This is a genomic window from Janthinobacterium sp. NKUCC06_STL (assembly GCF_019345455.1).
Classification (GTDB): Bacteria; Pseudomonadota; Gammaproteobacteria; order Burkholderiales; family Burkholderiaceae_D; genus Janthinobacterium; species Janthinobacterium rivuli.
This window is the reverse complement of the sequence record NZ_JAHKQY010000003.1, coordinates 511935-567807: the sequence shown is the minus strand read 5'-3', so window position 1 is coordinate 567807 and position 55873 is coordinate 511935. Positions and strand designations below refer to the sequence as shown.

At 60.8% G+C, this 55873-nt stretch carries 58 protein-coding genes and 1 pseudogene (2 of these 59 only partly in view); 9 read left to right on the top strand and 50 right to left on the bottom strand.

What is annotated here, in order from left to right; all coding sequences use genetic code 11:
• Positions 1-1687 carry the 5' portion of a tetratricopeptide repeat protein gene (locus KO539_RS15130; RefSeq protein ID WP_219310397.1) on the bottom strand. Its footprint begins 101 nt before the window's first position, so only the first 1687 of its 1788 coding nucleotides appear in the window; the start codon lies at positions 1685-1687; its stop codon lies off the left edge, out of view.
• Between the two features lie 167 nt (positions 1688-1854).
• On the opposite strand from KO539_RS15130, the gene mutM reads away from it, so the two are divergent.
• The 5 genes from mutM to KO539_RS15105 are packed head-to-tail and all read left to right on the top strand — an operon-like array spanning position 1855 to position 8214.
• Positions 1855-2691: a bifunctional DNA-formamidopyrimidine glycosylase/DNA-(apurinic or apyrimidinic site) lyase gene (gene mutM / locus KO539_RS15125; protein ID WP_046681687.1), complete on the top strand. Its 837-nt coding sequence runs from the start codon at positions 1855-1857 to the stop codon at positions 2689-2691.
• A gap of 21 nt (positions 2692-2712) precedes the next feature.
• Positions 2713-4614, top strand: coding sequence for a dynamin family protein (locus KO539_RS15120; RefSeq protein ID WP_219310396.1), 1902 nt, complete (start codon positions 2713-2715; stop codon positions 4612-4614).
• Positions 4615-4637: 23 nt separating this feature from the next.
• Positions 4638-5801: an A/G-specific adenine glycosylase gene (gene mutY, locus KO539_RS15115; protein ID WP_219310395.1), complete on the top strand. Its 1164-nt coding sequence runs from the start codon at positions 4638-4640 to the stop codon at positions 5799-5801.
• Complete coding sequence (locus KO539_RS15110) at positions 5801-7603, top strand: sensor histidine kinase (RefSeq protein ID WP_219310394.1); 1803 nt, start codon at positions 5801-5803, stop codon at positions 7601-7603. The genes mutY and KO539_RS15110 overlap by 1 nt, the downstream gene beginning before the upstream one ends.
• A complete protein-coding gene (locus KO539_RS15105) occupies positions 7600-8214 on the top strand; it encodes a response regulator transcription factor (protein ID WP_219310393.1) in 615 nt (204 codons plus the stop codon). The genes KO539_RS15110 and KO539_RS15105 overlap by 4 nt, the downstream gene beginning before the upstream one ends.
• Before the next feature lie 34 nt (positions 8215-8248).
• On the opposite strand, the gene KO539_RS15100 is transcribed toward KO539_RS15105, so the two are convergent.
• From KO539_RS15100 to pilM, 10 genes and pseudogenes are all read right to left on the bottom strand, one after another.
• A complete protein-coding gene (locus tag KO539_RS15100; RefSeq protein ID WP_219310392.1) occupies positions 8249-11473 on the bottom strand; it encodes a molybdopterin dinucleotide binding domain-containing protein in 3225 nt (1074 codons plus the stop codon).
• 9 nt (positions 11474-11482) lie between these two features.
• Positions 11483-12589: an NrfD/PsrC family molybdoenzyme membrane anchor subunit gene (gene nrfD / locus KO539_RS15095; protein WP_219310391.1), complete on the bottom strand. Its 1107-nt coding sequence runs from the start codon at positions 12587-12589 to the stop codon at positions 11483-11485.
• A gap of 3 nt (positions 12590-12592) precedes the next feature.
• On the bottom strand, positions 12593-13303 hold the full coding sequence (gene dsrO, locus KO539_RS15090; RefSeq protein WP_219310390.1) for a sulfate reduction electron transfer complex DsrMKJOP subunit DsrO: 711 nt from the start codon (positions 13301-13303) through the stop codon (positions 12593-12595).
• 297 nt (positions 13304-13600) lie between these two features.
• Positions 13601-14737, bottom strand: coding sequence for a deoxyguanosinetriphosphate triphosphohydrolase (locus KO539_RS15085; RefSeq protein WP_219310389.1), 1137 nt, complete (start codon positions 14735-14737; stop codon positions 13601-13603).
• A 2-nt stretch (positions 14738-14739) separates the two neighbouring features.
• A complete protein-coding gene (gene aroKB / locus KO539_RS15080; protein WP_374106419.1) occupies positions 14740-16359 on the bottom strand; it encodes a bifunctional shikimate kinase/3-dehydroquinate synthase AroKB in 1620 nt (539 codons plus the stop codon).
• A gap of 99 nt (positions 16360-16458) precedes the next feature.
• Positions 16459-18321 carry an Ig-like domain-containing protein gene (locus tag KO539_RS15075; protein WP_374106418.1) on the bottom strand — a complete coding sequence of 621 codons (1863 nt, stop codon included), beginning with the start codon at positions 18319-18321 and terminating at the stop codon, positions 16459-16461.
• A 118-nt stretch (positions 18322-18439) separates the two neighbouring features.
• Positions 18440-19765 (bottom strand): annotated as a pseudogene (locus KO539_RS15070) (type IV pilus secretin PilQ); the annotation flags it as partial.
• A gap of 92 nt (positions 19766-19857) precedes the next feature.
• Positions 19858-20895, bottom strand: coding sequence for a pilus assembly protein PilP (locus KO539_RS15065; RefSeq protein ID WP_219310386.1), 1038 nt, complete (start codon positions 20893-20895; stop codon positions 19858-19860).
• Positions 20896-20910: 15 nt separating this feature from the next.
• A complete protein-coding gene (locus KO539_RS15060) occupies positions 20911-21471 on the bottom strand; it encodes a PilN domain-containing protein (RefSeq protein ID WP_219310385.1) in 561 nt (186 codons plus the stop codon).
• A complete protein-coding gene (pilM, locus tag KO539_RS15055; protein WP_219310384.1) occupies positions 21468-22109 on the bottom strand; it encodes a pilus assembly protein PilM in 642 nt (213 codons plus the stop codon). The genes KO539_RS15060 and pilM overlap by 4 nt, the downstream gene beginning before the upstream one ends.
• A 292-nt stretch (positions 22110-22401) precedes the next feature.
• Between pilM and KO539_RS15050 the strand changes: the two genes are divergently transcribed.
• Positions 22402-24747, top strand: coding sequence for a penicillin-binding protein 1A (locus KO539_RS15050; protein ID WP_035824043.1), 2346 nt, complete (start codon positions 22402-22404; stop codon positions 24745-24747).
• A 66-nt stretch (positions 24748-24813) separates the two neighbouring features.
• Here KO539_RS15050 and cyaY read toward each other — a convergent pair whose 3' ends face one another.
• Complete coding sequence (gene cyaY / locus KO539_RS15045; protein ID WP_099401300.1) at positions 24814-25143, bottom strand: iron donor protein CyaY; 330 nt, start codon at positions 25141-25143, stop codon at positions 24814-24816.
• Between cyaY and KO539_RS30220 the strand changes: the two genes are divergently transcribed.
• The gene (locus tag KO539_RS30220; protein WP_225242993.1) at positions 25142-25366 is read left to right on the top strand and encodes a lipoprotein; all 225 of its coding nucleotides are present in this window, start codon (positions 25142-25144) and stop codon (positions 25364-25366) included. The two genes, cyaY and KO539_RS30220, sit on opposite strands and share 2 nt — an antisense overlap.
• On the opposite strand, the gene KO539_RS15035 is transcribed toward KO539_RS30220, so the two are convergent.
• The 5 genes from KO539_RS15035 to KO539_RS15015 all read right to left on the bottom strand — a co-directional run bounded on the left by KO539_RS15035 (position 25363) and on the right by KO539_RS15015 (position 31257).
• On the bottom strand, positions 25363-26016 hold the full coding sequence (locus KO539_RS15035; protein ID WP_219310382.1) for a sulfite oxidase heme-binding subunit YedZ: 654 nt from the start codon (positions 26014-26016) through the stop codon (positions 25363-25365). The two genes, KO539_RS30220 and KO539_RS15035, sit on opposite strands and share 4 nt — an antisense overlap.
• A gap of 9 nt (positions 26017-26025) precedes the next feature.
• Complete coding sequence (gene msrP / locus KO539_RS15030) at positions 26026-27003, bottom strand: protein-methionine-sulfoxide reductase catalytic subunit MsrP (protein ID WP_219310381.1); 978 nt, start codon at positions 27001-27003, stop codon at positions 26026-26028.
• A gap of 84 nt (positions 27004-27087) precedes the next feature.
• Positions 27088-28239 (bottom strand): c-type cytochrome biogenesis protein CcsB, encoded by a 1152-nt coding sequence (gene ccsB / locus KO539_RS15025; protein WP_034753239.1) that lies wholly within the window; start codon positions 28237-28239, stop codon positions 27088-27090.
• Positions 28240-28303: 64 nt separating this feature from the next.
• A complete protein-coding gene (locus tag KO539_RS15020) occupies positions 28304-30400 on the bottom strand; it encodes a cytochrome c biogenesis protein ResB (protein ID WP_219310380.1) in 2097 nt (698 codons plus the stop codon).
• Between the two features lie 185 nt (positions 30401-30585).
• Positions 30586-31257, bottom strand: coding sequence for a cytochrome c (locus tag KO539_RS15015; protein ID WP_176387688.1), 672 nt, complete (start codon positions 31255-31257; stop codon positions 30586-30588).
• Between the two features lie 186 nt (positions 31258-31443).
• Here KO539_RS15015 and yihA point away from each other — a divergent pair, with 186 nt between their 5' ends.
• Positions 31444-32187, top strand: a complete 744-nt coding sequence (gene yihA, locus KO539_RS15010) for a ribosome biogenesis GTP-binding protein YihA/YsxC (RefSeq protein ID WP_166445914.1) — start codon at positions 31444-31446, stop codon at positions 32185-32187.
• A 76-nt stretch (positions 32188-32263) separates the two neighbouring features.
• On the opposite strand, the gene KO539_RS15005 is transcribed toward yihA, so the two are convergent.
• The 5 genes from KO539_RS15005 to KO539_RS14985 all read right to left on the bottom strand — a co-directional run bounded on the left by KO539_RS15005 (position 32264) and on the right by KO539_RS14985 (position 39873).
• The gene (locus KO539_RS15005) at positions 32264-33151 is read right to left on the bottom strand and encodes a hypothetical protein (protein WP_225242996.1); all 888 of its coding nucleotides are present in this window, start codon (positions 33149-33151) and stop codon (positions 32264-32266) included.
• Between the two features lie 270 nt (positions 33152-33421).
• Positions 33422-36532 carry an efflux RND transporter permease subunit gene (locus KO539_RS15000; protein ID WP_219310379.1) on the bottom strand — a complete coding sequence of 1037 codons (3111 nt, stop codon included), beginning with the start codon at positions 36530-36532 and terminating at the stop codon, positions 33422-33424.
• The gene (locus KO539_RS14995) at positions 36529-37701 is read right to left on the bottom strand and encodes an efflux RND transporter periplasmic adaptor subunit (RefSeq protein WP_219310378.1); all 1173 of its coding nucleotides are present in this window, start codon (positions 37699-37701) and stop codon (positions 36529-36531) included. The genes KO539_RS15000 and KO539_RS14995 overlap by 4 nt, the downstream gene beginning before the upstream one ends.
• An 88-nt stretch (positions 37702-37789) precedes the next feature.
• Complete coding sequence (locus KO539_RS14990; RefSeq protein ID WP_219310377.1) at positions 37790-39148, bottom strand: ATP-binding protein; 1359 nt, start codon at positions 39146-39148, stop codon at positions 37790-37792.
• On the bottom strand, positions 39145-39873 hold the full coding sequence (locus KO539_RS14985) for a response regulator (protein WP_035824023.1): 729 nt from the start codon (positions 39871-39873) through the stop codon (positions 39145-39147). The genes KO539_RS14990 and KO539_RS14985 overlap by 4 nt, the downstream gene beginning before the upstream one ends.
• 186 nt (positions 39874-40059) lie before the next feature.
• Between KO539_RS14985 and KO539_RS14980 the strand changes: the two genes are divergently transcribed.
• Positions 40060-40599 (top strand): Spy/CpxP family protein refolding chaperone, encoded by a 540-nt coding sequence (locus KO539_RS14980; RefSeq protein WP_219310376.1) that lies wholly within the window; start codon positions 40060-40062, stop codon positions 40597-40599.
• Positions 40600-40670: 71 nt separating this feature from the next.
• Here KO539_RS14980 and dsbD read toward each other — a convergent pair whose 3' ends face one another.
• The 28 genes from dsbD to rplD form a co-directional block, all read right to left on the bottom strand.
• Positions 40671-42620 (bottom strand): protein-disulfide reductase DsbD, encoded by a 1950-nt coding sequence (gene dsbD, locus KO539_RS14975; protein ID WP_225242999.1) that lies wholly within the window; start codon positions 42618-42620, stop codon positions 40671-40673.
• Positions 42621-42778: 158 nt separating this feature from the next.
• Positions 42779-43171 (bottom strand): 50S ribosomal protein L17, encoded by a 393-nt coding sequence (gene rplQ, locus KO539_RS14970; protein ID WP_034753219.1) that lies wholly within the window; start codon positions 43169-43171, stop codon positions 42779-42781.
• Positions 43172-43304: 133 nt separating this feature from the next.
• Positions 43305-44282, bottom strand: coding sequence for a DNA-directed RNA polymerase subunit alpha (locus KO539_RS14965; RefSeq protein ID WP_008444343.1), 978 nt, complete (start codon positions 44280-44282; stop codon positions 43305-43307).
• A gap of 106 nt (positions 44283-44388) precedes the next feature.
• Positions 44389-45012, bottom strand: a complete 624-nt coding sequence (gene rpsD / locus KO539_RS14960) for a 30S ribosomal protein S4 (protein ID WP_010394478.1) — start codon at positions 45010-45012, stop codon at positions 44389-44391.
• Between the two features lie 258 nt (positions 45013-45270).
• Positions 45271-45675, bottom strand: coding sequence for a 30S ribosomal protein S11 (rpsK, locus tag KO539_RS14955; RefSeq protein WP_010394475.1), 405 nt, complete (start codon positions 45673-45675; stop codon positions 45271-45273).
• A gap of 17 nt (positions 45676-45692) precedes the next feature.
• Positions 45693-46058, bottom strand: coding sequence for a 30S ribosomal protein S13 (gene rpsM / locus KO539_RS14950; RefSeq protein WP_046681666.1), 366 nt, complete (start codon positions 46056-46058; stop codon positions 45693-45695).
• A gap of 14 nt (positions 46059-46072) precedes the next feature.
• Entirely contained in the window at positions 46073-46186 is a 114-nt protein-coding gene (gene rpmJ, locus KO539_RS14945; RefSeq protein ID WP_010394471.1) for a 50S ribosomal protein L36, read from the bottom strand.
• A 42-nt stretch (positions 46187-46228) separates the two neighbouring features.
• On the bottom strand, positions 46229-46447 hold the full coding sequence (gene infA, locus KO539_RS14940; RefSeq protein ID WP_005663428.1) for a translation initiation factor IF-1: 219 nt from the start codon (positions 46445-46447) through the stop codon (positions 46229-46231).
• An 18-nt stretch (positions 46448-46465) separates the two neighbouring features.
• Positions 46466-47800 carry a preprotein translocase subunit SecY gene (secY, locus tag KO539_RS14935; RefSeq protein ID WP_010394438.1) on the bottom strand — a complete coding sequence of 445 codons (1335 nt, stop codon included), beginning with the start codon at positions 47798-47800 and terminating at the stop codon, positions 46466-46468.
• 32 nt (positions 47801-47832) lie between these two features.
• On the bottom strand, positions 47833-48264 hold the full coding sequence (gene rplO, locus KO539_RS14930; RefSeq protein WP_034753211.1) for a 50S ribosomal protein L15: 432 nt from the start codon (positions 48262-48264) through the stop codon (positions 47833-47835).
• 30 nt (positions 48265-48294) lie between these two features.
• Positions 48295-48474, bottom strand: a complete 180-nt coding sequence (rpmD, locus tag KO539_RS14925; RefSeq protein ID WP_010394435.1) for a 50S ribosomal protein L30 — start codon at positions 48472-48474, stop codon at positions 48295-48297.
• A gap of 10 nt (positions 48475-48484) precedes the next feature.
• Positions 48485-49003 (bottom strand): 30S ribosomal protein S5, encoded by a 519-nt coding sequence (rpsE, locus tag KO539_RS14920; RefSeq protein WP_010394433.1) that lies wholly within the window; start codon positions 49001-49003, stop codon positions 48485-48487.
• Positions 49004-49012: 9 nt separating this feature from the next.
• On the bottom strand, positions 49013-49375 hold the full coding sequence (gene rplR, locus KO539_RS14915; protein WP_071079767.1) for a 50S ribosomal protein L18: 363 nt from the start codon (positions 49373-49375) through the stop codon (positions 49013-49015).
• 13 nt (positions 49376-49388) lie between these two features.
• Positions 49389-49922: a 50S ribosomal protein L6 gene (rplF, locus tag KO539_RS14910; protein WP_034778281.1), complete on the bottom strand. Its 534-nt coding sequence runs from the start codon at positions 49920-49922 to the stop codon at positions 49389-49391.
• 10 nt (positions 49923-49932) lie between these two features.
• Entirely contained in the window at positions 49933-50328 is a 396-nt protein-coding gene (gene rpsH / locus KO539_RS14905; protein WP_034753208.1) for a 30S ribosomal protein S8, read from the bottom strand.
• A 14-nt stretch (positions 50329-50342) separates the two neighbouring features.
• Positions 50343-50648 carry a 30S ribosomal protein S14 gene (rpsN, locus tag KO539_RS14900; protein WP_010394423.1) on the bottom strand — a complete coding sequence of 102 codons (306 nt, stop codon included), beginning with the start codon at positions 50646-50648 and terminating at the stop codon, positions 50343-50345.
• Between the two features lie 2 nt (positions 50649-50650).
• Complete coding sequence (gene rplE, locus KO539_RS14895; protein ID WP_010394421.1) at positions 50651-51190, bottom strand: 50S ribosomal protein L5; 540 nt, start codon at positions 51188-51190, stop codon at positions 50651-50653.
• A 6-nt stretch (positions 51191-51196) separates the two neighbouring features.
• The gene (gene rplX / locus KO539_RS14890; protein ID WP_034753204.1) at positions 51197-51511 is read right to left on the bottom strand and encodes a 50S ribosomal protein L24; all 315 of its coding nucleotides are present in this window, start codon (positions 51509-51511) and stop codon (positions 51197-51199) included.
• A gap of 9 nt (positions 51512-51520) precedes the next feature.
• Positions 51521-51889 (bottom strand): 50S ribosomal protein L14, encoded by a 369-nt coding sequence (gene rplN, locus KO539_RS14885; protein WP_008444317.1) that lies wholly within the window; start codon positions 51887-51889, stop codon positions 51521-51523.
• Positions 51890-52142: 253 nt separating this feature from the next.
• The gene (gene rpsQ, locus KO539_RS14880) at positions 52143-52415 is read right to left on the bottom strand and encodes a 30S ribosomal protein S17 (RefSeq protein ID WP_010394415.1); all 273 of its coding nucleotides are present in this window, start codon (positions 52413-52415) and stop codon (positions 52143-52145) included.
• Positions 52412-52603, bottom strand: coding sequence for a 50S ribosomal protein L29 (gene rpmC / locus KO539_RS14875; RefSeq protein ID WP_010394412.1), 192 nt, complete (start codon positions 52601-52603; stop codon positions 52412-52414). The genes rpsQ and rpmC overlap by 4 nt, the downstream gene beginning before the upstream one ends.
• A gap of 12 nt (positions 52604-52615) precedes the next feature.
• A complete protein-coding gene (gene rplP, locus KO539_RS14870; RefSeq protein WP_034753201.1) occupies positions 52616-53035 on the bottom strand; it encodes a 50S ribosomal protein L16 in 420 nt (139 codons plus the stop codon).
• Between the two features lie 2 nt (positions 53036-53037).
• On the bottom strand, positions 53038-53862 hold the full coding sequence (gene rpsC, locus KO539_RS14865; protein ID WP_034753199.1) for a 30S ribosomal protein S3: 825 nt from the start codon (positions 53860-53862) through the stop codon (positions 53038-53040).
• A 9-nt stretch (positions 53863-53871) separates the two neighbouring features.
• Positions 53872-54204 (bottom strand): 50S ribosomal protein L22, encoded by a 333-nt coding sequence (gene rplV / locus KO539_RS14860; protein ID WP_170840583.1) that lies wholly within the window; start codon positions 54202-54204, stop codon positions 53872-53874.
• On the bottom strand, positions 54201-54476 hold the full coding sequence (rpsS, locus tag KO539_RS14855; protein WP_008444295.1) for a 30S ribosomal protein S19: 276 nt from the start codon (positions 54474-54476) through the stop codon (positions 54201-54203). The genes rplV and rpsS overlap by 4 nt, the downstream gene beginning before the upstream one ends.
• Positions 54477-54486: 10 nt before the next feature.
• A complete protein-coding gene (gene rplB, locus KO539_RS14850; protein WP_034753198.1) occupies positions 54487-55314 on the bottom strand; it encodes a 50S ribosomal protein L2 in 828 nt (275 codons plus the stop codon).
• Entirely contained in the window at positions 55314-55631 is a 318-nt protein-coding gene (rplW, locus tag KO539_RS14845) for a 50S ribosomal protein L23 (RefSeq protein ID WP_010394398.1), read from the bottom strand. Before rplW ends, rplB begins: the two co-directional genes overlap by 1 nt.
• On the bottom strand, positions 55628-55873 hold the end of the coding sequence (gene rplD, locus KO539_RS14840; RefSeq protein WP_034753197.1) for a 50S ribosomal protein L4. The gene runs 375 nt beyond the window's last position; the window shows 246 of its 621 coding nt (coding positions 376-621); its start codon lies beyond the right edge, outside the window; the stop codon is at positions 55628-55630. Before rplD ends, rplW begins: the two co-directional genes overlap by 4 nt.

Sequence of the window (55873 nt, the reverse complement as noted above, 5' to 3'; positions counted from 1 at the left end):
CGCCCTTCTGCCATAGCACTTCGCCCAGATGGACGGCGATTTCCGGATCGCTGCGCACGGCATACGCGCGGCGCAAGGCATTTTCCGCTGCAGCCAGGTTACCCATGCGGAACTGCACCCAACCCATGCTGTCCATGATGAACGGGTCGCCCGGCGCCATCTGCAAGGCTTTTTCGATCAGCGCATGGGCTTCGGGCAGACGGATGCCCCGTTCCGCCAGCGAGTAGCCGAGGGCGTTGTAGGCATGCTGGTTGTCGGGCGCCAGCGCCATCACGCGGCGCAGGCTCGCTTCCATCAGCTCGAGTTTATCCAGGCGCTCGGCCAGCAAGGCGTAGTCGTACAGCAGTTCCGGATTGTCGGGGAAGCGCAGCAAGGCGTTTTCCAGCACCGTGTACGCGCTTTGCACGTAACCGGCGTCGCGCAGGAATTGCGCGTCGACCAGCAGCACCTGCGCCTGGCTTGCCGGATCGTCCGTTTCGATTTCCGTCAGCGCCTTGCGCGCCGCATCGAGATTGCCGCCACGGGCGATCAGCTGGGCGCGGCGCAAGCGCGCCTCGACATAGCCGCTTGATGCGCTGTTGTCGACCTTGTCCAGCCAGGCGATGGCACCGGCCGTGTCGCCGCGCGTCTCGGCGATCTGCGACAGTATCATCAGGGCCTTGAACGGATCGCGCGCATCGCCAGGAGATTTGTCGAGCACGGCGAGGAAGCGCTTGAAGTACTGCTCCGCGCCCTTGGTGTCTTCCAGCTGCAGCGCCACGATGCCGAGCGCATACAGGCCGCCCAGGTTATCGGGCTGGCTTTTCAGCAGCAGCAGGAACTGGTCGCGCGCCGGCTCCAGCTGTTTTTGTTCGACCAGCAGGCGCGCGTACGCGCCGCGCACTTCGACGGCGTCCGGATTCTTTTGCAGGAAAGCGGCCAGCACCTTGTTTGCCGCCTCCGGTTCGCCCGTCACCTGCGCCAGGGTCAGCACGGCCAGCTCGGAGTTCGGTTTGATCGCCAGCGCCTTGTTCGCTTCACGGATGGCGCGTTCACGCTCGCCGAGCGACAAGGCGCCCTGCGCCAGCACCAGATGCGCTTCGAACATGTCCAGGTAAGGCTGCACCAGGCGCGTGAGCATGGCATACGCAAACAGCTTGTCATTCGAGCGCGACAGGATCTGCTGCATCTGGAACAGGGCCACGCCGCGCGCGCCCCCTGGCGCATTGGCCAGGCGCTCGGCGAAAATCGGCTCCGCCTCTTCGATCTTGTCCGTCAACACGACGAAGCCGAGGAAGAACTGGGTTGCCTCATCCGATTCGGGCGCCAGCTCGCGCCACAGGCGGATGGCCGCCAGCGCTTCGCTGCCCTGCTTGGCGGCCAGCGCCATTTCGGAAGCGCGGCGCGCCAGGCGCGGATCGCGCGTCTGCTGCGCCGCCACCATCATCGTCACGTACGGCCCTTGCCACTGGCCGCTCTTGAATTCCATCTCAGCCTTGGTCAGCTTGTACAGCAAGTCGCTGCTCAATTCGACCTTCGGCAGCCCGTCGCCGCCGGCCCCCTCCTTGGAGGTGTCCGGCTCCTGCGGCGCGGTGGGCGCAGCCGCAGTGGGGCCGGCCGCAGCATCGGCAGGGGCGACAGGCGTCTGTGCCATGGCATGCGTGGCCATCAGGGCGGACAAGGTTACAATGGCGAAAGCGTTTTTCAAAGGCGGATCCTGGCTAAACGGCAAAGTTTGATTCTACGCCCAACGCGGCTATCGCGTACTTCACGTATGTAACGAAATATATATGTCGTGGCGGCGCAGCGTGTCCGGGCCAGCCATCGGCCGGTAACCCGCCTGTTTTTTACCCGGTTTTCAACCATTCGAGCCCTATGCCAGAATTGCCAGAAGTCGAAGTCACACGGCGCGGTGTCGCGCCCCACCTTGAAGGGCGCGCCGTGCGCTCCGTCGTGCTGCGCCGCGACGGCCTGCGCTGGCCCTTCCCCCCTGCCCTGGGCGAACAATTGTCCGGGCAAACCATCGGCCTGACGGGGCGGCGCGGCAAATACCTGCTGATCCACTTCCGCCACGGCACCCTGATCATCCACCTGGGCATGTCCGGTCATTTGCGCGTGCTGCCCACGGGGACGGAAGCGCAAAAACACGACCATTTCGACCTTGTCGTGGAAGATGCGGACGGCGGCAGCCAGGTGCTGCGCATGACGGACCCGCGCCGCTTCGGCGCCGTGCTGTGGCACGACGAGGCCGATGGCCCGCTGGACGGCCACGCGCTGCTGCGGGGACTCGGCACGGAACCGCTGGAAGGTGGCTTCACGGGCCAGCTGCTGTTCGAAAAAACGCGCAACAAGGGCACCAACATCAAGCAGGTGCTGATGGCGGGCGACATCGTCGTCGGCGTGGGCAATATCTATTGTTCCGAAAGCCTGTTCCGCGCGGGGATCAACCCGAAGACGCCGGCCCGGCGCATCGGCCTGGCCCGCTACGAGAAACTGGCGCAGGCGATCCGCGACGTGCTGGCCGAAGCCATCGTGCAAGGCGGCAGCACCCTGCGCGACTTCATCGGCGTGAACGGCCAGTCCGGCTATTTCCAGCAAACGTATTTCACGTACAACCGCGCGGGCAAGCCCTGCCGCGTCTGCGGCGCGCCTATCCGCCAGATCGTGCAGGGACAGCGTTCCACGTTTTACTGCGTGAATTGTCAAAAGTAAGTCATGGGTAAAGGGGAGCAGATGGTCAGAGACCTGGAACAATACAGCGCATGGCGGCAGGATGTGCAGGCCGCCTTGCAGGCATACCGGCAAGCCGCCAGCGCGGCGGGCCTGGTCGACGGCGCCTCCGCGCTGCGCCTGGCGCGCTGTGGTTCCCGTCTGCTCGACGACCGTTTATCCGTCGCCTTCGTGGCGGAATTCTCGCGCGGCAAATCCGAGCTGATCAACGCCATCTTCTTTGCCGGCTACGGCCAGCGCATCCTGCCCTCGGGCGCGGGCCGCACCACCATGTGCCCCACCGAGCTGCTGTACGACGCGGCCTGGCCGCCATCGATCCGGCTGCTGCCCATCGAGACGCGCGCGCAAAACCTGTCGACCAGCGACTACCGCGACCTGCCCGCCGCCTGGACCGTCCTGCCCCTGAACATCGAGGCGGGCGACGACATGCAGGACGCCATCCGCCAGGTCAGCCTGACGAAAAAAGTCAGCGTCGAAGAAGCGGCGCGCTACGGCCTGTACGACGCCGACGATGCGGACGCCCCCGCCATGCTCGACGAGGACGGCCAGGTGGAAATCTCCATGTGGCGCCACGCCATCATCAACTTCCCTCATCCGCTGCTGAAACAGGGCCTGGTCATCCTCGACACCCCGGGCCTGAACGCCATCGGCACGGAACCGGAACTGACACTAAACCTGATTCCGAATGCGCACGCGGTGCTGTTCATCCTGGCGGCCGACACGGGCGTCACGCGCAGCGACATCGAGGTGTGGCGCAACCATATCGGCGCCGGCGCGGGGCGCCTGGTGGTGCTCAACAAGATCGACAGCATGTGGGACGAATTGCGCGGCGATGCCGAGGTGGCGCAGGCGATCGAACGCCAGCAAGCCAGCGTGGCGCATCTGTTGACACTGGACCCTGGCCAGGTGTTTCCCGTCTCGGCGCAAAAGGCCCTGGTGGGCAAGATCAACCACGATGCGGCGCTGCTGGAAAAGAGCCGCCTGCAGGCGCTGGAGACGGCCCTGTTCGAGGAGCTGATCCCCGCGCGCAAGGACATCATCCGGCGCCAGCTGGCGTTCGACCTGGACGCCATCGAAGCGGCGCAGCAGGTGCAGGCGGCGGCCCGCGCACGCGGCATTGCCGAGCAGCTGCACGAGCTGCACAGCCTGCGTGGCAAGAACCAGAGCGTGATCGCGCACATGATGCGGCGCATCGATATCGAGAAAAAGGAATTCGACAGCAGCCTGTTCAAGCTGCAGGCCACGCGCGCCGTGTTTACCCGCCTGTCGACGGAGCTGTACACAAGCCTGGGCATGGACATCGTGCGCGACGATATCGACGGCGTGCGCGCCGCCATGCAGCGCAGCCGCTTCTTCACGGGGCTGCGCGAAGCCGTGCGCCAGTATTTCGAGCGCATCGCCAGCAACCTGGACCGCTCGGAGGGCAAGACGGCCGAGATCACGGAAATGATGAACGTGATGTACCGCAAATTCGCTTCCGAACATGGCCTGGCGCTGGCCTTGCCGATGCCGTTTTCGCTGGCCCGCTACCGCCAGGAGATCGCCGATATCGAAGCCGTCTACCATAAGCAGTTCGGCACGGCGACCCTGCTCACCACCAGCCGCGTCGTGCTGATGGAAAAATTCTTCGATACCATCGCCTCGCGCGTGCGACGCAGCTTCACCAACGCCAACGACGACGCCAGCGCCTGGCTGAAAGTCATCATGGCGCCCCTGGAAGCGCAGATCGTCGAATACAAGGAACAGCTGAAACTGCGCTTTGCCTCGATCCAGCGCATCCATGACGCCACGGGCAGCCTGGAACAGAAAATCGCCGGCTTCGAGGCGAGCCTGGCGGCGCTCGAACGCGACAAGGCGCAACTGGCGCAATTGCTGGCCACCTTGCGCGCGGCCAGCGCGACCTAACAAAAAAACACTGGAAACTCTGCATGAAACGTTTGCTGCATCCGCTCTCGCCCGCCACAGGCGCGGCGTCTTTTGAAGACTATATCGATCCGACTTTTTCCGCCACCGTCATCGCCTGGCAAAAGCAGCATGGCCGCCACGCGCTGCCCTGGCAAAACACGCGCGATGCCTACCTGATCTGGCTGTCCGAAATCATGTTGCAGCAAACGCAGGTCACCGCCGTGCTCGGCTACTACGCACGCTTCCTCGAACGCTTCCCCACCTTGCGCGACCTCGCTAGCGCGCCCGTCGAAGACGTGATGGCGCAGTGGAGCGGCCTTGGTTACTACACGCGGGCGCGCAATCTGCACAAGTGCGCGCAGCGCGTGGTGGCCGAATACGACGGCGTGTTTCCCAGCGACCCGGTCCTGCTGGCCGACCTGCCCGGCATCGGCCGCTCGACGGCCGCCGCCATCTCCGCGTTTTCCAGCGGCACGCGCGCGGCCATCATGGACGGCAACGTCAAGCGCGTCTTCGCGCGCACGTTTGGCATCGACGCCTATCCGGGCGAAAAACGGGTCGAGGAAGCCATGTGGCGCCGCGCCGAAGCGCTGCTGCCTGAAACCGGTATCGAAGCCTACACGCAGGGCTTGATGGACTTCGGCGCCACCCTGTGCACGCGCAGCAGCCCCGATTGCGGCCGCTGCCCCTTGCAGCCGCGCTGCGTGGCCTACGCCACCGGCCGCACCAAGGATCTGCCTGTGCGCAAACCGAAGAAAACCAGCCCGGAAAAACACGCTGTCATGCTCGTCGTCATCGACGATGGCCAGGTGCTGCTGGAACAGCGTCCCGGTTCAGGCATCTGGGGCGGCTTGCTGTCCTTGCCCGAACTCGATGGCCACATGCTGGCCGATGCAGACTCTCCACGCGACATCGACCAGGATGCGCTGGCGCGCGCCGTGGCGCCGTTCGGCGAGATTGAATCGCAGGAGCGATTGCTGCCCATCGTGCACGTCTTCACGCACTACAAGCTGCACATCGTCCCCTGCCGCATCACCCTGGCGCGGCGCCTGGCGCTGGCAGGGGAAGCGACGCACGTCTGGTACGACGGCGCGAAAATCGCGGACGCGCCGCTGCCCGCCCCCATCAAAAAACTGCTGCTGGAGCTGTTCGGCGATGCGCGTTCGGCGCAGCGCAGCATGTTTTAGTGCGCAGGCTTGTCCTACTGGCGCTGGCCCTCCTGCTCGCGCCAGTGCATGCCGACACGGCGCTACCAGAGGTCCGCATCGGCGTGCTGGCCTACAAGGGCGGCGACGCCGTGCAGCAGGACTGGTCGTACGTGACGCGCCACCTGCAGGCCAGCATTCCCGGCATCCGTTTCATCCTGGCCGACTACGACCAGGCCGGCCTGACGCGCGCCGTGCAGTCGCAAGCGATCGCCTTTGCCATCACCAGCAGCGGCCATTACGTGACGCTGGAACACAGCGACGGCGCCAGCCGCATCGCCACCCTGGAATCGCCGTGGACGGACTCGCCGCGCCAGGCCATCGGTTCGGCCATCGTCGTGCGCAGCGCGTCGCCCTTGCATGACCTGGCCGACCTGGCGGGCAAGAATGTGATGGCCGTGGCGCCCGACGCCTTTGGCGGCTACCAGATCGCCGCGCGCGAACTGCGCGAAGCGGGCATCGATCCCGCGCACGATTTTGCCAGCCTGCGCTACAGCGGTTTTCCCTCGCAGCAGATCATCGACGCCGTGCGTGCGGGGCGCATGGATGCGGGCATCGTGCGCACCTGTTTGCTGGAACAGATGGTGACGCGCGGTGAAGTGCGCGCCGAGGAACTGCGCGTGATCACCACGCGCCCGATACCCGGCTTTCGCTGCGCCAGCTCGTCGCGGCTGTATCCGGACTGGCCCTTCGTCGCCCTGCGCCAGACGCCGCCCGCGCTGGCAAAAAAAGTGGCGCAGGCCCTGCTGGCCATGCCGCGCACCGAAGAAGGCTATAGCTGGACGGTGCCCAGCGATTACCAGATCGTCGATGAACTGTTCCGCGACTTGCGCATCGGCCCCTACGCCTATCTGGACAAGCTGACGTTCGAGACGGCGCTGCGCCGCTACTGGGGCTGGATGCTGCTGGTGCTGGCCCTGCTCGTGGCCTGGGCCGTGCACACGGTGCGCGTGGAATACCTGGTCAGCCGGCGCACGGAGCAATTGCGCGCGGCCCAGCACCAGCAGCGCGCGCTGGAAGAGCAGGCGCGCCAGCGCCAGGCCACGCTCGACCACACGGCGCGCCTGGCGATCTTGGGGGAGATGGCCAGCGCCATCGCGCACGAATTGAATCAGCCGCTGGCGGCCATCGGCAATTTCGCACGCGGCATGGCGCGCCGCATCACGGCGGGCCGGCTCGACGCGGCGCCCCTGCTCGACGGCGCGCAGGAAATCGCCACGCAAAGCGAGCGCGCGGGCGCCATCATCCGCCACATCCGCGCGATGGCGCAAAAGCGTCCCGCGCACAGCACCGCCTTCGCCCTGGCCGACGCCGTGGAGCAAGCCGTATCGCTGTTCCGCGCGGCCCATCCACAGGCAAGGATAGACTGGCGCCACGACAGCGCCAGGCTTGCGCCGCGCGTGCTGGCCGACCCGCAGCAAGTGCAGCAGGTGCTGCTCAATTTATTGAAAAATGCGCTCGACGCGCAGGTGGAAAGCGACAATCCCGCACACTCCATCGGCGTGCTGCTGCACCGTGAAAACGGCGCCTGCACGGTGGCCGTGCGCGACGCCGGCTGCGGCCTCGATGCGGCGCAGATGGCGCGATTGTTCGAACCATTTTTCACCACCAAGGCCGAAGGCCTGGGCCTGGGCATGTCCCTCAGCAAAAGCATCATCGAATCGTTCGGCGGCAGCCTGTCGGCACACGCCAACGCCGATGCGCCGGGCTTGACGGTCTGGTTCCGCCTGCCCGAAGATAGCCATATGGAAGCGCACAAGGAAATACAAAAGGAAACACCATGAGTGAAAGCGATGCGATCATCTTTGTCGTCGACGACGACGCCGCCATGCGCCGCTCGCTGGCCTATCTGTTCGATTCGGCCGGCTGGCAAGTCGAGACGTTCGAATCGGCGCGCGATTTCCTGCAGCGCTACGAGGGTCAGGCGCCTGGCTGCTTGCTGCTCGACGTGCGCATGCCTTTGATGAGCGGGCTGGAGCTGCAACAGGAATTGTCGCGCCATGCGATCGCGCTGCCTGTGATTTTCCTCAGTGGCCACGGCGACTTGGCCATGGCCGTGCAAACGATGAAGGCCGGTGCCTGCGATTTTCTGGAAAAACCGTGCAAGGACCAGGTATTGCTGGACGCCGTCTCGCGCGCCGTGGCCCGCAGCGTGGCAGAAAGCCGCAGCGCCGCCAGCGCGAATACGGCGCAAACGGCACTGGCCAGGCTCACTGCGCGCGAGCGCGAAGTGGCGCTGCTGATGGCCGAAGGCAAAGCCTCGAAAGTCATCGCCCGCGAACTGGGCATCAGCGACAAGACGGTGCAGGTGCACCGCCATAACACGATGGAAAAACTGGGCTTGCACTCAGCGGCCGAGGTGGCCCGGCTGCTGATGGCCAGTGGGGAGATTTAACCGGGGTCAGACCCGCCGGGTCTGACCCCAGCCGTTACGACCTTGGGATAATCCGCGCCGGCAGTCCCTGCCGCACCGACGTGCCCGAGACGGGATCGACAAACACGTTCTTGTCGCCGCGGCTCGGGTCCGTCAGCCCCAGGTCATTCAGGTTGATGCCGGCGCCGATTGCTGGCTCGTCGGGCTGGCGCGATTTGCCGATGCGGTGGGCGCGCGCGCCGTGCTCCTTGTGGCCGAAACCGTGTTCCACGGCGATCACGCCGCGCTGCACGCCGTGTCGCAGCATCACCGTGGCCCTGGCCTTGCCGCCCGGCGTCTCCAGGTAAATTTCATCGCCATTTTGCAGCTTCAAGCGCGCCGCATCGTCAGGATGCACGGCGACCGGGTTGTCGGGATGGATGCCGCGCAAGCGCCGCGCGCCGATGCTGTACGAGTTTTGCAGCGCGGATTTAAAACTGATCAACTCGAACGGCCATTCGCTGGCCGGATAGGTTTTACGTACGGGCGTGCCGTCGGCAAACGCCGCCACTCTCCACGCGGGCGTACCGGGAAAACGCTTGCCGCTCAAACTGTTCTTGCTCACGCCCAGGCCTTCGTTGTACAGCATCATCGGCTTCAGATAGCGGTGCGTGGACCAGTCCTGCGGATACGGCGTCTCGTCGATCACCGGCACGGGAGCAGCCGGCGCCTTGGGGTTCGCGGGCGGCGGCAGGCGCAGGCCGAACATCTCGCCATAGCTCTGGTAGCGCCCTCCCCGCGCCAGCATGAAGGCCACCTTGCGCCACTCTTCCGGCTTCAGGGTGCGTTCCAGTTCGGGGCGGATGCGCGCAACGCCGGACAGCTCGATGTCGTCGTCGCTGGCGTCAGGCACGGACGTTTTCCCTTGCCAGGCGATGTTGGCGCCGCCGCGCAGATACCAGTCTTCCGCGCGCTGCAGGGGGAAGCGCTGGCCATCCGTGTCTTGCAAGGCGTCCGGACCGAAGCCGGGCAAGGCCATCGTTTTTGCCAGCGCGATGAAGAACGATTCCATGCAGATGGTCTGGCCGTCCGGCGTTTTTTGCACGCGCGGTTCGACCACGGGCCAGCGCGCCGTGCTCATTTTGACGGGCATGCCGCCCCAGGCGCCGGCCCAGCCCCAGCTTTCATACAGCAAGGTATCGGGCAGCAGGTAGTCGGCAAACGCCGAGCTTTCATTGATGAAAGGGTCGATGGCGACGATCAGGGGAATCTTTTTCGGATCGGCCAGCTCCTTGCCAATCTGCGCGCGCAAGCCCGTGATGCCGTAGACGGGATTGCAGCTCCACAGGATCAGCGCCTTCAAGGTGTAGGGGTAGCCATTCATGGCGCTGGTCAGCCACTCGGTCGCCAGCGCGGGCGCGTTCGGATACCACGGCGCCCTGGCTGGATACGCCTTGCCCGCTTCCTTCTTCAGCTTGAATTCCGAGGTTTTTTCATATGGCACATTGCGCCCGATCGGCATGCCGGCCGCCTTGATTTCGCCGTCGAAACTCTCGAGGTTGTAACGGGGACCGGGTCCCGCATCCTTGAAGCTGCCGCCATTGACCAGGGTGCCGCCCTTGCGGTTCAAATTGCCGATCAGGGTATTGAGCATGACCAGCGCGTACGCGTTGTAAAAGCCCGCGCCCGACATCATGCCGCCGTGCGCATTGACGGCCGCGCGCTTGCCATGGCTGGTGAGTTCCTGCGCCAGGCCTTCGATGATGTCGCGCCCGATGCCGCAGGCGCTTGAGTATTCATCCATGCTGTGGCGCTGCGCTTCTTCGTTGAGCATCGTCATGGCCGTCTTCAGGTGCAGCGGCGCGCCAGCCACGTCCAGCGGGCCGTCGAAGAACAGGCGTGCCTCGCCCTTGGCCGCATTGTGCGTCACGATGGCTTGCGTGGCGGCGTCGATCACGCAGTAGGCGTCGCCATCCTTGTAGCGCTCTTCTTCCGTCAATTCCACGGCGCCGATGTCCGACGCGCGCAGATAGCGGCCGTCGCGTGGATGGCCCTTCTCGTTGATGATCAGGTGCGTGGCGTTGCACCAGGCGGCTTCGCCCGCCGCTTCCGCCACCTTCAGGTTCGGCTGCACGAGGAAGTTGCGGTCATAGCGTTCGTGCTCGATGATCCAGCGGATCATGGCCATGGCCAGCGCGCCGTCCGTGCCCGGCTTGATCGGTACCCAGCGGCTGCGGTCGCCCGCGGCCAGGCTGTCCGCGTTCGTCAGCACGGGGTCGACGACGACGTAGCTGAATTCGCGCTTGCCGGAACGGGCCTTGGCGATCAGGGTGCCCTGGCGCTTGAACGGGTTGCCCGCATTGCCCGGCGCCGTGCCGACGAAAATGCAGAATTCCGTGTTTTCGAGGTCCACTTTCGCATGCGGCATTTTCTTCATGTCGCCGAACATGGCGCCCGAGCCGCTGCGGTAGGCGCCACCGCAATACGAGCCGTGGTTGACCAGGTTCAGACTGCCGTACGACTGCTTGAAAAAGCGCGTGCCGAACGCCAGGCGGCCATCGTCGGTGCTGCACATCAAGCCCACCTGATTGACTTGCGGGCCCAGTTCCGGCTGCGCCGGATCGATCGGTTTTTCCAGCTCGCGCAAGGCGCGCAAGCCCTGCACATGGCCTTCGCCAAACAGGTCGCCGCCTTCCGTCACTTCCTTGACCAGTTGATCGAAAGCGATCGGCTCCCACTGGCCGCCGCCACGCGGTCCCACACGCTTCATGGGCGCCAGCACGCGGAATGGCGACTCCATCTGTTCCAGCACGCCGTTGCCGCGGCCGCAAGCCGTCGAACGGCCTTTCAAGCCCTTTTCCTGGAAGCGCGACAGCGAGACAAAGCTGTCGCGGATCGAGGTTTGATATGGCAGCGCCGGATCGGCCGAGAGGGGGCTGTACGGGTTGCCCGCCACGCGCAGCACCTTGCCGCTTTTTTTATCCAGGCGCACGCGCACGCCGCAAAACGTGGTGCAGCCCATGCACATGGTGTAGCTGACCTGCTGGTCCGGATTGACGGTCAGCTTGCCCGTGGCCGTGTCGACGGAAAACTCGGGCGGCAGGGAATTGCCATGCAGTTTCTGCACGGGTTTATCTTTACCCAGCGCGTGGTCGACCATGCGGCCGGCCGTGGTGGAAAAGCTGGCGGCAAAGGCGGCCAGGCCCCCGCCAATGGCACCGTAGCGTAGCAGCTTGCGGCGTTTTTCGTTTTCGTCTTCAGGGACGTCGTTGCGGTCGTCGTTGTTTGTGCGCTCGTTCATTTTGACTCCTCAGTGCGTGGCCATGGCGGGACGGTTGCGCAGCATGCGTCCGGCCCATGGCAAAAATTCCAGCATCAGCAACAGCAGCGCGATCCACAGGCCGGCCGTGCCGATAATCCCCATCAAGCCATCGTTCCCCATCGGCAGGTGGTAGTCATACAGGCCGGCGCCCGTTTTCGGGATCGTCTGGCCGCCGATGAAAATCGTCCAGCGCATCATCCAGGCGCTATGCAGCGCGATCAGGCCGTTGACCAGGCCACTCGTGGCCGGGCGCCAGATGGCCAGGGCCATCGGTACGATGGCCGACAGCACGGCCCAGACGGCCGTGAACTGCCATTGCGGCATGCCGGCCACCTGGGTAAACGCCATGCTGTGGCTGGCGCTCACGCCAGAGAGACTCACGAACAGCCAGCCGCCACCCAGCGCCAGCACCAGCGCCAGCGACAGGGCCAGCGCGCGGTTCAGCGATACTTCCAGGGCCTGGTCGCGGCCCGGCAGGAAACGGTTGAACAGCAGCGCCAGGCCCACCGCTCCCACGAATGCCGTGGCGGCAAATTGCGCCGGCAGGAAAGGCGTGAACCACAGGGGGCGGGCACGTACCACCATTACTTCCATGCCCGTGTACAGGCCCACGACAAAGGCGGCCAGCAAGGTGAAGGCGGCGGCGGTGACGATGGCCTTGCGCGATGCGGCGCCACCGCGCCCCAGCAGGCGGTAGGCCCAGGCCAGGCGATCCTGCCCCTGCCCCCGTGTGGAAAAGTCCACGCGCAGCGCCAGCCACGCGTACAGCATCAGACAGCCCAGATACAGGGGAATGAAGAACGAACCCCACGACATCCACGATTGCGGCTGGAAGTAAATATAGAAGTGGTAGAAGCGGCCCGGCCCGTGCAAGTCGGCCAGCAGCGCCACGGGCGCCGTCATGCCGCAGACGAGGGACGCCAGCAGCGCGATGCGCCCCAGGCGTTCATACGCCTTGCGGCCGAAAACGAAGTACGGCAGGGTCAGCATGAAGCTGCCGTAACTGAGGCCGATGAGGAAAAAATACTGCACCGCCCACGGCAACCATGCCGCTTCGCGCGTGACGTTGACAATTTCGGTGATGTGGCTGTCCATGGTTTATTTCCCGTGTTTGCTCGGTTGCCAAAGAGTCGCTTCGCCTTCGACGTGGCCGGCGAAGCGTGTGTCCAGTCCCAGGTAAAACACGTGGGGCTGGGTGCCCTGCTCGGGCTTGAGCACCTTCACCTTGTTCTCGGTCAGAAGCTGATGCACCATGCTTTCCGGGTCATTGAGGTCGCCGAAGATGCGCGCGCCGCCCACGCAGGTTTCCACGCAAGCCGGCAGCAAGCCTTCATCGACCCTGTGCGCGCAGAACGTGCATTTGTCGGCCTTGCCCGTTTCGTGGTTGATGAAGCGCGCGTCGTACGGGCACGCCTGCACGCAGTAGGCGCAGCCCACGCAGCGGTCGCCGTCGACGACGACGACGCCATCCTTGCGCTGGAAGGTGGCGCCCACAGGACAGACGGGAATGCAGGGGGGATTGGCGCAGTGGTTGCACAGGCGCGGCAGCATGTAAGTGCCGCAGCGGTTCTCTTCCTTGACTTCATAGGTCGAGACGACGGTGCGGAAGCTGTTTTCCGGCACGGCGTTTTCCATGATGCAGGAGACCGTGCAAGCCTGGCAGCCGATGCACTTCTGCACGTCGACCACCATCGCCCAGCGCTGGCCGCCTTCGCCCTTGGTGTCCGCCTTGCCGGGCAGCGGCGCGATGGCCGCCCCGATGGTTACGGCTGGCAAGGCGCGCAAGAAACTGCGGCGCGATTCAATCATGACACTCTCCTTGACTATGGGCGGCAAGCCCTTGTTGACTTGCTGCCATGATAGAAAAGAAGGCGCTGCGGGGGTATTGGGGTGATAGTGCGGGGACCTAGATGATCATGCCAATTGACAGGATCGACAATGCGGAGTAACGGCGCCGCGCCAGCAATGTTGTCGGATTACGGCCTGCGGCCTAATCCGACCTACGTCCGATTCCCCATGACCGCCTGTATTGGTAGGTCGGGTTAGCCGGCACGGCGTAACCCGACACGCAGCGTCACGCGAGCATGTCAGTGCCCGCAGTGACCGTTACAGCTCGTCGAGCGAATACAACCGGCGATGCTCGCGGATCGCGTAGCGGTCCGTCATGCCGGCGATGTAGTCGGCGATCTTGCGCGCCTGGTGCGTGACGTCGCCATCCTTGAGTTGATAGTCGGGCGGCAGCAGGGCAGGTTCGGCCATGAAGCTGTCGTACAGTTCGCGCACGATGCGGCTCGCTTTGACGCGCATGCGGTTGACCTGGTAATGGCGGTACAGGTTCGCCCTTAAAAAGCGTTTCAGTTCCGTCGCATCCTTGCGCATGGCATCCGAAAAACGGATCAGCGGGGCACTGGCGCGCACTTCGTTCACATCGCGCGGGGCGGCATCGGCAATGAGCTGCGTCGAGGTGACGATCAGATCGTCGGCCAGGGCCGTGATCAGGCGGCGCAGGGTCTCGTAGATGGCGCGCCGGCCCGACAGGCCGGGAAACGCCTGCTGCACCTCACGCCACAGACGGCCGAAGAATTCCACCTCTTCCAGCTGGGCGATGGTGATCAGGCCGGAACGCAAGCCATCATCGATATCGTGGCTGTTGTAGGCGATTTCGTCGGCCAGGTTGGTCAGCTGCGCTTCCAGGGTCGGTTGCGTGCGGTCGATGAAGCGCTGTGCCACCGGGCCCAGTTCGCGCGCATGCGCCAGCGAGCAGTGTTTTAATATGCCTTCGCGCGTCTCGAACATCAGGTTCAAGCCATCGAAGGCGCCGTAGTGCTCTTCCAGCGTGTCGACCACGCGCAGGCTTTGCAGGTTGTGCTCGAAGCCGCCGTGCGCCTGCATGCATTCATTGAGCACGTCCTGGCCCACGTGGCCGAACGGCGTGTGGCCCAGGTCATGCGCCAGCGCGATGGCTTCCACCAGGTCTTCGTTCAGGCGCAGGTTGCGCGCAATCGAACGCCCCACTTGCGCCACTTCCAGGCTGTGCGTCAGGCGCGTGCGAAACAGGTCTCCCTCGTGGTTGAGGAATACCTGGGTCTTGTATTCGAGACGGCGGAAGGCCGAGGAATGGATGATGCGGTCGCGGTCACGCTGGAACTGGCTGCGCGAGGCGTGCGGCGCCTCGGCAAAGCGACGTCCCTGCCCCTGTGCCGAGTGGGCCGCATACGGAGCCAGGAAGTCTTCGGGCATCATGATCAAGCCACTCCGGCGGCCAGGGTGGCCAGCACCAGTTCGTGCGGCGCGGACGTGATGCTCGGGCTGCCCAGGGGTTTCAACAGGATGAACTTGATGGCGCCGCCCTCGTTCTTCTTGTCGACCTCCATCAATTCCAGCCAGCGCGCGACACCGAGGTCCGGCGCCTTGACGGGCAGGCCGGCGGCGGCGACGAGCTTGCGCACGCGTTCGACGGCCGCCTGGTCGATATAGCCCATGCGGCAGGACAGGTCAGCCGCCATCACCATGCCGCAGCCGACGGCTTCGCCATGCAGCCAGTGGCCGTAGCCCAGGCCCGCTTCGATGGCGTGGCCGAAGGTGTGGCCGAAATTCAGGATGGCGCGCAAGCCGCCTTCGCGTTCGTCCTGGCGTACCACGTCGGCCTTGATTTCGCACGAGCGGGCGATCGCGTAGGCCAAGGCGCCCTTGTCGCGCGCCATCAGCTTGCCCATGTTCGCTTCGATCCAGTCGAAAAACGCGGCATCGATGATGGCGCCATGCTTGATCACTTCAGCCAGACCGGCCGACAGCTCGCGCGCCGGCAGGGTTTCCAGGGTCGAGGTGTCGGCAATCACGGCGCGCGGCTGGTAGAAGGCGCCGATCATGTTCTTGCCCAGCGGGTGGTTGATGCCCGTCTTGCCGCCGACGGAGGAATCGACCTGCGCCAGCAGGGTGGTCGGCACCTGCACGAAGCCGATGCCGCGCATGTAGCTGGCGGCCGCATAGCCGGTCAGGTCGCCGATCACGCCGCCGCCCAGCGCCACCAGGGTAGTCTTGCGGTCGCATTTATTGGCCAGCAGCGCGTCGAAGATCTGCATCAGGCTGGCCCAGTTTTTATATTCTTCGCCGTCCGGCAGGACGATGCAGATCACTTCGCGGCCATCGCTGGCCAGCGCCGCCTGCAGGCGGCCCAGATACAGGGGCGCGACGGTGGTATTGGTGACGATGGCCACCTTGTGGCCGCTGATATGGCGCAGCAGCGCATCGGCGTCGGCCAAAAGGCCGGGACCGATAGCGATCGGATAACTGCGCTCGTCGAGGTCTACGCTCAACAACATTTTGGATTGCTCGTTCATCGAAGGCTCTGCATGAATGACGCAGTTGGGCGAAGCTTCGCATTCGAGGCTGGCCAGCTGCATCAGGATGGTCTGGACCATCGATTGTACGTTAGGACGGCCCGTGTCGATGACAATGTCGGCCACTTCCATGTAATGGGGCTCGCGCTGCGCCGTCAGCTCTTCGAGCTTCCTGCGCGGGTCGGCCGTCTGCAGCAGGGGGCGGTTCTTGTCATGGCTGGTGCGCGCGAGGATGTTGCTGACGCTGGCGCGCAGGTAGACGACCGTGCCCCGTTCCTTCAGGTAGGCGCGGCTGTCGGCATTGAGGATGGCCCCGCCGCCCGTGGCCATGACGATGCCTTGCTGGGCGCTCAGGTCGCGGATAACCTCGGCCTCGCGCCGGCGAAAGCTGGCTTCGCCCTCGATTTCAAAGATCCACGGGATGGTCGCTCCCGTGCGTGCCTCGATTTCGTGGTCGGAATCGACAAAGCGCAAGCCCAGCTTGCGGGCCAGGATGCGCCCGATCGTGGTTTTGCCTGCGCCCATGAGGCCGACAAGAAAAATATTACTGTTGGAAATTTCGGACACTTTTTGCATTTCACTCAGGCGACAACCCTGTCTTGCCACTGTCGCCCTGTGACTCCATTATTGGCATGTGAACGTCAGTTTAAACGGATAGCTGGTCATTCGTAAATGTGGAGTTGCTACATTAATATTGAAAGTGGCGAAATTGGGTGCCGTGCACGTCGGCGCCACAGTACTGCCGATGGTAACGATATGGCTGGTTCCTTGGTAGGGCACGGTCTGAGTGGCAACATTGGGGAAGATTTTCTGTACACTGGAAGGCGATACCCCACCAGCGGACGCACCTACAATGTTGCTAATTTCGATAGTCGTACCGCTAGGCATCGGATTACCATTGATATCGTTAATCTGCAGGGTAAAGACTTTCGACGCGGTCCTGCCCACCGAACCCAGGTCATTCACATTCATTCCCTGGGTCAGCTCCGTGCCGCCATTCAGGAAAACTTTGCCTGGCACGCTACCGCTCATGTAGAAACCGATGCGGTCAAAGATGGGCGTGGCGCTGCCATCGCTGGTGCTGGCGCAAATCGTTCCCACGCCGGCACGCGTAAAGTCGCTGCTGCCCAGGGGGCCGTTGCACACGGTGGCCGGCAGATTCGGTATCGGCGTGCGCGGATCCTGCGCGCGGAAATCGACGGAGCACGCGCCATTCAGGGTGTTGCAGCCGCCCTTGCTGGAACTGCCCACGACACCCACATTGCTCTGGAAGACCACCGGCGTGCCATCGGCAACCGGGTTGCCAAACTTGTCCCCGATCGCCACCATGACCGATGCCGATGGCACGTTGCCGTTGGTATCGAGCGTCAAGCCTTCCAGATTGCTATCGCTCATCGACAGTGAAAAGGCCCGCTGGACAGGCACGCCCGTGGTGACGACGATGGAATCGGACAAGGTCGAAATATCCTGTCCTTTCAGCGTCGCCTTGATACGGAAGGACAACGGCGTGTTGCGGGAATTAACAGTGGTGGTCACTTCACCATTGACATCGGTGATCCCTGTGGCCAGATTCAATGTTACGTTGGCGGCCGTATCCGCTTTCTCGAAGACCACCTCGCGTCCCGCCAGCGGATTGCCCGAAATATCGAAGACGCGGAATTTCAAGGTGGCGGTTTCCTTGCGCAACAAGCCTCCTTCGCCCTGGATGACGATGGATTTATCGACAGGATCGGCGGCATAGAACTGGATCGACGCGGCCTTGGGCGCTTCAACCGTCAAGGCGGCGCTGCGGCTGCCGGCAATGCCGCTGGCCGATGCCGTAATCGTATCTTTCATGCCGCAGCCCTGATCGCGGTATCCGACACTGGCATTGCCGTTGACTGTCTGCACGACGCTGGCAAGCGTCGCCTTGCCTGCGGTCACGCAAGTCGAACTGAAATTGACCGCGATGCTCTGGTTCGTGTATTTCACGCCACCGGACAGGACATCTATCGAGACTTGTGAGGTGCCATAAGCACTGATCGATGCCGGCGACAACGTCAATTCGCCGAACACGACGCTGGTAGCACCAACAACAAAGTTCGTGCTGCCGCTGACCGTCACGCCATCTTTGACGGCAGCGACCGTCAGCGTGCCAGCGCCGCTCGCGGCAATGCCAGTCGGACGCATAGTGACACTGGCCACACCCTTGCCATCCGTCAGTGCAGTACCGATATCTGGCGTAAACAGGACCAGTGCATTGTCTGCCGCAAAGGTGACCAATGCATTTGAGACTCCGGCACCATTCTTGTCGAGCACCACCGCACTGGCCGTCAGCGGCACACTGCTGCTGATGGTATTGCTGGCCTGTCCATTCGCATTAAGCAAGCTGACGCTGACCGTCGCTGGAACGCCTGCCGACGTGCCACCATTGCCACCACTGCTGCCGCCATCGATGGTCGGATCGCCGCCACCGCCGCCGCACGCGGCCAGCAAGGCGCCCAGCACCAGCAAGACCAGCCAATTCGCTACCCGACTCCAATAAGTGTTGCTCAAAGATACATTCCGCATAGTCGCCATCAGTCCGCTTTCGTTTGCATTGTTACTTAAACGTAAAGATGTGACATTAACGTGTTGCTGGCCGATCTGCCACTATTTTCGGCGTAATAAACACCATCAGTTCCGTTTTTTCTTGACTGCGGCCCGTGCTGCGGAAAAAAACACCGAGCACGGGGATGTCGCCCAGCAGCGGCACCTTGCTGTCCGTGCCCCGCTCGGATTGCTGATAAATACCGCCCAGCACCACCGTGCCGCCGTCTTCCACCATCACTTGCGTGCGCACGTGCTTGGTGTCGATGGCAAAGCCGGAACGCGTTTCCTGGCCCACGCTATCCTTGTTGACGTCCACTTCCAGCACCACGTTGCCGTCCGGCGTGATCTGCGGCGTCACTTCCAGGCGCAGGTTCGCCTTGCGAAAGGTGATCGACGTGGCGCCGCTGCTGGTGGCCACCTGGTAGGGCAACTCGATGCCCTGCTCGATCAGCGCCAGCACCTTGTCGGCCGTCACCACGCGGGGACTGGAAATGATCTTGCCCCGGCCGTCCGCTTCCAGCGCGGACAGTTCCAGGTTCAGAAAACGGTTGGCGGCCGCCGAAAACAGGCTCAGGGCAAAACTGGCCGGCTGCAAGCCATTGATGCTGGCGGCCGGCAAGTTGACGAATTGCGTGTTCGGCACGAAGGCGCCGCTGCCTGCCACCGTTTGCCCCGTCGCCTCGCCCACGCCCTGGTAGCTGCCGCCGATGGCCGCGCGGCGTCCGCTACCGCCCAGGGAAAAACCGGGCAGCTGGCCCGCCGCCAGGCGCTGGTCCGTAAAACCCAGGCGCGCGCCCAGGTTGCGGCTGAAACTGTCGTTTGCCTCGACGATGCGCGCCTCGATCATCACTTGTCGTGTGGCAATATCCGTCTTCGCGATCAATTGACGGATCTGCTCCAGGCGCACCGGTACGTCGGTGACGAACAGCTGGTTCGTGCGTGGCTCGATCAGCACGCTGCCACGGCGCGACAGCAGCCGGCTGCGCCCTTCCCCCGCATCCAGGCCGAATACGCTGCGAAACGCTTCGGCCTTCTGGTAATTGAGCTGGAAGATGGCCGACTGCAAGGGTTCCAGTTCCGCGATCTGGGCGCGCGTTTCGAGCTCCAGTTTTTCGCGCGCCAGCATTTCCTCGCGCGGCGCGATCCACAGCACGTTGCCATTGCGCCGCATCTCCAGGCCCTTGGCCAGCAACAGCACGTCGAGCGCCTGGTCCCACGGCAAGTCGCGCAGGCGCAGGGTCACGTTGCCCGCCACGCTGTCGCTGGCGACGATGTTTTGCCCGGACGCATCGGCCAGGATGTGCAGGGCCGCGCGCACGCCCACGTTCTGGAAATCAACGGAGATTTTGTCGCCCGCATACAGACGCGGCGCCGTCACGTTCACGACGGCATCCTGGGCCAGGCTGCTGGCATGCAGACACAGCACGGCGGCCCAGAACATGCGGCGCGGCCTCACGGCGCCGCCTCGGGCAAGCTGGCCTTCGGCCCCGCCCCCGCCACCTGCAAGGCCAGGCTGCCGCGCCGCTCGCGCCAGGGGCCATCCGCCTCGCGCAGCAATTCACGGTACTGCAGCGCCCGTTCACTGATGTCCGTCACCACGCCGTGGTCTTGCCCCAGGTACTGGCCCACTGCCACCCGGTACACGCGCTGGCCCGCCAGCAGCAGTGCGCTCAGGCGGCCGTCCTGCTGCACGCTGCCGACCATGCTGATGGCCGGCAAGGCCACGCTTTCCAGCGCTTCGCGCATGCGCCGCGGATCAGGCCCCGCCACGCCGCCACGCTGACCGGACTCGGGCGCTGGCGGCAATGCATTGAACGGATCGGCCAGGGCGGCCGCCGCATAGGGATACGGCGCGACAGCGGCAAGCGGGCGCCAAGTTGGTGTCACTGCGGGCGCGCTGGTCTTTGGAGGCAATGCCGCTTGCGCCGCCCGCTCCCCCGCTTCAGGCAAGCGATACGCGTGCAGCACGGCATCGAGGGTCAGCATGCGATCCTTGCCGAGGTTCAAGGCCAGTTCATGCACCGTGACGATGCGCGGCAGGCCCGCCAAATCCGCCAGCAGCGCGCCCATGGCGTGGTAGCCGCCACGCAACTGTATGGCGATCGGCAAGGCGACGTACGGCGCTTGCGGCTGGGCCGCACCGGGCTTGAACAGCGAAAAATGCAGGCCGCGCGACTGGCCTGCGGCGTTAATCTGCGTCAACAGCTGCGCCATCGCCTGCTGGTCAGGCAATTGCTGCTCCAGCAGGGCCAGCTCGGCGCCGGCCTGGCGCTGCTGTGCGCGCCATTGCGGCAACTGCTGCGCCCTGGCCTGCGCCGACAGATAAGTGGCGCGCAAGCGGGCCTCCTCGCCTCGCGCCGTCTGCACGGCAGTCATCAGCCCAGCCAGCCACACGGCGTGCAGCAGCGCGGCCACCAGCGTAGCGGCCAGGGCGGCGCAAGCGAGGCGCGCGGGTAGCGGCCACAGCGACGCGGTTTTCAAGCTCAGCATGATCGACCTCCACCACTAAGATTGCCCATCGGGTGCCAAAGCCAGCCGTATCGTCCATTCCACGGCGCCATCGGCCACGCCGCGCACTTCCAACACTTCCGGGCGGGACCAGGGCGCCGCCTGCTCCAGCGCCAGCAGCAATGCCGCGACCTTGTCCTGCGACGCAGCCTGCCCCTGCAAGCGCACCATCGCCATTTCCTGGCGCACACTGTGCAAGGCCACGCCGGCCGGCATCGCCCGCGCCAGCGCGTCCAGCATGCGCACCCAGGCATTACGTTGCTCTTGCAAACTGGCAATGGCTTGCTGGCGCAGCAGCAGCGCCGCCGTCTCTCCCTGCACCCGCCGGCCAGCGACAAGCACGGCATCGACTTGTTGCATGGCACTGCGCCAGCTCTCCTGGCGGCCCAGTTGCGCGTCGAGCTGCTGGCGCAGCCAGGCGCCTGCCGCCAGGGCCAGCAGCAAGCCGAGCAGCGCCCCGCCCGCCAGTTGCCACAGCAGCAGCTGAATACGTCTGCGCCGTGCCGCGGGGCGATGCGGCAACAGGTTGATGCGCTGCACTGGCGCCCGGCCCGTCATCGGGCGTACCGGTGCATGGCCAGCCCCCAGGCCAGCTGGTAGGCCTCGCCACCGTCGGGCAAGGCTTGCCAGCCACCTTGGGCGAGCGCCGCCTGCAAGGCCAGCGCCTCGCTATCCATGACGACGGCAAGCAAACCCGCCGCCGTGGCCGCATCGAGACGGCGCTGCACGCTGGCGCGCCGCGCCGCCACCAGCAGCACGTCGACTTCCTTGCCTGTTGTGCCGGGCAGCGGCGGCGCGGGGCCGAGAATGCAAAAATCCAGGCTGGCGTCTTCCAGCGCGAACGGCATGTATTGCGCCGCTTCCAGTTCCACGAGGATTTCCAGCTGTTCTTCCGGCAATCCGGCGGGCAAGCGGATCGCATGCGTGATCAGGGCCGTGGCCGGCATGGCCAGCGCCACCCGCGTGCAGGCGCTGCCACTATCGCGCTGAGCCTGGCGCAAGGCGTCGGCCAGGCCCTGCATGTCTTCGACATTGCCCTCCAGTAGCACGCCGGGCGCCAGCGCGGCGGCGCCGCAATGCCGGCACGACAGTTTTCCACGCCGGCGCCGCAACTCGACCACGCGCACGGCATCGTCCGCGATGTCGACGCCCAGCAAGCCGATGCCAAGAAAATTGCTGATGGATATGTTTTTCATGGAGAAACGTCAGCGTGGGAGGGATTCCTGCCATCCGAAAGCCTAGTCCCGGCAGCGCTGGCTTGTAAATGGATTTCACGCCGGCGTCTGCTGCGCGCGGCGCCTATCTGGCCGGGCCGTGATCTGGCGCAGAATAATTGTTACCAAATCCTGGTTGCCAGCGAGCCAATACACGCTTATATAGAGTATCGGCAAGTTTCGACTGTCCCCCAGGCAAGCGCCACGGCGCGCTGCCACCCCGGCAAGCTCGCTTATAATTGGCCGGCATAATTAACCGAAAGACATACGACGCATGACATCTTCAAAATCCGCTGGCCCCGCTGGCTCGAAGCCGCCCACCAAGGGCAGCAAACCCAAACGTTTCCTGCTGATGGCCCTGGCATCGCTGCTGGGCCTGGGCATCGTCGGCGTCTTGCTGGTGGTCTTTGGCCTGGCCATGGCCTATCCGAACCTGCCGGCGCTCGATACCTTGACCGATTACAAGCCCAAGATGCCGCTGCGCGTGTTCACGTCCGACAGCGTGCTGATCGGCGAATTCGGCGAAGAGCGCCGCAACATGGTGCACATCAAGGATATTCCCGATGTCATGAAGAAAGCCGTGCTGGCCATCGAAGATGACCGCTTCTATGAACATGGCGGCGTCGATTACCTGGGCATCACGCGCGCGGCCCTGCACAACCTGACGGGCGGCGCCAAGCAAGGCGCGTCGACCATCACGCAGCAGGTGGCGCGCAATTTCTTCCTGTCCAGCGAACAGACCCTGAAACGCAAGGCGTATGAAGTCTTGCTGGCCTGGAAGATCGAGAAAAACCTCAGCAAGGACCAGATCCTCGAAGTGTATATGAACCAGATTTATCTGGGACAGCGCGCCTACGGCTTCGCCTCGGCCGCGCAAATCTATTTCGGCAAGAACATCCAGGACCTGACCGTGGCCGAAGCGGCCATGCTGGCCGGTTTGCCAAAAGCGCCATCGGCCTACAACCCCGTCGTCAATCCGAAACGCGCGCGCATGCGCCAGCAATACATCCTGCAGCGCATGGCGCAGCTGGGCTACATCACGCCGGAGCAATACACGGAAGCCAAGAATGAAGAGCTGAAAGTGAAAACCGACAGCAGCGCCTTCGGCGTGCACGCGGAATACGTATCGGAAATGGCGCGCCAGCTGGTCTACGAGCAATTCAAGGAAGACACCTATACGCGCGGCCTAAACGTCTACACCACCATCACCAAGGCCGACCAGGACGCCGCCTACATCGCCTTGCGCAAGGGTGTGATGGATTACGAGAAACGCCACGGCTACCGCGGCCCGGAAGCGTATATCGAGATTCCGAAAACCAAGGCCGAAGCGGATGACGCGATCGAGACGGAACTGGCCGACCACCCGGACAGCGACGACATCATCGCCGCCATGGTGCTGCAGGCGTCGCCCAAGTCCCTCCAGGCAGTCACCTCGGCTGGCGAGGAAATCACCATTACCGGCCCCGGCCTGACCTTCGGCGCGGCCTGGCTGTCGGACAAAGCGGCGCCGAACCGCCGCATCAAGCGCGGCGCCGTGATCCGCGTCATGCAGGAAGGCAACGCCTGGGTCTTGACGCAAATGCCGGAAGTACAATCGGCGTTCGTCTCGGCCAGCACGACCGACGGCGCCATCCGCGCCATGGTGGGCGGCTTCGATTACAACCGCAACAAGTTCAACCACGTCACGCAGGCGTGGCGCCAGCCAGGTTCGGCCTTCAAGCCCTTCATCTATTCCGCTTCGCTGGAACGGGGCCTGTCGCCGGCCACCATCATCAATGATGCGCCGATCTCGTTCGACGCGGGCCAGACGGGCGGCCAGGCGTGGGAACCGAAGAACTACGACAGCAAATACGATGGCCCGATGACCATGCGCAAGGGCTTGATGAAATCGAAAAACATGATTTCCATCCGCATCCTGCACAAGATCGGCGCCAAATATGGCCAGGAATACGCGACGCGCTTCGGCTTTGACGCGGACAAGAACCCGCCCTACCTGACCCTGGCGCTGGGCGCCGGCAACGTGACGCCGCTGCAGATGGCGGGTGCGTATGCCGTGTTCGCCAATGGCGGCTACAAGATCAACCCGTATCTGATCGCCAAGGTGACCGATAGCGATGGCAATGTCTTGTCGCAAGCCAAGCCGGACCTGGCGGGCGAGGAAGCCAACCGGGTCATCGACGAGCGCAACGCCTTCATGATGAACAGCATGCTCAACGACGTCGTGCGCTTCGGTACAGCCAATAAAGCCATGGCCTTGAAGCGCCCTGACCTGGCCGGCAAGACGGGTACCACCAACGATTCCATCGATGCGTGGTTCGCCGGCTACCAGGCCAAGCTGGTCGGTATCGCCTGGATCGGCTACGACCAGCCGCGCAACTTGGGCAACCGGGAAACGGGCGGCGGCCTGGCCTTGCCGATCTGGATCAGCTACATGGCGAAAGCCCTGAAAAGCATTCCCGTCGAGGAGCGCGCCGTGCCGGAAGGCCTGATCCACGTGGGCGACGAGTATTACTATGCGGAAAATCCACCGGGCACGGGCGTCGGTAGCCTGGAAGGCGCGGCGCGCGGCACGCCGGAGGAAGAGAAAGCGAAAGAAGCCGTGAAGAACGAGTTGTTTTAAGATCGTTTGATGCAAAAAGGGCAGCCTGAAGAGGCTGCCCTTTTTTATTGCGCGCGGCTAAAACAATTACTTCAGGACCACCGCCGCGCCCGCCTGCTCGCTGGCCATGGCCGACAGGGCCGCAAACAGTTCCGAGCCGTCGCGCGTGTTGATCCACTCGTCGCCCACGCGCTTGTAGTGGAAACCGCCGGAACGGGCGGCCACCCACATCTCGCGCATGGGGGCCTGGCTGTTGACGATGATTTTCGTGCCGTTGTCGATGAACTCGATTTCCAGCACATTGCCGCTGCGGCTGCATTCGACGTCGAGCACGTCTTCATCGTTCAGCCGGTCCAGCGCCGCCTCGATCTGGGTCAGGGTGGCTTCGGCCAGGGCCAGGAATTCCGATTCGCTCATGCTACACTCCAAAGATCTTAATCAAACCGTGATTCTAATCGTGAAGTCATCCTCAGCGTTTTATATCGGCACCGCCATTGTGGTTTCTAGCATCCTGGCCGGCTGCGGCCAGCCCGGTCCTTTGTACCTGCCCAAGCCGCCAGCGGCCAAGGGTGCGCCAGCCAAAGGCCCGGTCGAACCGGCGCCCGTGCCGCCGCCACCGGTGATCGTGCCGGCAACCTAAGTCGAGCGTACCGGGGTGGCAGCCTTGGCCGCCCTGGCGCTTTTCTCGCGCTTGCTCCAGGCGAAATAAACGCGCATTAACAGCAGTAGCGCGACGATACTGCCGAACAGGATCGGTTGCGCGAAATTATGCTTGCCCGCCTTCATCCACCAGAAGTGCAAGATGCCCAGCGGCGCGATGATGTAGATCAGCCGGTGCAGCCACTGCCAGCGCTTGCCCCCCAGGCGTTTCACCATGCCGTTCGTGCTCGTCACGGCCAGCGGAATGAGCAAGACGAAGGCAATAAACCCCACCGTGATGAATGGCCGCTTGAGCACATCCTTCCACATTTCCTGCACATCGAAAAAGTGATCGAACCATAAAAACGTGGTGAAGTGCAACGCCGCGTAGAAAAAGGCGAACAGGCCCAGCATGCGCCGCAGCTTGATCAGCCAATTCCACTGCGTAAAGCGCCGCAAGGGCGTGACCGCCAGGCTGATGCACAGGAAATACAGGGTCCAGTCACCCGTGCCGCGCGTGATGAATTCCAGCGGCTCCACCAGTTGCCCCGTGTACGTGAGCCAGACCATGCGGGCAAACGGCAGCAGCGCCAGCAAAAAGATCAGGCTTTTCAGCAGCGACAACTGCCTAGCTGTGGGGTTGAGGGCCATGGTCTTTCCTTAAAAGAACTTCTTCAGATCCATGCCCGCGTACAAGGAAGCGACATCGTTGTAGCCGTTGTACATCAGGGTCTTGCGCTTGCGCGTGAGAAAACCGTCTTCGCCGATGCGCCGCTCGGAAGCTTGCGACCAGCGCGGATGATCGACGTTGGGGTTCACATTCGAGTAAAAACCGTATTCGGACGGCGCCGACAGGTTCCAGGACGTGCGCGGCTGTTCCTTGACGAAACGGATCTTGACGATGGATTTGGCTGACTTGAAACCATATTTCCACGGCAAGACCATGCGCACGGGTGCGCCATTCTGGTTCGGCAAGGTTTCGCCATACATACCCAAAGTCAGCAACGCCAGCGGATGGTTCGCCTCATCGATGCGCAAGCCTTCCGTATACGGCCACTGCAACACGCGGCTGCCCACGCCCGGCATTTGCTTCTTGTCAGCCAGGGTGATGAATTCCACATACTTGGCATTGCCCGTCGGCTCGACCTTCTTGATGATTTCCGAGAAGGAATAACCGACCCACGGGATCACCATCGACCAGCCCTCCACGCAGCGCAGGCGGTAGACGCGCTCTTCCAGCGGCGCCAGCTTCAGCAGCGCGTCGAGGTCCAGGGTCATCGGTTTCTTGACTTCGCCTTCGATGCTGACGGTCCATGGCCGCGTGCGCAAGGTACCCGCGTTTTGCGCCGGGTCGCTCTTGTCCGTGCCGAACTCGTAGAAATTGTTGTAGGTGGTGGCGTCTTTATAGGCCGTCTGCTTTTCCAGCGCCGAATAGGCGGAATTGAGCTTGGCTGCCAGCTTGGGATTGATGCCTTGCGCGAACGCTTCGCGGCTGGCCATTTCCAGCAAGGCCGCACTGGACACGGAGCCCAGCGCCACTTGCTTGATGAAGCTGCGGCGCGATTCAAACACGGCGCGCGGCGTGATTTCGGAAGAATACGGCAACTCAATGCCGTTGGGACTGCGCTTGATCAACATGGCGGCTCCGGAAAAAGGTGATTGGATATACCTTACACCAGTTTTTCCGGGCCGTTCATGACGCTTCTGTCATGCAAAAATGAATTACAGTTTGCCGTAAGAATGTAATCCCGAAAGGAACATGTTCACGCCTAAGAAAGCGAAGGTCGTCACCAGCAAGCCCACCAGGGCCCACCACGAGGCGACGCGGCCGCGCAAGCCCGTCATCAGGCGCATGTGCAGCCAGGCTGCATAGTTGAGCCAGACGATCAGCGCCCACGTTTCTTTCGGGTCCCACGACCAGTAGCCGCCCCATGCTTCGGCCGCCCACAGGGCGCCCAGGATGGTCGCTACCGTGAAGAAAGCGAAGCCGACGGAAATGGCCTTGTACATGACGTCGTCGAGCACTTCCAGCGACGGCAGGCGGTCAACCAGATAGCCGCTCGACTTGAGCAGGTAGGCCGCGGCCACCATGGCCGACAGGGCAAACGTGCCGTAGCCGATGAAGTTGGCCGGCACGTGGATTTTCATCCACCAGCTTTGCAGGGCCGGCACCAGCGGCTGGATTTCGGCCGCGTCACGCGTGACCGTGTACCACATCAGGAACACGACGGCCGCCGATATGACCAGCATGACGAAGGCGCCCAGCTGGCGCGTCGCGTAGTGCTGCTCGTAATACAGGTAGAACATGGCCGTGATCAGGGAAAACAGAATGAACACTTCATACAGGTTCGACACGGGGATATGTCCCACGTCGGCGCCGATCAGGTAAGACTCGTACCAGCGCACCAGCATGCCCGTCAGGCCCAGCACGACGCCGGCCCAGCACAGCAGGGAGCCGACGGACGAGCCGAATTCCGAGCGCGCCACCAGGCCGATCCAGTAGAACAGGGTCGACAGCACGAAAAGTGTGCCCATCCACAGGATGGCGGACTGGCTCGACAAGATGTATTTCAGGAAGAATTTCTGGTTCGCCATTTCCAGATGGCCCGCGTACAGCTCGATGGCGAACAGCGACAGCACGGCCGCCACAGGGATCAGCCAGCGCACGGGTTTCCAGTACCAGCCCAGCCACGCGAACGTGGGCGCGGCGGCCAGCAAGATGGCTTTTTCATAGATATCCATGAAGGCGCCAAAGCGCATCAGGCCGAACAGGGAGGCCGCCAGCAAGCCGGCGCCATACAGCCAATCGATCAGGCTCAGGCGCTTGAAAAATCCTGGTTCCTGCGTATATATTTGCTTGTTTGCCAATTCCATCATTTTCTCCATTCCCGGCGACGCGCAAGCGTCCCGAAACTCAGCCAATCCAACTCAGCGCAGCTTACGCCGATTGCGGCAGCTTTGCCTTCAAAGTCTCAAATTCTTTTTCGAAATCCAGCGTCTTGCGTTGCGTGCTCATGGCCATCAAGGCTTCGCTGCCGCCCTCGCCATCCTTGATCCACACCCACAGGCGGCGTTCGCGGATATAAAACATGGAAAACACGCCGATCACAAGGAACAAACAACCGAGGTAGACGACGCTCTTGCCCGGCGAACGCGTCACCTGCAGCACGGACGCCTTGATTTCCGTAAAGTCATCGAGTTGCAGATACACGGGCGCGCCATAGAAGAAGCTGTCGGACAGCGCATTCGTCGCCAGTTGCAGGAAGCGGCCATGCTTGTCATCGGCCTCGATGGCCTTCAAGCCATCCTGGGCACGCGCCGCCTGCCACAAGTCCCACAGGCTGCCATTCAATATCTTCATGAAGATATCGGCCGCTTTTTCTTGCTCGGCGGCAGGAATTTTCTCCAGGAAGCGCGAAATGGCGAGGAAACCGCCTTCTTGTCCATTGCCGGCAAAAATACCCAGGCTTTTCGCCGCCGATTCCTGCAACTGGCCGCGCAAGGCTTCCGCACCCGGTTGCGGCATGGCGCGCGCCGCATAGCGCGTGGCCGCCTGCTGGCGCAACGCCGGATCTTGCAGCGCGGCACGCAAGCGCATCCATTCGTTCACGCTGTAATTGTCATCGGCGGGAATGCGCAGATAGCTGAACGGGTCGCTGGGGTTGACGCGCATGCCAGCCAGGAACACCGTCGTGCCATCCACGGTGACGGGCTGCATGTAGTTCTGGTACTCGCGCGCCTGGCCCGTCTTGTCGCGCAATTTGTATTGCACCGATGGCCCCACGTTCTTGAGATCCTTGTTATTCGCGTTCTTCGCGGCCGAGCCCAGGCGCTTGTCGAGGCCGACGGCGAATTTATCGTTGAAACTTTCCGCCTTGCTGACGGCGCGCACATCCTGGCCCGCGCTGAGGTTTTCCACGTTAAACGGGCGGAAACCCGACCATTCCACCGTGTAGGAATTGCCATCGCTGCGCTCGAGCGGCGTGCTGCCGCCCACTTCGCCGCCGATATCGAAGCGTTTCGTCGTCTTGCCCGTCATGGGAAAACCGGTCAACTTGAGCTTGCTGCCGCCATCCTCAAAGCTGGACTGGTACAGGGCCAGGCCCTTGTACAGCAACGGCTGGTTGACTTTGATGGTGGCAGGAAAACTTTCTCCCGTCACATGATCGGTGATGACGACATCGCTGGCAAACAGCTTCGGCATGCCGGTGCTGTAGAAATCGATGTGGAATTTTTTCAGCAGGATGGTGATGGGCAAGTCCTGGATCAGCACGCCATCGGCCTGAGGAATGATGGCCGTGTTGCTCGACGAGCCTTCCGGAATCATGGTGTTGCCGCGGAAAGTAGGGTTCGACAGGCTCAGGCGGTGCTGGGCGGGAATGTCGGCGATCACGCCGCTGCCGGAAAACGGCGTCTTGCCAAAGAACCATTGCTGTACGCGAATCGGCATTTCCGAATCGAGCAAACCGCCCACGCAGATGATGACGATGGCGCCGTGGGCAAAGATATAGCCCCATTTGTTGGCCGCGCCCCGCTTGGCCGCGACCAGGGTGGCGTTGTCCTTCTCGACCACCTTGGCCCCATAGCCGGCGTCTTTCAGGCGCATCACCATCTGCTGCGCCAGCACGGCGCGCGGCAGCGGCGCCTGCCATTCCAGCTTGTGGTGGAAATTGCGCAGCGATTGCTCGCGTACGGTTTCACGCCAGCTGCGCATGTCCTTGAGCATCTTCGGCGCATTGCGCACGATGCACAGCGAGGTCGAGGCGACGAGGAAACCCATGATGACGAGAAACCACCAGGCCGAATACACGGAATACAGGCTCAGCTTGTCGAAGACGGTGAACCAGAACGGCCCGAACTGGTTGACATAATTGGGCATGGGCTCGTTTTGCTTGAGCACGGTGCCGATGATGGACGCGACGGCAATCAGGGTCAGCAGGCTGATGGCAAAGCGCATCGACGAGACCAGCTCGACGAATTCAGCCAGGCTGCGGCGTTGGGTCTTTAACTCGATTCCGGTCGTGCCTGTGCTCATACGTGGATACTCATACGGGATATGCAATCTTCAAGAAAATGTAGGCATGGAGCAGAGTGTTTCTCCGCGCAAGGCGGCAGCATACTCCTGTTTGGCCCCTGCCATGAAAAAGGGCAGCCCGTTGACACGGCCGCCCTTGTTCACGCGCACTGATGCGCCTGGCAATTGCTTGCCACTATGAAAACTTACTTCAGGCCGGCGATATAGTCGGCCACGGCAGCGATCTCGTCATCCGACATGCGGGCGGCGATGGTGTGCATTTCAGCGCTGTTCTTGCGGGCATCAGCCTTGGTGCTGCGGAACATCGTCAGCTGGGCCACCGTGTAATCCTGGTGCTGGCCGGCGATGCGCGGATACTGGACGGGAATGCCATTGCCCGTCGCGCCATGACAGCTGGCGCAGGCGGCAACTTGCTTGGAAGCAATGCCACCACGGTAGATTTTCTTGCCCAGGTCGATCGTATCCTTGTTTTTCGCGGCGCCCGGCTTGGACAGCTGCGTGCCCAGGTAGGCGGCGATATTCTTCTTGTCGGCGTCGCTGAGCATCTTCGCGTACGTCGTCATGACGGGCTGGTTGCGCTGCGGCGTGGTGAAATCGACGAGTTGCTTGTAAATATAGCTTTCGTGCTGGCCGGCCAGCTTCGGATTGACCGTGATGGTCGAATTGCCGGCCGCGCCATGGCAGGAGACGCAGGCAGGCAAGCCGCGCGCCGCATCGCCATCGGCGTACAGGGCAGCGCCCTTGGCAGCGTCGGCCTTGACAGCCGGTTTCGGTGCTTCGACCGCGGAGGCAGTTGCCGATACAGCCAGCAAAGCGAGCAGCATGGATTTGAACAACGGTGAAAACGCACGATTCATTCAGGCACCCTGAGACAGTGAGAAATTAGTGGTGGACATTGCCGCGCCCTGTGGATTTTTGCTTTATTTTCAGGGCCGCAAGCCGCATCGCTGCTACGCCGGCAACAATAAACAACCCCTTATTGTACAATAGCTTCTTGGCGTTATCGCTCCCTTATCGCTCCCTTTTGTTGCTTTACTATTCCCATGTCAAAACTCTGGCAAGCCCGCTTCTTTACGACCGTCAACCAATTGCGTGACCTGCCCGATACCACGGTGCCGGAAATCGCCTTTGCCGGCCGCTCCAATGCCGGTAAATCGACCGCCATCAACATCTTGTGTAATCAGAAAGGCTTGGCGTTCGCCTCCAAGACACCTGGCCGTACCCAGCACATCAACTACTTCTCCATCGGCGGCGCTCACGTGGCGCAGCACCGCAAGGATGCCACCATCGTCGAAGAGATCGAATGCCTGCTGGTCGACTTGCCGGGTTATGGCTACGCGGAAGTATCGGGCTCGGCCAAATTACACTGGCAGCGCCTGCTGGGTGACTACGTGCAACGCCGCGAGCAATTGGCCGGTTTGATCCTGATCATGGATTCGCGCCGCCCGTTCACCGACCTGGACATTCAAATGCTGGAATGGTTCGCCCCGACGGGTAAACCGATCCACTGCATTCTGACCAAGGTCGATAAGCTGAACCGCAATGAATCCGTGAACGCCTTGCGCCAGGCCAAAGCCAAGCTCGACAGCTATGTGGATGAAGACGGCGTCGGCTTCCCATTCACCGTGCAACTGTTCTCGGCGCTGAAGCGCATCGGTATCGACGAAGCCAACGACAAGATCATGGAACTGGCCGGCATCAGCGAAGATGGCGCGGCCCAGATGGTCGAACTGATCGACATGGAAGACGACGTCGAGCCGGAAGCGGGAACCGACAAACCGGCTTGATCGAGATCAACGCTGTGTAAAAGAGGCTGCCCGTTCACACGGCGCAGCCTTTTTTTATTGCAGCGCGCCCTGGCGTCTAGCGCCGTCCCGGCCCAGAGCGCTTTTCGGAAAAGAATTCCTGCCGCAGGAAGGCCATCAGCTCGGCCGTGTCTTCTACGCGGGCGCTGAGGTTGACGTTGCGTCCCAGGCGCCGCGATTCCCAGACGAAATCACCAGGCTTTTCAGCACGGATCAGCTGGATCATCTTTTTCACAATGGCCGTTTCGATATCGGGCTCATTGCCCAGCTCGACTTTCTCCTGCTTCAGCCAGTTGCGCTTGAAGTTGCCATTCCAGCCCTTGAACTTGACTTCCGCGCTGAACGAAGTCTGGTTGACGATGGAAAACACGCCGCCCGAATCCTCGCGGTCGCTGCCGGAATTGCGTCCCTGGGCGCCGGCGATATTCGCTTTGGCCACGCGCATGGCGCGGTCGTTTTCGCTTTCCTCGGCCGGCGGCGCGGGATTTTGCGCCTGGCGCTGTTTGCGGCGCTGCTCGATCATCGAGCTCATGTCTTCAGCGGGCGGCGGCGGCAACGGCACTTTCGATACCAGCGGCGGCGTGAAGGTTTCCAGTTTCGGCTTGTCGCGCGGCACGTCTTTCGTCACCACGCGCTTGCTCGGCGCCGGCGGCGGTTTCACCTTGGCCACTTTCGTGTCCTTCGGTTTCGGCGTGGGTTTCGGTTGCGGCTTCGGCTGCGGCTTGTCTTTCAGCGGCGCGATGTAGACCATCGCACTTTCCTTCTTCGGCGGCGGGATCTTTTCGATCGTGTCGCTGCGCAACAGGACATACGCCGCCAGCAGCACGTGCAGCAAGACGGACACGCCGAGCGCCACCTTGCGCATGGTGCTGGTCCTGGACCCGTAGGCCGGTGGCGGCTGGATCACTTGCCCGCAGGTGGGGCAAACATCGGAATCGGCAGCCATCAAATGGGTCGTGTCATGCAAAATGAATCGTGCTTTCTGTGTAGCGAAGAAATAACATTACAGGGCAGCCATAGTGCCAGAGTCCCTAGTCTTTGGGAACACTTCCTCGGCATTTCCAACCCGAAGCGTACAGGATAGCGACATTCCTTGCAGCGGTATCAGCGTACCCGAGCCATGCCTTGACGGTTGTTACCGTATGTATCACGGCCCATACAAAACCGGCGCCGCATTCACTGAGGAACGGGGCGCCGGTGGAGGCCGTGTGGCGGCTCAGGACTTGTTGTCGAGCGCCACCAGTTGCTCGTCCGTCAACGGTCCCGTGCCGCTGTACTTGTCGAGGAACAGATAGATGACGGGGGTGATGAACAGGGTAATCACTTGCGAAAACAGCAAGCCACCGACCACGGCCAGGCCCAGCGGCTGGCGCAATTCGGCGCCGGCGCCCAGGCCCAGGGCGATCGGCAAGGCGCCCATCAGGGCCGCCGCCGTGGTCATCATGATGGGACGGAAACGCAGGATGCACGCCTGGCGGATGGCCTCGGCCGGTGCCAGGCCGTCGTTGCGCTGCGCATGCAGGGCGAAGTCGATCATCATGATGGCGTTTTTCTTGACGATGCCGATCAGCATCAGGATACCGATGATGGCGATCATGGTCAGGTCCATGCCGAACAGGCGCAAGGTCAGCAGCGCGCCCACGGCCGCCGACGGCAAGCCGGCCAGGATGGTCAGCGGGTGGATATAGCTTTCATACAGCACGCCAAGCAGCACATAGATCACGGCCAGCGCGGCAATGATGAGAATGATCTGACTCGATTGCGAGCTCTGGAACACGGCCGCGTCGCCGCCATAGCGCGTGATGATGGAGGCCGGCAAGCTCATGTCCTTGGCCATCGCGTCGATCTTGCCTGTGGCGATGCCCAGCGGCACGTCCGGCGCCAGGTTGAAGGCGATGGTGACGGCCTGCAACTGCCCCTGGTGATTGACGGACGTGGGGCCAATCGTGCGTTCCACGTAGGCAATACTCGACAGTTTCACCAGCTCGCCCGTCTTGCTGCGCACGGACACGCGCGTGAGCGCATCGTCATACTGGCGGTCTGCCGTGGCCGCCTCCAGGATCACGTAATAGCTGGCGGCCGACGAATAGATGGTCGACACTTGCCGCTCGCCAAAGGCGCTGTACAGGGCCGTGCGGATGTCGGACATTTGCACGCCCAGCAGATTGGCCTTGTCGCGGTCGATCCGGAGCGATGCCTGCAAGCCCTTGATCTGCGAATCGCTGGTAACGTCGCGGAAGGCGGGATCCGTGCGCATGCCGGCAATAAACTTTTCCGCCCAATCATTCAAGGCGTCGGGACTGACGCTTTGCAGGGTGTACTGGTAGCGGCTCTTGCTCTGGCGTCCGCCCAGCTGCAAGTTTTGCACGGGCCGGAAATACACGGCCATGCCGGGCACGGTGCCCGCCGCGCGGCGCAGGTTTTCCAGCACCACCGGCATTTTCGGCCGCTCGCTGCGCGGTTTCAAGACCATGAACATGCGGCCCGTGTTGCCGCCGCCGACGAACGAGGTCACGTCCTGCACGCTGGGGTCCGCCTTGAGCACGGCCGCCACGCGGGCTTGCAAATCCTGCAGTGCCGCAGAGGAGATGTCTTCCGACGCTTCCGTATTCACCTGGATCTGGCCCAGGTCTTCCTCGGGGAAGAAACCTTTCGGAATGGTCGCGTACAGCAGCACCGTCAGCGCGAAAGTGCATACGGCAACGAACAGCACCACGTTGCGGTGCGCCAGCGCCTTGTCGAGCAGATGCACATAGCCGTTGCGCAATGCCGTGAAGCCGGCCTCGAAATGGCGGCCGATAAAGGTTTTTTCGCCATGGCTGGGGTCGCTGTCATTGTGCTCGCGCGAGTCGGCCGGCAGGAAACGGCTGGCCAGCATCGGCACCAGGGTCAGCGACACGACGGCGGACACCAGCACGGCCAGCGAGACGACAACGGCGAACTCATGGAACAGCAAGCCGATCACGCCCGGCATGAAGAAGATGGGGATGAACACGGCCACCAGCGAGACGGAAATCGAGATGATGGTAAAGCCCATCTCTTTCGCCCCTTCCAGGGCCGCGCGTATCGGCTTCTTGCCCATCTCGATATGGCGCACGATGTTTTCCAGCACCACGATGGCATCGTCGACGACGAGGCCCACGGCCAGGGTTATGCCCAGCAAGGATACGTTGTCGAGACTGTAGCCAAGCCAGTACAGCAGGGCCAGCGCGCCGAGCAGCGAGATCGGCATGGTGGCGGCGGGAATGAAGGTGGCGGCCGCGCGGTGCAGGAACAAAAAGATCACCAGCACCACCAGCACCACCGTCAGGGCCAGGGTCAGATTCACGTCGTGGATGGCTTCGCGGATCGACAGCGAACGGTCGTTGACCAGGCTGATCTGTATCGACTGCGGCAATTGCTCCTTGAAGCCCGGCAGCAAACGGCGCACGCCATCGACCACTTGCACGGTGTTGGCGTCCGGCTGGCGCTGCACCATCAGGCTGATCGAGCGCTCGCCATTGAAACTGCCGACGGCCTTGATCGATTGAAAGCTGTCTTCCACCTCGGCCACGTCTTTCAGGCGCACGGGCTGGCCATTGCGGCTGGCGACGATCAGTTCGGCAAAATCGGCCGCTTTCATCATTTGCGGATTGCCCTGGATGGTCAGGGTCTGGCTCGGGCCGTCAAGGATGCCCAGCGGGGAATTCGTGTTCGAGGTGCGCAAGGCAATGGCCAGCTCGTCCATCGTCAAATTGCGCGCATTCATCAGGTCGGCACGGGCACGCACGCGCACGGCAAAGCGCTTCTGGCCATTGACGATGACCTGGGCCACGCCAGGCAGGGTCGACAGGCTGGGCGCGATCAGGTTTTCCGCATAATCGTTAAGATCCGACAAGTTCAGCGAAGGCGACGTCATCTGGATGAACAGCACTGGCGCATCGGCCGGATTGACCTTGCGGTAGGACGGCAAGTCCGTCATTTCCGTCGGCAACTGGCGCTGCGCGCGCAGCAGGGCCGCCTGCACGTCGACAGCCGCCTCGTTGACGTTGATGCTGGCGTCAAATTCCAGGGTCAGCGAGGTATTGCCCAAGGTACTCGTGGACGTGATCAGGCTGAGGCCGGAAATGGTGGAAAATTGTTTTTCCAGCGGCAAGGCCACCGATGAGGCCATGGTTTCCGGGCTGGCGCCGGCCAGGTCGGCGCTGACGTTGATGACGGGCGTGTTGTAGCTCGGCAAGGCCGCCACGGGAATTTGCAGGTAGGCCAGCACGCCGGCCAGGATGATGGAGAGGGACAGCAGCACCACCATGACGGGGCGGCGGATGCTCAGTTCGGACAGATTCATGCTGGCTTGCCCTGCACTGCGGCGGCGCCATCGGCAGCCTTGTGTTTTTCCGCCAGGCGCACCTTGCTACCCGGACGCAAGTTCTGCTTGCCATCGACGATGACTTTTTCATCACCCGCCAGGCCGGTGACGACGGCGTTCGGCCCGAATGCATACACGCGAGCAATCTTGCGCATCTTGGCCGTATTGTCCGCTTCCATCGAGTACACGAAGGTGCCGGAGGTACTCGTGATGATGGCATTCTGCGGGATCACCAGCGCATCCTTGAGGGTGCGCACGGTCAGCTGCGTATTGACGTACTGGCCTGGCCACAAATCGGTGCCGCCATTATTGAAACGCGCCTTGATCCTGATCACGCCCGTGGCGGGATCGACGGCATTGTCGATGAAGTTCAGTTTGCCGTCGAGCTGCTTGCCACCCGCGTCCGACAACAGCGCCTTAACAGGCACCTCGCCCGCCTTTTGCGCCGCCAGCAAGCCGGACAAGCTGCTTTCCGGCAAGGTGAACGACACGTCGATCGGGTCGAGCTGGGTGATGCTGGTGAGCGACGTGGTCGGCTGCACCAAGCTGCCCGCGTAGACATTGATGGCGCCCACCCTGCCCGCCTGCGGCGCGCGCAGGACGGTGTAGCTGGAATCGACCTGGGCGGCGCGCAAGGCGGCCTGGTCGGCGGCCAGCAAGGCGCGTGCCGCGTCGAGCTGGCTTTGCAGGGTGTCGACGGCGCCCTGGGCGATGAAATTCTTGCTCAGCAAATCCTGGTTGCGCTTGAGCTGGCGCTCGAAATCCTGTACCGAGGCGCGGTCGCGCAAGACCTGCGCCTGTGCCTTGTCGACATTCGCATGCTCGCTGCGCGCGTCCAGCGTAAACATCAGCTCGCCCTGCTTGACGAACTGGCCTTCGCGGATATGTACCTTGGTAATCGTGCTGGTCGTCTGCGGGTGCAAATCGACGCTGCTGATCGGCATCACGCTGCCATTGGCTTGCAGCACCATCGGCACATCCTGGCGCACGGGCGTGACCACGCTCACGGTCGTCGGCGCCTGTCCGCCCTTGCCCCCTTTGCCATCCTGCCCACCGGCCACCTTGCCTGGCTGATGGTTGAAATACCAGATGCCGCCACCGATACACAGGGCCGCACCCACGAGGATTGCCAGACTAGTCTTTTTCATTGTTCTGTCACGCTGTTGCAGCGCAGGGCCGCAGGTTGAATGTAGTTGCCAGAGGGGCATAAAGCACAATATTGTCGCACGGAAATGCTCACTTTCCTGCGTAATACTCTGGCACGATCAGGGTAACTTCCAGTCCACCGTCGACATGATTGGACAGCAAAACCGTGGCGCCGTGCTGCTCGGCAATATTGCGCGCGATGGTCAGGCCCAGGCCCGTGCCGCCCGATTCGCGCGAACGCGACGTCTCGATGCGGTAAAACGGTTCGAACACTTTCGCCAGTTGATCTGGTGCAATGCCCGGCCCGCCATCGCGGATGCGGATGCGCGCGGCGCCGGGAATGCGTTCGACGGTGACTTGCGCGTACTGACCATATTTGACGGCATTGTCGATCAGGTTCACCAGGCAGCGCCGCATGGCGATCGGGCGCGCCATCAGGGCCATGGCAGCCTGTCCACCGAGGCTGACTTTCTGGCCGGCATCGGCCGCGTCGGAGCAAACACTGTCTAACAGGGAATCGAGATCGAGCGCCTGCATCGCTTCCGTGCTGTCCATCGAACGGGCCAGGTCCAGCCCTTCCTTGACCATGCTTTGCATGGCCGACAGATCGCCCACCAGGCGGTCATACAATTCCGTATCGGCCACTTTTTCCAGGCGCAGGCGCAAGCGCGTCAGCGGCGTCTGCAAGTCGTGCGTGATGGCGGCCAGCATCTGTGTACGCTGGGAAATATGCTGGCGGATGCGCGCCTGCATGGCGTTGAAGGCGGCGCTGGCCTGGCGGATCTCGCTGGCGCCCGACAGGGTCAGCGGCGGGTGGTTGATGTCGTTGCCCAGGTCTTTCGCCGCCTGCGCCAGCTGCTTGAGCGGGCGCATGGTCATGCGCGTGACCAGGTAGGCGAGGATGGCGATGCTGATCAGGAAAGGCAGCAAGGTCATCCAGTCGTTATGTTCATTGAATGGCGGCTGCTGGCGCGGCGGCAAGACCATCAGGCGCAGCACGTGGCCGTCCTGCATGCGCACGTCGAGGTTTTCGCACGTGCCGCCCCATGGCTTGGCGGAAAACATGCCCGGCGACTGGCGCGGCTTGACGCAGGCGGCCGGCCGTTCGGCCAGCGCGCTGACCTTGAATCCTTCGCCCAGCTTGGCTTGCAGGGCAGTGGAAAACTCCGTCGGCGCGCCAGGCGTATGTTCCGTGTCGGGACGCAGCTCCAGGCGCACGCTGCCCTTGTTGGCCACTTTCAGATAGGCGGCGCGCGAGGCCAGCGGCACCACGTCGGCCGCCATCACCAGCTGCTCGGCCCGCTCAACGGCGTGATAGTCGCGGTATTGCTCGATGGCGCGCTGGCGTTCGCCCACGGCCAGCCACTGCGTCAGCGCGGCAGAAGCGACGATGCCGATCAGCAAAAACATGAAGACCCTGCCCGTCATCGAGCCCAGGAAGGCCTTCACGCGTGCGGCTCCACATTGACCTGGCCGGCCAGCACGTAGCCGCCATTGCGCACGGTCTTGATGATTTGCGGCAAGCGGGCATCTTCACCGAGCTTTTGCCGCAGGCGGCTGATCTGGATATCGATCGAGCGGTCGAACGGGTCGGCGTCGCGGCCCTGCGTCAGGTTCAGCAACTGGTCGCGGTTGAGCACGCGGTTCGGGTGTTCCAGAAACACGCGCAGCAGGCGGAATTCCGCGCCCGACAGCATGATCACCAGGCCCGTGGGATTGAGCAAATGGCGCGCCGTCAAATCCAGCGTCCAGCCAGAAAAGCGGATTTGCTGCGCCTTGTCCGACGGCACGTTCGACGGCATGGCATGGCTGCGGCGCAGCACGCTGCGTATGCGCGCCAGCAATTCGCGCGGTTCAAACGGTTTCGGCAAATAATCGTCGGCGCCCATTTCCAGGCCCAGGATGCGATCCAGCGGCTCATTGCGCGCCGTCAACATGATCACCGGCACCGTCGATTGCGCGCGCAGCTTGCGGCACAAGGTCAGGCCGTCGTCGCCAGGCAGGTTCAGGTCGAGCACGATCAAATCGGGCCGCGTTTCGTCGAGGATTTTCCACATGGCCGTGCCATCTGCCGCGCCCAGGGTGCGGTAGGCGTTCGTTTCCAGGTAGTCCGCCAGCAAGCTGCGGATATCGCGGTCATCGTCGACGATGAGAATTGTAGAAGTGGGTTCCATGGTACGAATTATCCCCACTTCCCCTGCCCTTGCACAGCGCATTTGTATCGTCTTGTATATAGAAGACCCGAAGAAACATATAGATACAAACTGTCTGACAGCGGACACTTCGGGGAAACATGGAGAGTCCACCATGGATTCATGTGCAGCAACATGTACATCCCCCACTTTTACAAAGGAATCCAGATGAACGCCTCAATGACAACCCTGCGCAAGAATTTGATCATCGCCATGAGCGTGCTCGGCATGGGCGCGGCATCGCTGACCGTCCACGCCCAGGAAGCGGCCGCCAGCGCGCCTGCCGCCAGCAGCAGCAAGATGCAACATGAAGGCCAGCGCGGCCAGCACCGCGCAAGCAATCCCGCCGAGCGCATGGCCAAATACCAGGCCCGCCTGCACGACAAGCTGAAGCTGACGGCCGCCCAGGAACCGGCCTGGGCCACTTTCACGGCCGCCAACGCGCCGAAAAAACCGATGGGCGACTGGAAAGCCAAGCGCGAAGCGATGGCCAAGCTGTCGGCCCCGGAACGCATGGAGCAATGGATCGCCATGTCGAAGGAACGCATCGCGGATCAGGAAAGCCGCCTGGCCTCGTTGAAGACCTTTTACGCCGTGCTGACGCCGGAGCAAAAGAAAGTGTTTGATGACAGCGTGCCTGGCGGCAAGCACGGTGGCCGCCACCGCGGCGGGCACCATGGCATGCATCAGCAGCCCAAAGCTGGTTAAGTTTTAACTGGCGCAGAAACAGAAAAAGCCTGCATTGCAGGCTTTTTCTTATTCGCGAGACAAGCGACCGCTTATTGCCCGTCGAGCTTGCGCAACGAGGTCAGGAAGGTGGCGGCGTTCTGGAAGCCGATCACGCGCGACTGGGCGATTTCCTGCCCTTGCTGGTTGAACATGATGATGCCCGGCGGGCCGAACAGCTGAAAACGTTTCAGCATGGCCTTGTCGTCCGCATCATTGGCCGTCACGTCCACTTGCAGCAGCACGGCTTGTCCCATCTTCTCGCGCACGGCGGGATCGACGAAGGTCAGTTTTTCCATCTCGATACACGACACGCACCAGTCCGCATAAAAGTCCAGCAGGGCCGGCTTGCCATTCAATTGCGCCAGCGCCGCGTCGAGCTGCGCCACGGTTTTTACGCGCATAAATGGTTGCGCATGCACCTGGCCACCACCGAGGTGGGCCAGTGGCGCCAGCGGGTCGCGGCCACCGCTGGCCACGCCCACCAGCTGCATCGCGCCCAGCACGGCGAACACGAGGCCGAAGGCCTTGGCCACCCAGGCGTTCTTCGCGCCGCTCTTGCCCACCAGCAGATACATGCCGTAGCCGACGAACAGCACAGTCCAGCCCAGCATCTGCACGGCGCCCGGCAGCACAGGCGAGACCAGCCACCAGGCCACGCCCAGCTGCAGCACGCCAAAGAAGCGCTTGACGGCATCCATCCACGCGCCGGCGCGCGGCAGCAAGGTGCCGGCCGACACGCCAACCAGCAGCAAGGGCACGCTCATGCCCACCGCCATGGCAAACAGGGCACTGCCACCGATGACGACGTCGCGCGTCTGGCTGATGTACAGCAAGGCGCCGGCCAGCGGCGCGGCCACGCAGGGCCCCACGATCAGGGCGGAAATGGCGCCCATGACGAACACGCCCGCCAGGCGGCCCGACGATTGCTGGTTCGACACGGATGTCAGCTTGCCTTGCAGGAAGGCCGGCACTTGCAGCTCATAAAAACCGAACATCGACAGGGCCAGGCCCGCCATCAGCAAGGCAAAGAAGCCCAGCACCCACGGGTTTTGCAGCTGCGCCGCCAGGCCTTCGCCCGCGAGGCCGGCCGCCACGCCCAGCGCCGTGTAGACGATGGCCATGCCCAGCGCATACGTCAGCGACAGCAGCAAGCCGCGCGAACGGCTGACCTTGGCGCCATCGCCGATGATGATCGACGACAAGATCGGCACCATCGGCAGCACGCACGGCGTAAAGGCCAGGCCCAGACCCAGCAGCATGAACAGAGGCACGATGACGAGCAGCTTGCCACCCTTCAACGCCGCTTCGATCTTGCCCATCTCGCTTTGCGCCGGCGCGGCGCTTGCCGCCACGGGCGCCGCCGCGACCGGCTCGGGCGTGCTGGTGATGTTCGCCTGGGGAATGCTCAGCACGGACACGCCAGGCGACGCTTGCGCCTGCGGGCCGTTGACGGCCGCCGTGTCAACTGCGGGCGCGGCGGGCAAGGCGAATTTCGACGGCAAGCCGCCCGGCGCCATGCTCTGGCCGCCGCCACCGCCCACCAGCTGGGCCGTGGCATCCTGCGGCGCATAACACAGGCCCTTGTCGGAGCAGCCCTGGCCCGTCGCTTTCAGGGTGAACGCGCCGGCCGCTTCTACAGGAATCGTGATGGTGAGCGTCTTGCGGAACGTTTCCACGTTCTTCTGGAAGGTGTCGTCAAACTTGACCTTGCCAGCCGGATACACGGGCCTGCCCAGTTTGGCGCCCACGGCTTCAAATTTGAAACGTTCGTGGTACATATAGTAGCCATCGGCGATCACATAGGTGACGGCGACGGTGGACGGATCCTGCATGCGGGCAGAAAACTTGAAGGCCAGTTCTGGGTCGAGGAATTCATCGTCGGCACGGGCTTGGCTGGCGCCAAAGACGGCCATGGCCAGCAGCAAACAGGTGGCAAACCAGAGCAGCAGTTGATGCAGGGGAGCGGCGCGCGCGGTGGCGCTGGAGGGGAAACGGGACATGAACTACCTTTTCGACCATTCGACAGAGGACGCGCGGAGCAGGCAGCGCTTGTGCCGGGCCGGCGCGAAAGAAGAATAGTACACCGCAGCAAGGATAGCTGCAGCAGAAAACAAAAAAGCCAGGCTAGGCCTGGCTTTCTCAGATGCAATTACTGGGATTACTCGCCAGCAACTTCAACTGCTTCGGTCGTATCTGGACGATCCATCAGTTCAACGAACGCCATAGGAGCGTTATCGCCGACGCGGAAACCCATTTTCAGGATACGCACATAACCACCGTTACGGTTGGCGAAACGTGGGCCCAGTTCAGCGAACAGTTTGACGACCATTTCACGGTCGCGCAGGCGGTTGAAGGCCAGACGCTTGTTTGCCAGGGAGTCGGTTTTGCCCAGGGTCAGAATTGGCTCGACAACGCGGCGCAGTTCTTTTGCTTTTGGCAGGGTGGTTTTGATCGCTTCGTGACGCAGCAGCGATACTGTCATGTTGCGCAGCATTGCCAGACGGTGGGACGAGGTACGATTCAGTTTACGGAGGCCGTGACCGTGACGCATGATAAATCCTTTCGGTGAGTGTTTAAATTCCAGCTCTTCGATCAATGAAGCAGAAGCTTCATCGCGGGCCGGTTTGGTACTACAAAATAAAAGCCTGGGACACCTGTCCCAGGCAGTTTGCTACAACTACGAATTACTTTTCCAGGCCGGCAGGCGGCCAGTTTTCCAGCTTCATGCCCAAGGTCAAGCCGCGCGATGCCAGCACTTCCTTGATTTCGTTCAGGGACTTGCGGCCCAGATTTGGCGTTTTCAGCAGTTCGTTTTCCGAACGTTGGATCAGGTCGCCGATGTAGTAGATGTTTTCCGCTTTCAGGCAGTTCGCCGAACGCACGGTCAACTCCAGGTCGTCGACTGGACGCAACAGGATAGGATCGACCAGCGGAGCGCGCGATGGCGCTTCAGCGGCGGCTTCCGTGCCTTCCAGGGCAGCGAACACATTCAACTGGTCCACCAGGACGCGGGCCGACTGGCGGATCGCTTCTTCCGGCGAGATTACGCCGTTGGTTTCGATGTTGATGATCAGCTTGTCCAGGTCGGTACGCTGTTCAACGCGGGCCGATTCAACGAAGTACGATACACGGCGCACTGGCGAGAACGACGCATCGAGAATGATGCGGCCGATGGTCTTGTTCGTGTCTTCCGACAGGCGACGCACGTTACCAGGAACGTAGCCGCGGCCTTTTTCAACCTTGATCTGCATGTCCAGCTTGCCACCAGCGGTCAGGTGGGCGATCACGTGGTCAGGGTTGATCAGTTCGACGTCATGCGGCAGGTCGATGTCGGAGGCCAAAATCGCGCCTTCGCCTTCTTTTTTCAGGGTCAGGGTTACCGAATCGCGGTTGTGGACTTTGAAAACCACACCCTTCAAGTTCAGCAACAGATCGACGACGTCTTCTTGCACGCCATCGAGGGAGGAATATTCGTGGACGACGCCAGCGATCGTCACTTCGGTCGGCGCGTAGCCCACCATCGACGACAGCAGAACGCGGCGCAACGCGTTACCCAATGTGTGGCCATAGCCGCGCTCGAACGGTTCCATCACGACCTTGGCGTGACCTGCACCGAGAGCTTCAACATCGATAATACGTGGCTTCAACAAACTGTTTTGCATGAAATGTCCTTTTCAATACCCTCGGCTCATTACACCGATAAGGCTGATGGCATTAGTAAAACGCCCACTCAAGAAAGTGAGTGGGCGGGAGTCTTGCTAACTACTATTAACGCGAGTACAGCTCGACGATCAGCGATTCGTTGACGTCGTTAGCGATTTCGTTACGCTCTGGCAGGGACTTGAAAGTACCTTCCATTTTCTTGGCATCAACCGAAACCCAGCTAGGCATACCAACTTGTTCAGCCAGCGACAGTGCTTCAACGATACGCACTTGCTTTTTCGATTTTTCACGAACAGCAACGATGTCACCAACTTTGACTGCGTACGATGCGATGTTCACAACGATACCGTTCACGGTGAACGCTTTGTGGCTGACCAATTGACGCGCTTCAGCGCGGGTCGAGCCAAAGCCCATGCGGTAGCAAACGTTGTCCAGACGCGTTTCCAGCAACTTCAACAGCGTTTCGCCGGTGTTGCCTTTACGACGGTCTGCTTCAGCGAAGTAGCGGCGGAATTGACGTTCCAGCACGCCGTACATGCGCTTGACTTTTTGCTTTTCGCGCAGTTGGTTACCGTAGTCCGAGGTGCGGGCGCCGGATTTGACACCGTGCTGGCCTGGTTTGACGTCCAGTTTGCACTTGCTGTCCAGCGAGCGACGTGCGCTCTTCAGGAACAGGTCTGTACCTTCACGGCGGGAAAGTTTTGCTTTAGGTCCGATATAACGTGCCACGATACTTCCTTTTTTTAAATGATAACGCCCCAGCCACATGCATGATCAAACACACTGATGCGGTTAGGCGCTAGTCTGATTTGGTTTCAATCAGACGGTGGCTGAAAACGAAAAACCCGTCAAACAGGATTTGACAGGCAAGAACAGCCGGGCAGTATAACCGTTTCCGGCTCCCTGCTCCAGCGTTTTCACACAACTGTACTGAGTTACAACAGACAGCAAAGCAGCTGGCGCCGAAGCGCCCTCTGCAACACTATCTTAGATACGACGACGTTTCGGTGGACGGCAACCGTTGTGCGGTACCGGCGTCACGTCCTGGATCTCGGTGATCTTGATGCCCAGGTTGTTCAGCGCGCGAACGGCGGATTCACGACCAGGACCTGGGCCCTTGATACGTACTTCCAGGTTCTTGACGCCACACTCAACAGCCACTTTACCAGCGGCTTCCGCGGCGACCTGCGCTGCGAACGGGGTCGATTTACGCGAACCCTTGAAGCCTGCACCGCCGGAGGTAGCCCACGACAAGGCATTGCCTTGACGATCGGTGATGGTAATGATGGTGTTATTGAACGAAGCGTGGACATGTGCGATGCCTTCAGCGACGTTCTTTTTAACTTTTTTACGCACGCGTGCTGATGCGGCGTTATTTTGCGACTTAGCCATAATTATTCCCTAGCGGATTATTTTTTCAGCGATTGAGCGGCTTTACGCGGTCCCTTGCGGGTACGTGCGTTCGTACGCGTACGCTGGCCACGGCAAGGCAGACCCTTACGATGACGCATGCCGCGGTAGCAACCCAGATCCATCAAACGCTTGATGTTCATGGACAGTTCACGACGCAGATCGCCTTCGACGATGAATTTACCTACTTCATCGCGCAGCTTTTCCAGTTCGCTGTCATCCAGATCTTTGATCTTTTTGTTGGTTGCTACACCGGTCGATGCACAGATTTTCTCTGCGCGTGGACGGCCCACACCGTAGATGGCCGTCAGGCCGATAACGGTATGCTGATGATTTGGGATATTAACCCCTGCAATACGTGCCATTTGTTATTCCTCGATTAACCTTGACGCTGCTTGTGACGTGGTTCCACGCAGATAACGCGGACTACGCCTTTGCGCTTGATGATCTTGCAGTTGCGGCAGATCCGCTTGACTGATGCGAGAACTTTCATTTTTGGGCTCTTTCTTTCGCTTCTTTGGTTTGATTCAGTGTGTTACTTGGTACGGAACACAATGCGGGCTCGGCTCAGGTCGTACGGCGTTAACTCCACCGTCACCTTGTCTCCAGGGAGAATGCGAATATAGTTCATCCGCATTTTACCTGAAATATGCCCGAGCACCACGTGTCCGTTCTCCAGCTTCACTCGAAATGTTGCATTTGGGAGATTCTCAAGAATCTCGCCCTGCATCTGTATGACGTCGTCTTTTGCCATTCGGTATGTTTACCGCGCTTAACGCGTCGGAATTCCGCCCTTGAAATTTGCTTTGCGCAGCAGCGAATCATATTGCTGCGACATCACGTAGTTCTGTACTTGCGCCATGAAATCCATGGTGACAACTACAATAATCAATAAAGAAGTACCGCCGAAATAGAATGGTACTTTCCACTGGGCTTGCATAAATTCCGGCAATAAACACACCAGGGTGATGTAGACTGCGCCGGCAAGTGTCAAGCGTGTCAGGATCTTGTCGATGTAACGGGCTGTCTGCTCGCCTGGACGGATCCCGGGAATGAACGCACCGCTTTTCTTCAAGTTATCCGCTGTTTCCTTGCTGTTAAACACCAGCGCTGTATAGAAGAAACAGAAAAACACGATCGCCACTGCGTACAACAGCGCATGGATAGGCTCACCAGGCCCCATCGATGCTGCCAAATCTTTCAAGAACCGCACCGCAGGGTTAGCGTTGTCGGCGCCCTTTGAAAACCAGTCCACGATAGTGGCCGGGAACAAGATGATCGAAGAAGCAAAGATCGGCGGGATCACGCCGGCCATGTTCAGCTTCAACGGCAAATGGCTGGTTTGACCGCCATAAATCTTGTTGCCTACCTGGCGCTTCGCGTAGTTGACCAATATTTTGCGCTGACCACGTTCGACGAATACGACGAAGTACGTTACCAGTGCTACCAGGATCACGATGAAAATCGCGCTGAAGCTGCCGATCGAACCATTCGACACTTGAGTGAACAAGCCACCCAACGCCGACGGCAGACCTGCTGCAATCCCGGCAAAAATGATGATCGAGATGCCATTCCCCAAGCCACGCTCGGTAATTTGCTCACCCAACCACATCAAAAACATTGTTCCGGTCAACAAAGTGACGACCGTCACGAAGCGGAATGCAAGACCAGGTTCCAACACCAGACCAGCTTGCGACTCCAGTGCGACTGCAATGCCTAACGCTTGGAACAGTGCCAGGGCAACCGTGAAATACCGGGTGTACTGGGTGATCTTGCGACGACCTGCTTCGCCTTCTTTTTTCAACGCTTCCATCTGCGGTGACACGATCGACAGCAATTGCATGATGATCGAGGCCGAGATATAAGGCATGATACCCAGCGCAAACACTGTAAAACGAGACAAGGCACCGCCCGAGAACATGTTGAACATGCCCAGGACGCCGCCTTCGTGCTCCTTGAACAGCGAGGCTAATTGTGTCGGGTCAATCCCGGGAACCGGGACGTGAGCACCGATACGATAAACCACCAATGCGCCAAGCAAAAACCAGAGCCGTCCCCAAGGGAAACCGGCCGCTGCACTTTTAGCAAGTTGTGGATTAGTCGCCAATTTTCGCTCCGATCAAGCTGTTAGCGGTCAACTCAGGCTACCGAGCCGCCGGCTGCTTCGATGGCTGCTTTCGCGCCAGCGGACACTTTCAAGCCCTTCAAATTCACCGCTTTGGTGATTTCGCCGGACAAGATCACGCGCACGTCACGGGCCAACACGCCCAGAACGCCAGCTTGCTTCAAGACCAGAATGTCGACATCGCCAACAGCCAGGTTGTTCAGATCGGACAGGCGCACTTCAGCTTTGAAGGTTGCGTGCATCGATTTGAAACCGCGCTTAGGCAGACGGCGTTGCAGAGGCATCTGACCGCCTTCGAAACCGACTTTATGAAAGCCGCCCGAACGCGATTTCTGACCTTTGTGACCACGACCCGAGGTTTTACCCAGGCCGGAGCCGATACCGCGACCGACGCGACGCTTGTAGTGCTTAGCGCCTTCGGCTGGTGCAATAGTATTCAATTCCATGATTTGCTCCGTTCGTGTAAGCCCGAAGGCTTACCCGACAACTTTAACGAGATACGATACTTTATTGATCATGCCGCGTACGGATGGGGTGTCTTGCAATTCGGAAACCGAATTTACACGACGCAGACCCAGACCGCGCACGGTAGCGCGATGCGATTCGCGCGTACCGATCAAGCCCTTGACCAATTGCACTTTGACTGTGTTTGTCATTTTGTCCACCTTAAGCCAGAATGTCTTCGACCGACTTGCCGCGCTTGGCAGCGATATCGGAAGCAGTGCTCATTTTCGACAGGCCGTCCAGCGTAGCGCGTACCAGGTTGTATGGGTTGTTCGAACCGGTGGATTTCGCCACCACGTCCGTCACGCCCATCACTTCGAAGATAGCGCGCATTGCGCCACCAGCGATAACGCCAGTACCAGGCTTAGCTGGGTTCATCAGGACCTTGGAGGCGCCGTGACGACCAACAACCGTGTGATGCAAGGTGCCGTTTTTGAGCGGTACTTTGATCAGGTTGCGACGGGCTTCTTCCATTGCCTTCTGCACGCCAACTGGCACTTCTTTCGATTTGCCCTTGCCCATGCCGACGCGGCCATCGCCATCACCAACTACGGTCAGCGCGGCGAAACCCATGATACGACCACCCTTGACCACTTTGGTCACGCGGTTGATCGCGATCATTTTTTCGCGCATGCCATCATCCGGCTTGTCGCTTTGCATTTTTGCTTGCATTTTTGCCATGATTGATCCTTAGAACTTCAGACCGGCTTCGCGTGCGGCTTCTGCCAACGCTTTCACACGGCCGTGGTAACGGAAACCGGAGCGGTCAAACGCAACTTCGGTAATCCCTGCTTTCAACGCTTTTTCAGCGACGCGCTTGCCGATCAAGGCTGCAGCAGCGGCATTGCCGCCTTTGCCGGATTGGCCTGCCAGTTCAGCGCGAACTTCCGCTTCAGCCGTCGAGGCCGAAACCAGGATTTTTGCATCCGGGCTGATCAGGTTGGCGTAAATGTGCAGGTTGGTGCGATGCACCGACAAGCGATTTACTTTCAATTCCGCAATCTTGATGCGGGTTTGGCGTCCGCGGCGAAGCCGTGATTCTTTCTTATCCATCGTCAGCCCCTAATTACTTCTTCTTGGTTTCTTTAAGCTTAACCACTTCGTCCGCATAGCGAACGCCCTTGCCTTTATAAGGCTCAGGAGCGCGGTAAGCACGAACTTCAGCGGCTACCTGGCCAACCTGTTGACGGTCGATACCTTTAATCAGGATCTCGGTCGGGGTTGGTGTTGCGCAGGTAACGCCAGCTGGCATGTCATGCACTACAGGGTGCGAGAAACCCAGGGACAGATTCAACTTGTCGCCTTGAGCTTGCGCCTTGTAACCCACGCCTACCAGGTTCAGCTTTTTCTCGAAACCCTTGGTGACGCCAACAACCATGTTGTTGACCAGTGCGCGCAGCGTGCCGGACATGGCATTGGCTTCGCGGCTGTCGTTCGCCACGTCGAAACTCAGGGTTCCTGCATTGTTTTCCACTTTGACCTGGCCGGTGAGGGCCTGGGAAAGTACGCCCAGCGGGCCTTTTACGGTGATCGCTTGTGCGGAGATGGCGACTTCGGCGCCAGCTGGCACTACGATAGGCATTTTAGCTACTCGAGACATGTGTAACTCCTTAAGCCACGTAGCAAATAACTTCGCCGCCGACACCGGTAGCGCGTGCTTTGCGGTCAGTCATGACGCCTTGCGGAGTCGACACGATCGCCACACCCAAGCCATTCATCACAACAGGGATCTCGTCTTTACCCTTGTAGACGCGCAGACCCGGACGGGACACGCGCTCCAAGCGCTCAATGACGGGACGGCCAACATAATACTTCAAACCGATTTTCAGTTCCGCTTTGCCACCAGCTTCGGCAACAGCGAAATCTTCAATGTAACCCTCGTCCTTCAGGACGCTGGCAATCGCAATTTTGACTTTCGACGATGGCATGGCCACGGTCGTCTTTTGCACGCCTTGTGCATTGCGAATGCGGGTCAGCATATCGGCGATAGGATCGCTCATACTCATTGCATATTCTCCTATTACCAGCTTGCTTTTGTCATACCCGGAATTTCACCACGCATGGCGAATTCACGGAGCTTGATACGACCCAGACCGAATTTACGGAATGTGCCGCGCGGACGACCAGTGATGGCGCAACGGTTACGTTGACGCGTCGGGTTCGAGTTACGTGGCAGCGCCTGCAGTTTCAGGCGAGCTTCGTAGCGCTCTTCTTCCGATTTCGATTGGTCATCGACGATGGCCTTGAGAGCTTCGCGCTTAGGGGCGAATTTCGCCACCAGGTCAGCACGCTTGATCTCACGATTAATCAGTGACAGTTTGGCCATGATCAGTTCCTGAAAGGGAATTTAAAGGCGGCGAGCAAAGCTTTGGCTTCGTCATCGGTCTTAGCGGTTGTCGTGATGCTGATATTCATACCGCGCAACGCGTCAATCTTGTCGTATTCGATTTCAGGGAAAATGATCTGTTCCTTGACACCGATGTTGTAGTTGCCACGACCATCAAATGCACGGCCGTTCACACCACGGAAATCGCGTACGCGCGGCAGAGCCACGGTAATGAAGCGATCCAGGAACTCGTACATGCGAGCGCCGCGCAGGGTGACCATCGTACCGATCGGGTAACCTTCACGGATTTTGAAGCCTGCGATCGCTTTGCGGGACTTGGTGGTCACTGGCTTCTGGCCGGCGATCTTGGTCAAGTCAGCAACTGCGTGCTCGAGAACTTTTTTATCCGCGATAGCCTCACCAACACCCATGTTCAGGGTGATCTTGGTCAGGCGTGGAACTTCCATTACCGACTTGTAACCAAACTTGCTGGTCAGGTCGGCAACGACTTTTTCTTTATAGAATTCTTGGAGACGTGCCATGATTTCTTAAGCCTTCACTACTTCGCCGGAGGATTTAAAGATGCGAACTTTCTTGCCGTCCACTTCTTTGAAACCCACGCGATCTGCCTTGCCAGTCGCTGCATTAAACAATGCAACGTTGGACACGTGAATTGGCATGGTCTTATCGACGATACCACCAGTTACGCCAGTCATCGGGTTTGGCTTAGTCGCTTTTTTAGCGATGTTAATGCCGTCAACCACGATATGTTCAGCATCGATACGCTGCTGTACCACACCACGTTTGCCCTTGTCTTTCCCGGTCAGAACGATGACTTCGTCGTTTTTACGAATCTTATCCATTACGACTCCTTACAGGACTTCCGGTGCCAGGGACACGATTTTCATGAACTTCTCAGTACGCAGTTCGCGTGTGACAGGTCCAAAAATACGGGTACCGATCGGTTCCAGCTTGGCGTTCAACAGAACGGCGGCATTGCCGTCGAACTTCACCAGGGAACCGTCTTGGCGGCGAACACCTTTAGCGGTGCGCACAACCACGGCGTTATAAATTTCACCTTTTTTGACACGGCCACGTGGCGCAGCAACCTTAACGGTTACCTTGATCACATCGCCAATGCCAGCATAACGGCGCTTGGAGCCGCCCAATACCTTGATGCACATTACTTCTTTGGCACCGGTATTGTCAGCCACTTCGAGCCGGCTTTCAGTTTGAATCATAGTATTCTCTTTCCCAACTTAAGCCGAAGAATCCACACAATGTAGACCCACGGTCAGTCTTGGTCCCGCCAGAGCCGCCCTGCTGGGCTTCACTGTTTGGGTGCATGACCTTCATACATCAACTGACCGCGAATGCTACTGTCTGTGGCCAGACACTTTGCGGCGTTACATGAACGAAGCCCGCAAGTATTACATACAATTTGCGGGCCTGCAAGTACTAATTAAAAGCCACCGCCGAAACGGTGGTTTTTATTTAAACGGTTGGTGCGGCTTGAACCACACGTGTCACCGTCCATGCCTTCGTTTTGGAGATCGGGCGACCTTCCTGGATCTCGACCGTGTCACCGGCCTTGACTTGGTTGGTCTCGTCATGCGCGTGATACTTGTTCGAGCGCATGATGATCTTGCCATACAAAGGATGTTTTACGTGGCGCTCGATCAGAACGGTAACGGTCTTGTCCATCTTGTCCGAAACCACTTTACCGATCAGCGTGCGCTTGAGCGACTGTTTCACTGGTTCGTTCATTTGGCTTCCTTCAGATTCATTACCGTCTTCACACGCGCGATATCGCGGCGTACCTTCTTGAGCTGCGAAGTGTTGCTCAGCTGCTGCGTAGCGATTTGCATGCGCAGGCCGAACTGTGCCTTCAACAGGTCATTCAGCTCTTTTTGCAGAGCTGGCTGGTCCTTGCCGCGGAGTTCAGATGCTTTCATATACAACTCCAATTATTGGCCGACTTGGCGGATGACAAACGTCGTCGCCAGTGGCAGTTTAGCGGCGGCAAGACGGAATGCTTCCCGTGCCAGCGCTTCATCAACGCCATCCATTTCGTACAGTACTTTGCCTGGCTGAATTTCAGCGACGTAGTACTCAGGATTACCTTTACCGTTACCCATACGGACTTCAGCCGGTTTGTTCGAAATCGGTTTGTCCGGGAAAATACGGATCCAGATACGGCCACCGCGCTTGATGTGACGCGTCATTGCACGACGCGCCGCTTCAATTTGACGCGCAGTGATACGACCGCGCGCAACTGCCTTCAGACCGAATTCGCCAAACGACACGGCGGTGCCGCGGCTGTGCGAAATACCGGTATTACGGCCTTTCTGCTCTTTACGATACTTTCTGCGTGCTGGTTGCAGCATGATTATTCTCCTGCTTTCTCAGCTGGTGCTGCTGCGGCGGCCGGTTTAGCGGCGGTACGCACACGTGCACCTGGTGCTGTGGATGGTTTCGCACCGGCACCGGCTGGACGTGGACGGCCAGCTGGCTTGCCATCGTCACGGCGTGGGCCGCGGCTTTTCTTCTCGTCAGCTGGGGTATCGATGACTGGTGCATCGCCGTTAGGCGCGCGGTCACCTTTGTATACCCACACCTTGACACCGATGATGCCGTAGGTGGTCGACGCTTCGCTGGTACCGTAGTCGATATCGGCGCGCAGGGTATGCAGAGGCACGCGGCCTTCGCGGTACCACTCTTTACGCGCGATTTCGATACCGTTCAGACGGCCGGACGACATGATCTTGATACCGAGAGCACCCAGGCGCATTGCATTTTGCATTGCACGCTTCATGGCGCGGCGGAACATGATCCGTTTTTCCAGCTGCTGAGCGATCGAATCGGCGATCAGTTGCGAGTCGATTTCTGGCTTGCGAATTTCTTCGATGTTCACGTGAACAGGTACGCCCATGATCTTGGTCAGCGCGGACTTCAGTACTTCGATGTCTTCGCCTTTTTTACCAATGACCACGCCTGGACGCGAGCTGTAGATCGTGAAGCGCGCGTTCTTGGCTGGGCGCTCGATAACGATGCGGCCAACGGAAGCGTTCTTCAGTTTCTTTTTCAGGTAAGCACGTGCTTTCAAGTCTTCGTTCAGCATGGCAGCGAAATTACCGTTGCCTGCATACCAGCGCGAAGCCCAGTTACGGGTGACCGCCAGACGGAAACCGGTTGGATGAATTTTCTGACCCATCGTGGCTCCTTAGTTACCGACAGTCACGTAAACGTGACAGGATTGTTTCGAAATACGGTCGCCACGGCCTTTTGCACGCGCGGTGAAGCGCTTCAGGACCGGGCCCTTTTCGACGTAGATCGTTTTCACGAACAATTCGTCGATGTCCGCGCCATCATTGTGTTCCGCATTGGCGATTGCCGATTCCAGAACACGCTTGATGATCGCAGCACCTTTTTTCGGGCTGAATTGCAAGATGTTGAGTGCAGCGTCAACTTTCTTGCCACGGATCAGGTCAGCAACCAGGCGGCCCTTTTGGTCCGACAGGCGCACACCTTTGAGGATAGCTTTAGTTTCCATTATTTCTTAGCCTTTTTGTCAGCTGCATGGCCCTTGAACGTACGGGTCAGTGCGAATTCGCCGAGCTTGTGACCAACCATGTTTTCGGAAACATAAACCGGCACGTGCAGCTTGCCGTTATGAACCGCGATCGTCAGGCCGATGAAGTCAGGCATGATTGTCGAACGACGCGACCAGGTTTTGATTGGCTTTTTGTCTTTGGCTGCTTGCGCGGCTTCAACTTTTTTCACCAGGTGGGCGTCACAGAACGGCCCTTTTTTCAATGAACGTGTCATGTGCTACCCCTTATTTCTTGCCGCGGCGCGAGACGATCATGGAAGTCGTACGCTTGTTGCTGCGTGTTTTCTTACCCTTGGTCTGTTGGCCCCATGGCGAAACTGGATGACGACCAGCTGCTGTTTTACCTTCACCACCACCGTGCGGGTGATCGACCGGGTTCATGACCACACCGCGAACGGTAGGACGAACACCGCGCCAGCGCATCGCACCAGCTTTACCGATTTTACGCAGACTGTGCTCGGCATTGCCGACTTCACCAACCGTTGCACGGCACTCGATGTGCACGCGACGTACTTCACCCGAGCGCAGACGCACTTGAGCGTAGGTACCTTCACGTGCCATCAGCACAACGCCAGCGCCGGCGGTACGTGCCATTTGGGCACCTTTACCTGGCAGCATTTCGACGCAATGCATCACGGTACCGACTGGGATGTTACGGATTGGCAAGCAGTTACCCGATTTGATCGGTGCTTCCGAACCGTTCATCACGCTGTCGCCAACGGCCATGCCTTTGGTTGCGATGATGTAGTGACGTTCGCCGTCGGCGTAGCACAACAGAGCGATATTCGCGGTGCGGTTTGGATCGTATTCGATACGTTCCACTTTCGCTGGAATACCATCTTTGGTGCGCTTGAAGTCGATCAAGCGGTAGTGTTGCTTATGACCACCACCGATATGACGGGTGGTGATGTGACCGTTGTTGTTACGACCAGCGGTCTTGGATTTCTTTTCAACCAGGGCAGCGAATGGACGACCTTTGTACAGGTCGGCATTCACCACCTTCACCATGCCGCGACGGCCTGGTGAGGTTGGTTTCATCTTAACGAGTGCCATTATGCAGCCTCCTCGGAGAAGTTGATTTCCTGGCCAGGCTTCAGGCACACGAAAGCACGCTTGGTATGGTTACGACGACCGTTGAACTTGCCGGTGCGCTTTTGCTTACCTTCGCGGTTTGCAGTTTGCACGGACAGAACTTCAACCTTGAACAGCAGTTCGACCGCTGCCTTGATTTCAGGCTTGGTTGCATCCGGCAGTACGCGGAATACAATTTGCTCGTTCTTTTCCGCGACCATGGTGGCCTTTTCGGAAATCACGGGCGCCAACAGCACCTTCATCAAGCGTTCTTCGCTATGTTTCAAAATCGCGCTCATGCCAGCATCTCCTCAATCTTGGCCAATGCAGCTTTGGTGACCAGGATCTTCTTGTAGAACACCAGGGACATCGGGTCTGCGTGACGTGGCTCAACGACGAGTACGTTAGGCAGGTTGCGCGATGCCAGTTCCAGGTTTTCGTTCAGAACGTCGGTGATGATCAGAACCGAATCAAAGCCCAGGCCGTTCAATTTTTGCGACAGCAGCTTGGTTTTTGGCGCGTCGATCGTCAGATCGTCGAT

Excerpts from the sequence above, each read along its gene's own strand:
- KO539_RS14995 (WP_219310378.1), bottom strand. The coding sequence starts at position 37,701 with ATGAAAAAGACTAGTCTGGCAATCCTCGTGGGTGCGGCCCTGTGTATC.
- rpsK (WP_010394475.1), bottom strand. The coding sequence starts at position 45,675 with ATGGCTAAGTCGCAAAATAACGCCGCATCAGCACGCGTGCGTAAAAAA.
- rpsS (WP_008444295.1), bottom strand. The coding sequence starts at position 54,476 with ATGACACGTTCATTGAAAAAAGGGCCGTTCTGTGACGCCCACCTGGTG.
- KO539_RS15035 (WP_219310382.1), bottom strand. The coding sequence starts at position 26,016 with ATGGCCCTCAACCCCACAGCTAGGCAGTTGTCGCTGCTGAAAAGCCTG.
- rpmC (WP_010394412.1), bottom strand. The coding sequence starts at position 52,603 with ATGAAAGCATCTGAACTCCGCGGCAAGGACCAGCCAGCTCTGCAAAAA.
- KO539_RS15085 (WP_219310389.1), bottom strand. The coding sequence starts at position 14,737 with ATGATGCCCGAAGACTTCCTGGCTCCGTATGCGGCCCACTCGGCACAG.
- rplR (WP_071079767.1), bottom strand. The coding sequence starts at position 49,375 with ATGGATAAGAAAGAATCACGGCTTCGCCGCGGACGCCAAACCCGCATC.
- rplX (WP_034753204.1), bottom strand. The coding sequence starts at position 51,511 with ATGGATAAGATTCGTAAAAACGACGAAGTCATCGTTCTGACCGGGAAA.
- rpsE (WP_010394433.1), bottom strand. The coding sequence starts at position 49,003 with ATGGCAAAAATGCAAGCAAAAATGCAAAGCGACAAGCCGGATGATGGC.
- rplE (WP_010394421.1), bottom strand. The coding sequence starts at position 51,190 with ATGGCACGTCTCCAAGAATTCTATAAAGAAAAAGTCGTTGCCGACCTG.
- KO539_RS15015 (WP_176387688.1), bottom strand. The coding sequence starts at position 31,257 with ATGAATCGTGCGTTTTCACCGTTGTTCAAATCCATGCTGCTCGCTTTG.
- mutM (WP_046681687.1), top strand. The coding sequence starts at position 1,855 with ATGCCAGAATTGCCAGAAGTCGAAGTCACACGGCGCGGTGTCGCGCCC.
- mutY (WP_219310395.1), top strand. The coding sequence starts at position 4,638 with ATGAAACGTTTGCTGCATCCGCTCTCGCCCGCCACAGGCGCGGCGTCT.
- KO539_RS15105 (WP_219310393.1), top strand. The coding sequence starts at position 7,600 with ATGAGTGAAAGCGATGCGATCATCTTTGTCGTCGACGACGACGCCGCC.
- aroKB (WP_374106419.1), bottom strand. The coding sequence starts at position 16,359 with ATGGGCGCAGGCAAAACCACGATCGGGCGCATCCTGGCCCGCAAGCTG.
- cyaY (WP_099401300.1), bottom strand. The coding sequence starts at position 25,143 with ATGAGCGAATCGGAATTCCTGGCCCTGGCCGAAGCCACCCTGACCCAG.
- rpsQ (WP_010394415.1), bottom strand. The coding sequence starts at position 52,415 with ATGAACGAACCAGTGAAACAGTCGCTCAAGCGCACGCTGATCGGTAAA.
- yihA (WP_166445914.1), top strand. The coding sequence starts at position 31,444 with ATGTCAAAACTCTGGCAAGCCCGCTTCTTTACGACCGTCAACCAATTG.
- rplN (WP_008444317.1), bottom strand. The coding sequence starts at position 51,889 with ATGATTCAAACTGAAAGCCGGCTCGAAGTGGCTGACAATACCGGTGCC.
- KO539_RS30220 (WP_225242993.1), top strand. The coding sequence starts at position 25,142 with ATGCTACACTCCAAAGATCTTAATCAAACCGTGATTCTAATCGTGAAG.
- dsbD (WP_225242999.1), bottom strand. The coding sequence starts at position 42,620 with ATGTCCCGTTTCCCCTCCAGCGCCACCGCGCGCGCCGCTCCCCTGCAT.
- msrP (WP_219310381.1), bottom strand. The coding sequence starts at position 27,003 with ATGTTGATCAAGCGCAGTCCCAACGGCATTGAGTTGCCGTATTCTTCC.
- nrfD (WP_219310391.1), bottom strand. The coding sequence starts at position 12,589 with ATGGACAGCCACATCACCGAAATTGTCAACGTCACGCGCGAAGCGGCA.
- KO539_RS15120 (WP_219310396.1), top strand. The coding sequence starts at position 2,713 with ATGGTCAGAGACCTGGAACAATACAGCGCATGGCGGCAGGATGTGCAG.
- KO539_RS14980 (WP_219310376.1), top strand. The coding sequence starts at position 40,060 with ATGAACGCCTCAATGACAACCCTGCGCAAGAATTTGATCATCGCCATG.
- KO539_RS15000 (WP_219310379.1), bottom strand. The coding sequence starts at position 36,532 with ATGAATCTGTCCGAACTGAGCATCCGCCGCCCCGTCATGGTGGTGCTG.
- rplQ (WP_034753219.1), bottom strand. The coding sequence starts at position 43,171 with ATGCGTCACGGTCACGGCCTCCGTAAACTGAATCGTACCTCGTCCCAC.
- KO539_RS15065 (WP_219310386.1), bottom strand. The coding sequence starts at position 20,895 with ATGCTGAGCTTGAAAACCGCGTCGCTGTGGCCGCTACCCGCGCGCCTC.
- rpsN (WP_010394423.1), bottom strand. The coding sequence starts at position 50,648 with ATGGCCAAACTGTCACTGATTAATCGTGAGATCAAGCGTGCTGACCTG.
- rpmJ (WP_010394471.1), bottom strand. The coding sequence starts at position 46,186 with ATGAAAGTTCTCGCATCAGTCAAGCGGATCTGCCGCAACTGCAAGATC.
- rpmD (WP_010394435.1), bottom strand. The coding sequence starts at position 48,474 with ATGACAAACACAGTCAAAGTGCAATTGGTCAAGGGCTTGATCGGTACG.
- KO539_RS15005 (WP_225242996.1), bottom strand. The coding sequence starts at position 33,151 with ATGGCTGCCGATTCCGATGTTTGCCCCACCTGCGGGCAAGTGATCCAG.
- rplB (WP_034753198.1), bottom strand. The coding sequence starts at position 55,314 with ATGGCACTCGTTAAGATGAAACCAACCTCACCAGGCCGTCGCGGCATG.
- rplP (WP_034753201.1), bottom strand. The coding sequence starts at position 53,035 with ATGCTGCAACCAGCACGCAGAAAGTATCGTAAAGAGCAGAAAGGCCGT.
- KO539_RS14985 (WP_035824023.1), bottom strand. The coding sequence starts at position 39,873 with ATGGAACCCACTTCTACAATTCTCATCGTCGACGATGACCGCGATATC.
- rpsM (WP_046681666.1), bottom strand. The coding sequence starts at position 46,058 with ATGGCACGTATTGCAGGGGTTAATATCCCAAATCATCAGCATACCGTT.
- KO539_RS14965 (WP_008444343.1), bottom strand. The coding sequence starts at position 44,282 with ATGCAAAACAGTTTGTTGAAGCCACGTATTATCGATGTTGAAGCTCTC.
- rplO (WP_034753211.1), bottom strand. The coding sequence starts at position 48,264 with ATGGAATTGAATACTATTGCACCAGCCGAAGGCGCTAAGCACTACAAG.
- pilM (WP_219310384.1), bottom strand. The coding sequence starts at position 22,109 with ATGAAAAACATATCCATCAGCAATTTTCTTGGCATCGGCTTGCTGGGC.
- rplW (WP_010394398.1), bottom strand. The coding sequence starts at position 55,631 with ATGAGCGCGATTTTGAAACATAGCGAAGAACGCTTGATGAAGGTGCTG.
- dsrO (WP_219310390.1), bottom strand. The coding sequence starts at position 13,303 with ATGATTGAATCGCGCCGCAGTTTCTTGCGCGCCTTGCCAGCCGTAACC.
- KO539_RS15050 (WP_035824043.1), top strand. The coding sequence starts at position 22,402 with ATGACATCTTCAAAATCCGCTGGCCCCGCTGGCTCGAAGCCGCCCACC.
- ccsB (WP_034753239.1), bottom strand. The coding sequence starts at position 28,239 with ATGGAATTGGCAAACAAGCAAATATATACGCAGGAACCAGGATTTTTC.
- infA (WP_005663428.1), bottom strand. The coding sequence starts at position 46,447 with ATGGCAAAAGACGACGTCATACAGATGCAGGGCGAGATTCTTGAGAAT.
- KO539_RS15060 (WP_219310385.1), bottom strand. The coding sequence starts at position 21,471 with ATGACGGGCCGGGCGCCAGTGCAGCGCATCAACCTGTTGCCGCATCGC.
- KO539_RS15100 (WP_219310392.1), bottom strand. The coding sequence starts at position 11,473 with ATGAACGAGCGCACAAACAACGACGACCGCAACGACGTCCCTGAAGAC.
- rpsC (WP_034753199.1), bottom strand. The coding sequence starts at position 53,862 with ATGGGTCAGAAAATTCATCCAACCGGTTTCCGTCTGGCGGTCACCCGT.
- rpsH (WP_034753208.1), bottom strand. The coding sequence starts at position 50,328 with ATGAGTATGAGCGATCCTATCGCCGATATGCTGACCCGCATTCGCAAT.
- rplF (WP_034778281.1), bottom strand. The coding sequence starts at position 49,922 with ATGTCTCGAGTAGCTAAAATGCCTATCGTAGTGCCAGCTGGCGCCGAA.
- KO539_RS15020 (WP_219310380.1), bottom strand. The coding sequence starts at position 30,400 with ATGAGCACAGGCACGACCGGAATCGAGTTAAAGACCCAACGCCGCAGC.